The 50,917-nt window shown below is 63.8% G+C and carries 46 protein-coding genes, 1 pseudogene, 1 CRISPR repeat array and 1 riboswitch; of the genes and pseudogenes, 27 read left to right on the top strand and 20 right to left on the bottom strand.

All coding sequences use genetic code 11. The features are described 5' to 3' along the window. Window positions 1-647, bottom strand: a 647-nt coding sequence (locus Q0105_RS17275; protein WP_298213375.1) for a LysR family transcriptional regulator, incomplete at its 3' end; no start/stop codon positions are given. 73 nt (window positions 648-720) lie between these two features. Here Q0105_RS17275 and Q0105_RS17270 point away from each other — a divergent pair. The 6 genes from Q0105_RS17270 to cas2 all read left to right on the top strand — a co-directional run bounded on the left by Q0105_RS17270 (window position 721) and on the right by cas2 (window position 9,740). Further along, the gene (locus Q0105_RS17270; RefSeq protein ID WP_298213374.1) at window positions 721-1,191 is read left to right on the top strand and encodes a PACE efflux transporter; all 471 of its coding nucleotides are present in this window, start codon (window positions 721-723) and stop codon (window positions 1,189-1,191) included. Between the two features lie 145 nt (window positions 1,192-1,336). After that, entirely contained in the window at window positions 1,337-2,047 is a 711-nt protein-coding gene (locus tag Q0105_RS17265) for a hypothetical protein (RefSeq protein WP_298213373.1), read from the top strand. Window positions 2,048-2,082: 35 nt separating this feature from the next. Continuing rightward, window positions 2,083-2,173, top strand: a riboswitch (S-adenosyl-L-homocysteine riboswitch). Window positions 2,174-2,204: 31 nt separating this feature from the next. Then, on the top strand, window positions 2,205-4,943 hold the full coding sequence (gene metH, locus Q0105_RS17260; RefSeq protein WP_298213372.1) for a methionine synthase: 2,739 nt from the start codon (window positions 2,205-2,207) through the stop codon (window positions 4,941-4,943). Between the two features lie 357 nt (window positions 4,944-5,300). Continuing rightward, window positions 5,301-8,453, top strand: a complete 3,153-nt coding sequence (gene cas9 / locus Q0105_RS17255; protein ID WP_366145937.1) for a type II CRISPR RNA-guided endonuclease Cas9 — start codon at window positions 5,301-5,303, stop codon at window positions 8,451-8,453. Between the two features lie 6 nt (window positions 8,454-8,459). After that, entirely contained in the window at window positions 8,460-9,389 is a 930-nt protein-coding gene (gene cas1, locus Q0105_RS17250) for a type II CRISPR-associated endonuclease Cas1 (protein WP_298213370.1), read from the top strand. Between the two features lie 24 nt (window positions 9,390-9,413). Further along, complete coding sequence (gene cas2 / locus Q0105_RS17245) at window positions 9,414-9,740, top strand: CRISPR-associated endonuclease Cas2 (RefSeq protein ID WP_366145936.1); 327 nt, start codon at window positions 9,414-9,416, stop codon at window positions 9,738-9,740. A 71-nt stretch (window positions 9,741-9,811) separates the two neighbouring features. After that, window positions 9,812-11,233: direct repeats of the CRISPR family, unit length 36 nt; unit sequence AGTCTAGATCACTGGGATATGCGCACTGGCCGGAAC. 82 nt (window positions 11,234-11,315) lie between these two features. On the opposite strand, the gene Q0105_RS17240 is transcribed toward cas2, so the two are convergent. Next, window positions 11,316-12,059 (bottom strand): helix-turn-helix domain-containing protein, encoded by a 744-nt coding sequence (locus Q0105_RS17240; RefSeq protein ID WP_298213368.1) that lies wholly within the window; start codon window positions 12,057-12,059, stop codon window positions 11,316-11,318. Between the two features lie 402 nt (window positions 12,060-12,461). Here Q0105_RS17240 and Q0105_RS17235 point away from each other — a divergent pair, with 402 nt between their 5' ends. From Q0105_RS17235 to Q0105_RS17225, 3 genes are read left to right on the top strand one after another with little or no spacing between them, the layout of a single operon-like run. Further along, complete coding sequence (locus Q0105_RS17235; RefSeq protein ID WP_298213367.1) at window positions 12,462-12,695, top strand: hypothetical protein; 234 nt, start codon at window positions 12,462-12,464, stop codon at window positions 12,693-12,695. 13 nt (window positions 12,696-12,708) lie between these two features. Beyond that, window positions 12,709-13,650 carry a nitrilase-related carbon-nitrogen hydrolase gene (locus tag Q0105_RS17230; RefSeq protein ID WP_298213366.1) on the top strand — a complete coding sequence of 314 codons (942 nt, stop codon included), beginning with the start codon at window positions 12,709-12,711 and terminating at the stop codon, window positions 13,648-13,650. Window positions 13,651-13,672: 22 nt separating this feature from the next. Further along, the gene (locus Q0105_RS17225) at window positions 13,673-13,801 is read left to right on the top strand and encodes a hypothetical protein (RefSeq protein ID WP_298213365.1); all 129 of its coding nucleotides are present in this window, start codon (window positions 13,673-13,675) and stop codon (window positions 13,799-13,801) included. Window positions 13,802-13,828: 27 nt separating this feature from the next. Here the strand turns inward: Q0105_RS17225 and Q0105_RS17220 are convergent, their stop codons facing one another. Together Q0105_RS17220 and Q0105_RS17215 are read right to left on the bottom strand one after the other, a co-directional pair. Next, complete coding sequence (locus Q0105_RS17220; protein WP_298213364.1) at window positions 13,829-14,380, bottom strand: shikimate kinase; 552 nt, start codon at window positions 14,378-14,380, stop codon at window positions 13,829-13,831. Between the two features lie 266 nt (window positions 14,381-14,646). After that, complete coding sequence (locus Q0105_RS17215; RefSeq protein ID WP_298213363.1) at window positions 14,647-15,804, bottom strand: serine hydrolase domain-containing protein; 1,158 nt, start codon at window positions 15,802-15,804, stop codon at window positions 14,647-14,649. Window positions 15,805-16,078: 274 nt separating this feature from the next. Here Q0105_RS17215 and Q0105_RS17210 point away from each other — a divergent pair, with 274 nt between their 5' ends. After that, window positions 16,079-17,029: a YihY/virulence factor BrkB family protein gene (locus tag Q0105_RS17210; RefSeq protein WP_298213362.1), complete on the top strand. Its 951-nt coding sequence runs from the start codon at window positions 16,079-16,081 to the stop codon at window positions 17,027-17,029. Window positions 17,030-17,264: 235 nt separating this feature from the next. Then, window positions 17,265-18,083, top strand: coding sequence for a glycine zipper 2TM domain-containing protein (locus Q0105_RS17205; RefSeq protein WP_298213361.1), 819 nt, complete (start codon window positions 17,265-17,267; stop codon window positions 18,081-18,083). A gap of 24 nt (window positions 18,084-18,107) precedes the next feature. Here Q0105_RS17205 and Q0105_RS17200 read toward each other — a convergent pair whose 3' ends face one another. The 4 genes from Q0105_RS17200 to fdxA form a co-directional block, all read right to left on the bottom strand. Continuing rightward, window positions 18,108-19,298: an amidohydrolase family protein gene (locus Q0105_RS17200; RefSeq protein ID WP_298213360.1), complete on the bottom strand. Its 1,191-nt coding sequence runs from the start codon at window positions 19,296-19,298 to the stop codon at window positions 18,108-18,110. A 63-nt stretch (window positions 19,299-19,361) separates the two neighbouring features. Continuing rightward, on the bottom strand, window positions 19,362-20,078 hold the full coding sequence (locus Q0105_RS17195; RefSeq protein ID WP_298213359.1) for a TetR/AcrR family transcriptional regulator: 717 nt from the start codon (window positions 20,076-20,078) through the stop codon (window positions 19,362-19,364). Window positions 20,079-20,124: 46 nt separating this feature from the next. Then, the gene (locus Q0105_RS17190) at window positions 20,125-20,901 is read right to left on the bottom strand and encodes a ferredoxin--NADP reductase (protein WP_298213358.1); all 777 of its coding nucleotides are present in this window, start codon (window positions 20,899-20,901) and stop codon (window positions 20,125-20,127) included. Window positions 20,902-20,969: 68 nt separating this feature from the next. Next, window positions 20,970-21,299, bottom strand: coding sequence for a ferredoxin FdxA (fdxA, locus tag Q0105_RS17185; RefSeq protein WP_298213357.1), 330 nt, complete (start codon window positions 21,297-21,299; stop codon window positions 20,970-20,972). Window positions 21,300-21,472: 173 nt separating this feature from the next. On the opposite strand from fdxA, the gene Q0105_RS17180 reads away from it, so the two are divergent. From Q0105_RS17180 to Q0105_RS17135, 10 genes are all read left to right on the top strand, one after another. After that, the gene (locus Q0105_RS17180) at window positions 21,473-23,086 is read left to right on the top strand and encodes a 6-hydroxynicotinate reductase (RefSeq protein WP_298213356.1); all 1,614 of its coding nucleotides are present in this window, start codon (window positions 21,473-21,475) and stop codon (window positions 23,084-23,086) included. 13 nt (window positions 23,087-23,099) lie between these two features. After that, complete coding sequence (locus Q0105_RS17175) at window positions 23,100-24,011, top strand: UPF0280 family protein (protein WP_298213355.1); 912 nt, start codon at window positions 23,100-23,102, stop codon at window positions 24,009-24,011. Between the two features lie 21 nt (window positions 24,012-24,032). Then, window positions 24,033-24,674, top strand: coding sequence for an amino acid synthesis family protein (locus tag Q0105_RS17170; protein ID WP_298213354.1), 642 nt, complete (start codon window positions 24,033-24,035; stop codon window positions 24,672-24,674). Window positions 24,675-24,700: 26 nt separating this feature from the next. Further along, window positions 24,701-25,285 carry an amino acid synthesis family protein gene (locus tag Q0105_RS17165; protein WP_298213353.1) on the top strand — a complete coding sequence of 195 codons (585 nt, stop codon included), beginning with the start codon at window positions 24,701-24,703 and terminating at the stop codon, window positions 25,283-25,285. Between the two features lie 68 nt (window positions 25,286-25,353). Beyond that, window positions 25,354-26,562, top strand: a complete 1,209-nt coding sequence (locus Q0105_RS17160; protein WP_298213352.1) for an ABC transporter substrate-binding protein — start codon at window positions 25,354-25,356, stop codon at window positions 26,560-26,562. Window positions 26,563-26,669: 107 nt separating this feature from the next. Next, window positions 26,670-28,577: an ABC transporter permease gene (locus Q0105_RS17155; protein ID WP_298213351.1), complete on the top strand. Its 1,908-nt coding sequence runs from the start codon at window positions 26,670-26,672 to the stop codon at window positions 28,575-28,577. Further along, on the top strand, window positions 28,574-29,356 hold the full coding sequence (locus tag Q0105_RS17150) for an ABC transporter ATP-binding protein (RefSeq protein WP_298213350.1): 783 nt from the start codon (window positions 28,574-28,576) through the stop codon (window positions 29,354-29,356). The genes Q0105_RS17155 and Q0105_RS17150 overlap by 4 nt, the downstream gene beginning before the upstream one ends. Continuing rightward, window positions 29,353-30,099, top strand: coding sequence for an ABC transporter ATP-binding protein (locus tag Q0105_RS17145; protein ID WP_298213349.1), 747 nt, complete (start codon window positions 29,353-29,355; stop codon window positions 30,097-30,099). Before Q0105_RS17150 ends, Q0105_RS17145 begins: the two co-directional genes overlap by 4 nt. Window positions 30,100-30,276: 177 nt before the next feature. Beyond that, on the top strand, window positions 30,277-30,765 hold the full coding sequence (locus tag Q0105_RS17140) for a (2Fe-2S)-binding protein (protein ID WP_298213348.1): 489 nt from the start codon (window positions 30,277-30,279) through the stop codon (window positions 30,763-30,765). Further along, the gene (locus Q0105_RS17135) at window positions 30,762-34,421 is read left to right on the top strand and encodes a molybdopterin cofactor-binding domain-containing protein (protein WP_298213347.1); all 3,660 of its coding nucleotides are present in this window, start codon (window positions 30,762-30,764) and stop codon (window positions 34,419-34,421) included. Before Q0105_RS17140 ends, Q0105_RS17135 begins: the two co-directional genes overlap by 4 nt. A gap of 786 nt (window positions 34,422-35,207) precedes the next feature. On the opposite strand, the gene Q0105_RS17130 is transcribed toward Q0105_RS17135, so the two are convergent. The 5 genes from Q0105_RS17130 to Q0105_RS17110 all read right to left on the bottom strand — a co-directional run bounded on the left by Q0105_RS17130 (window position 35,208) and on the right by Q0105_RS17110 (window position 37,138). Continuing rightward, window positions 35,208-35,786: an EVE domain-containing protein gene (locus Q0105_RS17130; protein ID WP_298213346.1), complete on the bottom strand. Its 579-nt coding sequence runs from the start codon at window positions 35,784-35,786 to the stop codon at window positions 35,208-35,210. A 26-nt stretch (window positions 35,787-35,812) separates the two neighbouring features. Continuing rightward, on the bottom strand, window positions 35,813-36,190 hold the full coding sequence (locus Q0105_RS17125) for a VOC family protein (RefSeq protein ID WP_298213345.1): 378 nt from the start codon (window positions 36,188-36,190) through the stop codon (window positions 35,813-35,815). A gap of 85 nt (window positions 36,191-36,275) precedes the next feature. Continuing rightward, window positions 36,276-36,683 carry a helix-turn-helix domain-containing protein gene (locus tag Q0105_RS17120; protein WP_298213344.1) on the bottom strand — a complete coding sequence of 136 codons (408 nt, stop codon included), beginning with the start codon at window positions 36,681-36,683 and terminating at the stop codon, window positions 36,276-36,278. After that, the gene (locus Q0105_RS17115) at window positions 36,634-36,840 is read right to left on the bottom strand and encodes a hypothetical protein (RefSeq protein ID WP_298213343.1); all 207 of its coding nucleotides are present in this window, start codon (window positions 36,838-36,840) and stop codon (window positions 36,634-36,636) included. The genes Q0105_RS17120 and Q0105_RS17115 overlap by 50 nt, the downstream gene beginning before the upstream one ends. Next, entirely contained in the window at window positions 36,821-37,138 is a 318-nt protein-coding gene (locus Q0105_RS17110) for a hypothetical protein (RefSeq protein ID WP_298213342.1), read from the bottom strand. The genes Q0105_RS17115 and Q0105_RS17110 overlap by 20 nt, the downstream gene beginning before the upstream one ends. Window positions 37,139-37,249: 111 nt before the next feature. Between Q0105_RS17110 and pobA the strand changes: the two are divergent. The 4 genes and pseudogenes from pobA (at window position 37,250) to Q0105_RS17090 (ending at window position 40,523) form a co-directional block, all read left to right on the top strand. Then, a pseudogene (gene pobA, locus Q0105_RS17105) lies at window positions 37,250-38,386 on the top strand (4-hydroxybenzoate 3-monooxygenase). Between the two features lie 309 nt (window positions 38,387-38,695). Then, on the top strand, window positions 38,696-38,941 hold the full coding sequence (locus Q0105_RS17100; protein WP_298213341.1) for a hypothetical protein: 246 nt from the start codon (window positions 38,696-38,698) through the stop codon (window positions 38,939-38,941). A gap of 63 nt (window positions 38,942-39,004) precedes the next feature. Beyond that, on the top strand, window positions 39,005-39,223 hold the full coding sequence (locus Q0105_RS17095) for a 4-hydroxybenzoate 3-monooxygenase (RefSeq protein WP_298213340.1): 219 nt from the start codon (window positions 39,005-39,007) through the stop codon (window positions 39,221-39,223). 142 nt (window positions 39,224-39,365) lie between these two features. Continuing rightward, window positions 39,366-40,523 carry a phospholipase D family protein gene (locus Q0105_RS17090; RefSeq protein ID WP_298213339.1) on the top strand — a complete coding sequence of 386 codons (1,158 nt, stop codon included), beginning with the start codon at window positions 39,366-39,368 and terminating at the stop codon, window positions 40,521-40,523. On the opposite strand, the gene Q0105_RS17085 is transcribed toward Q0105_RS17090, so the two are convergent. After that, a complete protein-coding gene (locus Q0105_RS17085) occupies window positions 40,513-41,934 on the bottom strand; it encodes a DNA adenine methylase (RefSeq protein ID WP_298213338.1) in 1,422 nt (473 codons plus the stop codon). The genes Q0105_RS17090 and Q0105_RS17085 overlap by 11 nt on opposite strands. A gap of 30 nt (window positions 41,935-41,964) precedes the next feature. On the opposite strand from Q0105_RS17085, the gene Q0105_RS17080 reads away from it, so the two are divergent. Next, entirely contained in the window at window positions 41,965-43,158 is a 1,194-nt protein-coding gene (locus Q0105_RS17080; RefSeq protein ID WP_366145935.1) for a site-specific DNA-methyltransferase, read from the top strand. Between the two features lie 184 nt (window positions 43,159-43,342). On the opposite strand, the gene Q0105_RS17075 is transcribed toward Q0105_RS17080, so the two are convergent. From Q0105_RS17075 to Q0105_RS17050, 6 genes are all read right to left on the bottom strand, one after another. Further along, window positions 43,343-45,070 carry a tannase/feruloyl esterase family alpha/beta hydrolase gene (locus tag Q0105_RS17075; protein WP_298213337.1) on the bottom strand — a complete coding sequence of 576 codons (1,728 nt, stop codon included), beginning with the start codon at window positions 45,068-45,070 and terminating at the stop codon, window positions 43,343-43,345. 240 nt (window positions 45,071-45,310) lie between these two features. Continuing rightward, a complete protein-coding gene (locus Q0105_RS17070) occupies window positions 45,311-46,300 on the bottom strand; it encodes a Bug family tripartite tricarboxylate transporter substrate binding protein (RefSeq protein ID WP_298213336.1) in 990 nt (329 codons plus the stop codon). Between the two features lie 60 nt (window positions 46,301-46,360). Further along, window positions 46,361-47,125, bottom strand: coding sequence for an SDR family NAD(P)-dependent oxidoreductase (locus tag Q0105_RS17065; RefSeq protein ID WP_298213335.1), 765 nt, complete (start codon window positions 47,123-47,125; stop codon window positions 46,361-46,363). Between the two features lie 34 nt (window positions 47,126-47,159). Then, window positions 47,160-47,558 carry a nuclear transport factor 2 family protein gene (locus Q0105_RS17060; protein ID WP_298213334.1) on the bottom strand — a complete coding sequence of 133 codons (399 nt, stop codon included), beginning with the start codon at window positions 47,556-47,558 and terminating at the stop codon, window positions 47,160-47,162. Window positions 47,559-47,576: 18 nt separating this feature from the next. After that, window positions 47,577-49,439 (bottom strand): feruloyl-CoA synthase, encoded by a 1,863-nt coding sequence (locus Q0105_RS17055; RefSeq protein ID WP_298213333.1) that lies wholly within the window; start codon window positions 49,437-49,439, stop codon window positions 47,577-47,579. Between the two features lie 4 nt (window positions 49,440-49,443). After that, a complete protein-coding gene (locus Q0105_RS17050; protein ID WP_298213332.1) occupies window positions 49,444-50,229 on the bottom strand; it encodes a crotonase/enoyl-CoA hydratase family protein in 786 nt (261 codons plus the stop codon). Between the two features lie 170 nt (window positions 50,230-50,399). Between Q0105_RS17050 and Q0105_RS17045 the strand changes: the two genes are divergently transcribed. Further along, a partial coding sequence (locus Q0105_RS17045; RefSeq protein ID WP_298213331.1) for an amidohydrolase family protein occupies window positions 50,400-50,917 on the top strand: 518 nt, incomplete at its 3' end.

Raw genomic sequence — 50,917 nt, 5'->3', positions numbered from 1 at the left:
AGGTCGCGGCTGGCCACCACGATCTGGCGCGTGGTGGTCAGGTGCTCCTCGCGCAGTTGGGCACTGGCTGGGGGCTCGCCGCGCGCTGCGGCAGCGCTGCGGGCCGCGGTGATCACCGGGTGCTCGGGGGCGATCACGGCCACCAGGGTTTCGGTGCCCACCTCCTGAAAACCCTCGCGCCCGTCGATGCTGGGCCGCTCGAACACCAGCGCCAGTTGTGCGCGGCCGCTGTGCAGCAGCACCAACGCATCGACTTGCGGCGCGGCCAGCACCTCGACCTGCAGCAAGGGGTGCTCCTGCGCCAGCGCCGCCAGCGGCTGGGTCCAGTGCGCGGCCAGCAGCTCGGGCGCAATCGCCAGCGTCAGCCGCTCCTCCAGCCCCTGCGTCAGCGCCAGCGCCTGGGCGTTGAGCTGCTGCAACTGCCCCGCCAGCAGCCGTGCCTGGGGCTCCAGCGCGCGGGCGGCGGCGGTGGGGCGGGGCTCGCGGCCACTGCGGTCAAACAGCTGCACATCCAGTTCTGCCTCCAGGTGGGCGATGGTCATGCTCACCGCCGACGGCACGCGCGAAAGGGAACGGGCGGCGGCAGAAAACGAGCCCTGGTCCAGCACGGTAAGAAACACCTGCACGCTGTCGGAGTTGAAGGCCATGGGCACCAACCTATCAATAAAACTGAAATAAGCTGACTTTATGTGTCAGTGCGTCGAATATAAAGTACCGGCCATGGACAAAAAACCTACTCTATTCGGCCTGCAGGGCGCCAAGCGCCGTGTGATCTACGTCACGCTGTACGAGCTGATCGCCATCGGGGCTGCCACTGCGGGCCTGGCCATGCTCACGGGCCAGAGCGCGGGCCATTCGGGCGTGGTGGCAGCGGCGGCTTCGGTGATCGCCGTTGTCTGGAACATCGTGTTCAACTGGGCCTTCGAGCGCTGGGAGTCGCGCCAGGCGGTGCGCGGGCGCAGCACGGCACGGCGCGTGGCGCATGCCATCGGCTTTGAGGGCGGTTTGGTGTTCTCGCTGGTGCCGCTGTTTGCCTGGTGGTTCGAGGTCAGCCTGTGGCAGGCATTCGTGATGGATCTGGGGCTGATCGTTTTTTTCCTGTGCTACACATTTGTCTTCAACTGGGTGTTTGACCACCTGTTCGGCCTGCCCGCATCGGCCATGGCGCCAGCCCAGGCCGCAGCGGCGTGATGCGGAACCGTCAAAGTCAAACAATGTGAACAGAAAGAGGCCCTGGCTGCGGGGCCTTTTGCTTGCTGATAATGGGCCCAAGATGCGTGGGCCCATTTTTTTTACTCCTCCTCCTTCGTTTTCTTCTTCCTTTTTGTTCTCTGCGATGTCTCCGGTGCTGCTGTGCGCCGCGCTGGCAGGCTGCGCAGGGAATGCCCCTGTATCGCGTGGCGAGGTGAAGGGCGCACCGACCACGGCCTCCGAGATGGCCCAGTCCGATGCCAACCGCATCGCCACGCTGGCCATGGCGGAAAACCTGGAGGGGCTGGTCCGCCTGATGGACAAGCTCTACCGCCGCAACCCGGCCGAATGGCGCAAAAGCGGTGCCGCGAGCCGCGAGCAAGCCATCGAGCAGGTGCGCGCCGCCATCACCCAGCGCCAGCCCTGGGCGCCGCTGCAGGGGCGCCGTGACATCGCGGCAATGGGCCTGGCGCTCGCGCCAGAGTTTGCGGGCGACCGCGTGGCGGCCTTCATCCATGCCACGGCCGACATGATCATCACGGCCCACGGCGGCAAGACGGAGTTCTTCTTGCTCGACGGCGTGGATGCCCAGCACCTCTATAACGCCGCGCGCAATGTCGAAACCGCCGTGTGGCTGCTGGCCCAGCGCCGCAATGCCCAGGGCCAGCCGTTGCTGCTGGCCGACGAGATCGGCCCGCAAGGCCGCAACCTGAGTTTTGAGCGCGAGTTCGGCAAGATCATCGCGCGGCTTGATCTGCTGGCCACCTTCACCACTGAAAAATACCGCCGCGCCGCCATCAGCTATGTGCAGGGCATTGTGGGCGGCACCTTCCTGCAGTTCCTGCCGGTGCGCTGATACGTTCTTCCGTATGAGCCGGTAAAATCTACGGCTCGCCCAAGGAGCGTTGCAGCGGCCTCACCACGATGGGGCCGTCAGGCTTGGGCGCAAAAAGAAGCCCCACCGCAACGACGCTCACCTGTTTGATTTTGCTGTTCCTGCACAGGTGAGCCCTATGTCTGCTATTTCGCCGCCCCCCATGAAGCTGTCTGGCCTGGAGCCCGTCTCCATCGGCGAGGGCACGTTGTTCGTCAACATCGGCGAGCGCACCAACGTCACCGGCTCCAAGGCGTTTGCGCGCATGGTCCTCAACGGCCAGTACGAAGAAGCCCTGGCCGTGGCGCGCCAGCAGGTCGAAAACGGCGCCCAGGTCATCGACATCAACATGGACGAGGCCATGCTCGACAGCAAGGCCGCCATGGTGCGTTTTCTGCAGCTCATCGCCTCCGAGCCCGACATCGCGCGTGTGCCCATCATGGTGGACAGCTCCAAGTGGGACGTAATCGAGGCCGGGCTGCGCTGCATCCAGGGCAAGGGCATCGTCAACTCCATCAGCATGAAAGAGGGCGTGGAGAAGTTCAAGCACGAGGCGCGCCTGGTCAAGCGCTACGGTGCAGCCGCCGTCGTGATGGCGTTTGACGAAGTGGGGCAGGCCGACACCTACGCCCGCAAGATCGAGATCTGCGAGCGTGCCTACCGCGTGCTGGTCGATGAGGTGGGCTTCCCGCCCGAAGACATCATCTTCGACCCCAACATCTTTGCCGTGGCCACCGGCATCGAAGAGCACAACAACTACGCCGTCGATTTCATCGAGGCCACGCACTGGATCAAGCAGAACCTGCCGGGCGCCAAGGTGTCGGGCGGCGTGTCGAACGTAAGCTTCAGCTTCCGTGGCAACGACCCCGTGCGCGAAGCCATCCACACCGTGTTTCTGTACCACGCCATCAAGGCGGGTATGGACATGGGCATCGTCAATGCGGGCATGGTGGGCGTGTACGACGACCTGGAACCCGTGTTGCGCGAGCGTGTGGAAGACGTGGTGCTCAACCGCCGCCCCGACGCCGGTGAGCGCCTGGTCGAGATCGCTGAAACCGCCAAGAGCGGCGCCAAGGACGAGAGCAAAAAGCTCGAATGGCGCGGCACACCCGAGGCGCCCAAGACCGTGGGCGAGCGCCTGTCGCACGCGCTGGTGCACGGCATCACCGATTTCATCACCGAAGACACTGAAGAGGCCTACCAGCAGGTATTGGCAAAGGGCGGCCGCCCGCTGCACGTCATCGAAGGCCCGCTCATGGACGGCATGAACGTGGTGGGCGATTTGTTTGGTGCGGGCAAGATGTTTTTGCCCCAGGTGGTGAAAAGCGCGCGCGTGATGAAAAGCGCCGTGGCCCACCTCATCCCCTACATCGAGGAAGAAAAACGCCAGGACGAACTCGCCGGGCGCGACGTGCGCAGCAAGGGCAAGATCATCATCGCCACCGTCAAGGGCGACGTGCACGACATCGGCAAGAACATCGTCACCGTGGTCTTGCAATGCAACAACTTCGAGGTGGTGAACATGGGCGTGATGGTGCCCTGCCACGAGATCCTGGCGCGCGCCAAGGTCGAAGGCGCGGACATCGTGGGCCTGTCGGGCCTGATCACGCCCAGCCTTGAAGAGATGCAGTACGTGGCGGGCGAGATGCAAAAGGACGAGCACTTTCGCATCAAGAAGATCCCGCTGCTCATCGGTGGCGCCACCTGCTCGCGTGTGCACACCGCCGTCAAGATCGCGCCGCACTACGAAGGCCCCGTGGTTTATGTGCCAGACGCCTCACGCAGCGTGAGCGTGGCCCAAAGCCTGCTGGGCGACGGCGTGGACAGCTACGTGCAGGAGCTCAACGCCGACTACGACAAAGTGCGCACCCAGCACGCCAATAAAAAGGCCACGCCCTTGTGGTCCCTGGCCAAGAGCCGCGCCAACAAGACGCCCGTGGACTGGCAGGCGTATCAGCCCGCTGTGCCGCGCGCCCTGGGCCGCCGCGTGTTCAAGAACTTCGACTTGGCCGAGCTGGCCAAATACATCGACTGGGGCCCGTTCTTCCAGACCTGGGATCTGGCTGGCCCGTACCCCGCCATCCTGACCGACGAGGTCGTGGGCGTGGAAGCCACGCGCGTTTTTGCCGACGGCCAGGCCATGCTCAAGAAGATCATCGAAGGCCGCTGGCTTACCGCCAGCGGTGTGATGGCCCTGCTGCCCGCCAACAGCGTGAACGATGACGACATCGAGTTCTACACCGACGACACCCGCACCGAGGTCGCCATGACCTGGTATGGCCTGCGCCAACAGGCAGAAAAACACGTCATCGACGGCGTGACCCGCCCCAGTCGTTGCCTGGCCGACTTTGTGGCGCCTAAGTCCAGCGGCATCGCCGACTACGCGGGCATGTTCGCGGTGACGGCGGGCCTGGGTATCGAGAAGAAGGAAAAGGCCTTCATCGACGCGCTCGACGACTACTCCGCCATCATGTTCAAGAGCCTGGCCGACCGCCTGGCCGAAGCCTTTGCCGAAAGCCTGCACCACCGCGTGCGCACTGACCTGTGGGGCTACGCTGCCAGCGAAGCGCTGAGCAACGACGACATGATCGCCGAGAAGTACCACGGCATCCGCCCCGCACCCGGCTACCCCGCCTGCCCCGACCACAGCGCCAAAAGCGAGCTGTTCCGCGTGCTGCAGTGCGAAGAGGTCGGCATGACCCTGACGGAAAGCCTGGCCATGATGCCCGCCGCCAGCGTGAGCGGCTTTTACATCGGCCACCCTGATGCCGTGTATTTCAACGTCGGCAAGATCGGCGAAGATCAGTTGCACGACATGACCGAGCGGCGGGGGATGGACGAGAAGGTGCTGGCGCGGTTGCTGGCGCCGAACTTGTAATGCTATGAATTTATGAGCTATTGGCGCTTGCTGGATAAGCGCTAGAGGTTTGTTCGATCAGAAAGACGAAAGCCCCGCATGCGGGGCTTTCCATTTGGTGCATCTTTCAGCTTGTTAGCGTCCAGAGCGCATATCCCAGTGATATGAGTCACTAGTATAAGACGTCTGAATGCATAGCACTGGGATATGCGTTCTAGCCGGAACTACACGACACCTTCACATTTGGACTTGCTAAATGAGGAGATGGAATGTATGACCGCACCAACAGGGCTACCTTCTCAGCGCATGGACGAGCCTAGCGTGACCATGCGCTTTGAACTCTTCTTTTGTTCATCTTTGCACCTTTCTTTCGGGTGAGTGTACAGATATTTGGTGTCGTGTAGGGAATTTAAATTGATCTCTTTTCGCAAACATCTTCTCCGTTATCGACTCGCCCTGGATTTGGGTTCAACATCTTTAGGTTGGTCGCTGTTGCGACTTAGCGCGCATGATGAGCCGACCGCCATCATCAAAGCGGGTGTTCGCATCTTCAGCGATGGCCGCAACCCCAAGGATGGTTCATCACTGGCTGTGACCCGCCGGGCCGCCCGCGCCATGCGCCGTCGGCGCGACCGCCTGCTCAAGCGCAAGGCCCGCATGTTGGAGCAATTGCAGCGCCATGGCTTCTTCCCCGCCGATGCCGCCGAGCGCAAGGCTCTGGAGCGGCTCAACCCGTACCAATTGCGCGCCAAGGGGCTGCATGAGGCGCTGGCGCCGGGGGAATTTGCGCGGGCGATGTTCCACATCAACCAGCGCCGGGGTTTTCAGAGCAACCGCAAGACCGACCGCAAGGACAACGACAGCGGCGCGCTCAAGAAGGCCATCCACCAACTGCGCGAGCACATTGCGGACAGCGGCTGTGCCACGGTGGGGGAATGGTTCTGGAAGGTGCGCATGGAGCAAAAGCCAGAAGGCGTGAAGAACCAGGGCGTGCGGGCACGGTACCGCGAAACCGACAAGAGCTACGCTTTGTACGTGGACCGTGCCATGATTGCGCAGGAGTTCGACGCGCTGTGGGCCGCGCAAGCTGCGCTGCAGCCGGGCTTGTTTCACGAGGTGGCGCGTACTGATCTGCGTGATACCTTGCTGCACCAGCGCAACTTGCGCCCCGTGCGGCCTGGCCGCTGCACCCTGCTGCCCGAGGAAGAGCGCGCACCGCTGGCCTTGCCCAGCACGCAGCGCTTTCGCATCTACCAGGAGGTCAACCACCTGCGCTTGCTGGATGAAACCTTGCGCGAACTGCCGCTGACCCTGGCGCAGCGCGATGCCCTGGTGGCCGCACTGGAAGGCCGCAACAAAATGAGTTTTGAGCAGATGCGCAAGGTGCTCAAGCTGTCGGGCACGGTGCAGTTCAACCTGGAGGACGAAAAACGCCGCGAAATCAAGGGCAACGCCACCAGTGCCCTGCTGTCGCACAAGGAGCTGTTCGGCACGGCGTGGGCGAGCTTTGACACTGCGCTGCAGGACGAGATCGTGTGGCAACTGGTCAGCGAGGAGGGTGAGGGGACGCTGATTGCCTGGCTGCAGCAACACGCAAGCGTGGATGAGGCGCGGGCCGAGGCCATTGCCAACACGGCCTTGCCCGAAGGCTACGGAAGCCTGAGCCGCAAGGCCCTGGCACGCATCGTGCCCGAGCTGGCGCGTGACGTGGTGACCTACGACAAGGCGGTGTTGGCCGCCGGCTTTTCGCATCACAGCGATCTGGGGTTTGACTTTGAGTTCTCGCAGGACGAGGTGGACCCGGTGGGGGAGCGCACCATCGCCTCCACGGGCGAGATCAAACCGGTGTTCGCCTTCAAGCAGTTACCCTACTACGGCAAGGCCTTGCAACGCCATGTGGCCTTTGGCACCGGAAAGCCCGAAGACCCGGAGGAAAAGCGCTTCGGCAAGATCGCCAACCCCACGGTGCACATCGGGTTGAATCAGGTGCGCGTGGTGGTGAATGCGCTCATTCGCCGCTATGGCCGCCCCACCGAGATAGTGGTTGAGCTGGCGCGCGACCTGAAACAAAGCCGTGAGCAGAAGCAGGATGCCCAGCGCAAGCAGGCAGACAACCAAAAGCGCAACACCCGCATCCGCGAACGGATTGCCGAGACCCTGGGCATCAGTATCGAGCGCGTGCGCACCAGCGACATCCAAAAGTGGATTTTGTGGGAAGAGCTGAGCTTTGACGTGGCCGACCGCCGCTGCCCGTACAGCGGCGTGCAGATCAGCGCCGCCATGTTGCTGAGCGAGCGGGTGGAGATTGAACACATCTTGCCGTTTTCAAAAACGCTGGACGACAGCCTCAACAACCGCACCGTGGCCCTGCGCGAGGCCAATCGCATCAAGCGCAACCGCACGCCGTGGGATGCGCGCGCCGACTTTGAATCGCAAGGTTGGAGCTATGACGGCATTCTTCAGCGCGCCGAGCGCATGCCGCTGCGCAAGCGCTACCGCTTCGCGCCGGATGGTTACGAGCGTTGGCTGGGCGAGGACAAGGACTTTTTGGCCCGCGCGCTCAACGACACGCGCTACCTGTCGCGCGTGGCCGCCAGCTACCTGCGGCTGGTATGCCCCGGAAGCGCCACGCGCGTCATCCCCGGCCAAATGACGGCGATGCTGCGCGCCAAATTCGGCCTGAACGATGTGTTGGGCTTGAACGGCGAGAAAAACCGCAACGACCATCGTCACCATGCCGTGGACGCTTGCGTGATCGGCGTGACCGACCAGGGCTTGATGCAGCGCTTTGCCAGCGCCAATGCGCAAGCGCGCGAGGGTGGTCTGACGCGGCTGGTTGAAGAAATGCCTCTGCCGTGGGATACCTACCGCGACCATGTGGAACGCGCTGTGCGCCACATCTGGGTGAGCCACAAGCCCGACCACGGCTTTGAAGGCGCGATGATGGAGGAAACCTCTTACGGTATTCGCAAGGACGGCAGCATCAAACAGCGGCGCAAGGCTGACGGCAGCACTGGGCGCGAGATTAGCAACCTGATCCGCATTGCAGAACCCACCCAGCCAAGCCGCCATGGCGTGGATGCCGAAGGGCGGCCATTGCCCTACAAGGGCTATGTGGGCGGCAGCAATTACTGTATTGAGATCACGGTGAATGACAAGGGCAGGTGGGAGGGGGAGGTGATCTCGACGTTTGAGGCGTATCGGATCGTTCGACAGAAAGGGCTGAATGGTATGCGACACATCAAGGTGGGGCAGAACGGCAGACAGTTGGTGATGCGACTGGTCATTGATGATTTCGTTCGACTGGAAGTCGATAGCAATGAGCGAACGATGCGCATCGCATCAATTAACTCGGCAGGTCGGCTAAGCCTTGCTGACCATCATGAAGCCAACGTCGACGCCAGAAATCGCAATCCAGATGGAGCGTGGCGATATACCTACAAGCAGGCAGGATCATTGCAAGTCGCTCAAGGGCGCCAAGTCACCATCTCCCCCATCGGCGAGTTGCGTGACCCTGGCTTCCAAGGCTGAAGCGCCATGATCGGCCGCATTGTCGAAATCGCAGACGACCGGCGCCACCTCTTTGTGAATCGCGGCTTTATGGTGGTGAAGGACACCGAAGGCGACCGCAAGGAACTGGGCCAGGTGCCGCTGGACGACATTGCCGCCGTCATCGCCAACGCCCACGGCCTGAGCTATACCAACAATCTGCTGGTGGCTTTGGCCGAGCGTGGCGCGCCCTTTGTGCTGTGCGGCGCCAACCACAACGCCGTGGGTATGCTGCTTTCGCTTGACGGCCACCATGTTCAAGCCAAGCGCATAGAGGCGCAGATTGCGGCAGGATTGCCAATGCAAAAGCGTCTGTGGGCAGCAGTGGTCAAGTCCAAACTGGAGCAACAGGCCGCAGCCTTGGAGGCCGCCGCCGCGCCAACGGCGCCCCTGCAAGCCCTGGTGTCCAAAGTTAAAAGCGGTGACCCCGAGAACATAGAAGCGCAAGGCGCGCGCCGCTATTGGGGGCTTTTGTTTGGCTCGGATTTTCGGCGCGACCAGGACGGCGATGGATTGAATGGCTTGCTGAACTACGGCTACACCATCCTGCGGTCCGCCACGGCCCGCGCTGTGGTGGCAGCTGGCTTGCACCCCAGCATCGGCCTGCATCACAGCAATGACGCCAACGCCATGCGACTGGTGGACGACCTGATGGAGCCCTTTCGTCCGGTGGTGGATCTCAAGGCGTGGCAATTGAACAAAGCTGGCGAGCCACACGTCACCCCCGACACCAAACGTGCCTTGGTGCGTGTGCTGTACGACGACATGCAGACGGCAGCGGGCGTGACACCCGTGATGGTGTGCATGCAGCGCCTTGCCACGTCGCTGGCGCAGGTCTATCTGGGTGAACGTGCGAAGCTTGATTTGCCCTTGCCTGGTTTGCCTCTTTCGCTGGCGGGCAGTTTCGAGCCTGATTGACCCGCGCCGCCAGCCGCACGCACCATGTTGTCTGGGTACCGACTTATGTGGATGGTGGTCATGTTCGATTTACCGGTGGTGGAGAAGGCTGAACGCAAGGCCGCCACGCAGTTTCGTAACACGCTACTCGACCTGGGCTGCGAAATGAGCCAGTTCAGCGTGTACATGCGGTTTTGCACCAGTCAGACACAAGTGGACACGCTGTGCCGCGCGGTCGAACGCGCCTTGCCTCCGGGTGGTAAAGTGCATATCTTCCAGTTCACCGACAAACAATACGAGCGCGCGATCACCTATCGCGGGCGCACGAAACAACCCGCGCAAAAAGCGCCGGACCAATTCGACCTTTTCTGAACCAGGGCGCTGATTTCTAGGCCTCTGAAAGCGAAAAACTCTCTAACGAATCAAGGAGTTATCGCGATCAGAGTCTAGATCACTGGGATATGCGCACTGGCCGGAACCAGAACACGCGTACAGCCATGGCCGCACAGAGTCTAGATCACTGGGATATGCGCACTGGCCGGAACTTTGGGCGCCTACACGCAGATGAGCAACAAAGTCTAGATCACTGGGATATGCGCACTGGCCGGAACTCGCACCGCTGTCAGGTGGCCGAGCACCGCAGTCTAGATCACTGGGATATGCGCACTGGCCGGAACAGCTGGCACCGCCACCTCAAACGAACCGCTAGTCTAGATCACTGGGATATGCGCACTGGCCGGAACAACGCGAGGAACGCCAACACCGCCTGAACCAGTCTAGATCACTGGGATATGCGCACTGGCCGGAACACGTCGGTCTGGCAAACGTAAAACTCTCAGAGTCTAGATCACTGGGATATGCGCACTGGCCGGAACTCTCGTTGGTTTTCGCTGGTCGGTTCAGTCAGTCTAGATCACTGGGATATGCGCACTGGCCGGAACCCTGATCACCGTGCTGCACCTCGAAAACTCAGTCTAGATCACTGGGATATGCGCACTGGCCGGAACCTGCCTGTCGCGCTCTAGCTTCGCCGGGAAAGTCTAGATCACTGGGATATGCGCACTGGCCGGAACTTAGAAAGCGCCGGGCAGTCCACCGCCTCGAGTCTAGATCACTGGGATATGCGCACTGGCCGGAACTGCAGGCCCGCCGCGTTGCGGTAGCCCATGAGTCTAGATCACTGGGATATGCGCACTGGCCGGAACCTGCGCACCGCGCTGGGTGATGGTGGCGGCAGTCTAGATCACTGGGATATGCGCACTGGCCGGAACCACCGAGAACACATGCTTCTCGCGCCCGCTAGTCTAGATCACTGGGATATGCGCACTGGCCGGAACTGGTGATCGCAGTGATTACCCCGGCGCCTCAGTCTAGATCACTGGGATATGCGCACTGGCCGGAACTGCTCAAACGGGAAGCCCGCCACGCGCGCGAGTCTAGATCACTGGGATATGCGCACTGGCCGGAACTCAAAATCTCCACACATCGCCAAAGGCCTAAGTCTAGATCACTGGGATATGCGCACTGGCCGGAACTCCTCTTCCGATGACCACATTGCCCTGCCGAGTCTAGATCACTGGGATATGCGCACTGGCCGGAACGGGCACGTAGTTGGTGCCCACGTCAAATGCAGTCTAGATCACTGGGATATGCGCACTGGCCGGAACGGTGGGTGCTGCGGGCGCGGCCAGCAACTGAGTCTAGATCACTGGGATATGCGCACTGGCCGGAACGCGATAGGCATGCCATTCCTGGCTGCCCTGAGTCTAGATCACTGGGATATGCGCACTGGCCGGAACAGCGCCACCTTGCAGCGCCACGATGGTCCCAGTCTAGATCACTGGGATATGCGCACTGGCCGGAACTCAAAGTAGAAATTTCCGTGACAGCCCTGAATCGCCCCGGGGCAATTCATCTTGCATCCTCGGGGAAACAATGAACAGGTTCTTAGCTCGTCTGGTCAAGCTGGGAAATCGCCCAAAGCGACTTGAAAAGGCTGCGCTGCAACGAGGCCAGTTCCCGGCTCTCAATGGTCAGTGCATAGTTCTCGTTCTTGGATGAAACATAGGTCACCGTATCGTCGCTGATATACGCCGTCATTCCCAAGTCCACACCAGGAGGCGCGTAGCGGAGCTCCCGCAGCTCTCCTTTGCTGGCTGGCCAGACCTTCATGGTCTCTCGCGAATGAGATCGAACGACTTCCAGCTTGATTCCGCGACGAACGCGTTCAGCGATGTAGGTCGCCATCCAGGCATCGCCGGGCACTTCCATCAGCTCGTGCATTGAAAGAATCCCCAGCAGAACGCCCGACTTGCATTCGAGGGTCGCCCATATGGCTCGCTGAATTCCATCTACGCCCTCGTGAATACGCAACCGTGGCTTACGCGGGCTGCTGTTGAACAGAGACCTTAGCTCGGGAACCAGATCGTTGAGCATCAGCCGCGTTTGTTCCCAGTCGCGGATCAAAACGCCAGGGTCTGCGGGTACGACCTGCCGAATACCTTCCTCACCGTGTACTTGCGCAAGCAACCCACGTTTCTCAAGACGTGCAAGCAGGTCATAGCCGTTTGTCCGCGTTACGCCCGCTCTGTTTGCCACTGCCGTGACCGGCGCGGCCCCCAACTCCAAGGCCGCCAAGTAGAAGCGTTGCTCTTTTGGATCGAGTCCCATCGCTGCAAGTTTTTCAATCATCATTTTCCAATTTGTCGAAAAATCTCGACAACATTTTCCATGAAAATAGATGTAAATCTATCAAGAAAATTAGGTGTTTTCCTTGCAATTCAATATCGATGTGTCGAAATTTATTGACATCCAAGTAAGACGGCTTTGATACTTGCGATCACGCCGAATCATGCGATTCAGGTCGACACCAACATTGAGGATGAAGCCATGAAACGCCTGCTTTCGATCACCGCGGCCTGTTGCCAACCGCGAGTCTTTCAGCCCACACGGCGCCGCAAAAAATCGGCGTCGTTCTGCTGCTAAGCGGTGCCAGCGCACGGTTCGGTGCGAGCGCCCCGCAATGGAATGAAATCGGTCTCGGGCAATGCCGCCAACGCGTAAGCGGATGGCCTGGCTTCCCTCAGAAGGCGCTTGGCGAAGTCGCGCGTGTGCTCGCTACGCGGCCTTCTGCTGCTGGATGAAGTTGTAGCGGTGTTTGTGCTGCTGGAAATGGACAGCGTCATGGCAACCCTGCGCAACTTGCTTGCCACGACGAATTTGACGTTGATCGTGGCTGTGCTCGAGAGCGGGCACGCAGCACTGAGCGGAACGGTTGATGAACTGGTCGGTAATGACGAGGTGCGCAGAACGTACCTCGGTATCTAAACAGGAGAAACCTATGAAAACACTGAAAGCATGCGTGGTTCAAGCGAGCTCTGTGGGCGATGACACACCGGCCACGGTCGCAAAGGCCGTCTCGCTGATTGAAGAGTGTGGAAAACGCGGGGCCCAGGTGGCCGTGTTTCCAGAAGCCTTTATCGGGGGATACCCAAAGGGCGCCGACTTCGACATTTTCATCGGCAAGCGAACCACCGAGAGTCGGCAGGAGTACGCTGACTACGCCGCGTGCGCCATTGATGTGCCCGGCCCTCACACGCAGGCACTCGCCAATGCAGCAAAAAGGGCCGGTTTGTTCCTGACGATTGGCGTGATCGAGCGTGACGGCGGGACCCTCTACTGCACCGCCCTTTTCTTCGGTCCTGAAGGAACATTGCTTGGAAAGCACCGCAAGCTGATGCCGACAGCGGCAGAGCGCTTGTGCTGGGGGTTTGGCGACGGCTCCACGCTCACCACTGTGGACACGCCGTGGGGAAAGCTGGGGGCGGTCATCTGCTGGGAAAACTACATGCCGCTGATGCGGATGGCGATGTATGGCAAGGGCGTCGCCCTCTACTGCGCGCCCACCGCGGATGACCGGGACAGCTGGGCTGCGACGATGCGGCACGTCGCGCTGGAAGGTCGTTGTTTCGTCTTGTCGGCGTGCCAGTTCCTGACGAGGGCGGATTTTCCGAAGGGGATGCGAAACAAGATCTCCGACGAACCGGGGCACGTGCTGATGCGAGGCGGAAGCATGATCATCAGCCCACTGGGAGAGGTGTTGGCCGGCCCCGACTTCTCGGGCGAATCGATTCTGACTGCAGACCTGGACATAGAGGACATCGTCCGCGGGAAATTCGATTTCGATGTCGCTGGTCATTATTCGCGCGCCGACATTTTCAGCCTGCGCGTGGATGAGCGGCCGCAGATTGCCGTCAGCCATGTTGGAGGCTCCCGCGATTGAGCGAGCGCTTTTTCACGACGGCATGCGAGAGTTTCAAGTTCGCTTCGACGGCCGCTGCGTGGCCGAGGCCATCGAGACCCATCACAAACACCAAGAGTTCTGGGATGGCGAGAGGGCGTTGATCACCAACGCGCCGTTCTTCATCGCATAGAGCGGGCCTGCTGCGGACGTTTGTTGTTCAGCGTGGCCCGGCGGGCGCCGCCCCACCCGCACTCTGCGCCATCTCCAACTGCATCATCACCATATTGACCAGCGTATGCACTGACGGCCGCCCGGTCTCGATCACGTAGTGGGCGGTCTCGCGGTACAGGTGGTCGCGCTGGGCATAAAGGTCGCGCAGCTTGTCCATGGGGTTGCCGCCTTGCAGCAGGGGGCGGGTCTTGTCGTGTTTGACGCGCTTGAAGATTTCTTCGGGCGAGGCGCGCAGGTACAGCACGTTGCCGAATTGGCGCAGGACTTCGCGGTTCTCGGGGCGCAGCACGGCGCCGCCGCCGGTGGAGAGGACCATGCCGCCGGGCTGCTGGGTGACTTCGGCCAGCACCTGGGCTTCCAGATCACGAAAGCGGGCTTCGCCTTCGGCCTCGAAAAAACTGCGGATGGTGGTGCCCAGGGTCTGTTCCAGCCGGTGGTCCAGGTCGATGAAGGGCACGCCCGCCCGGTTGGCCAGATGCCGGCCGACGGTGGACTTGCCCGAGCCGGGCATGCCGACGAGTGCGCAGCGAATCTGCATAGGTTCAAAAAAGAGGTCTGGGGGACGGGCTTGCGTACTGCGGGTGGGGCTGTGTCGCGCGCCTTGGCTTGGACGTTGAGTGTAAGCCGGGGCCTGTGGGGCCTCTGGCGGCAGCCGCAGCAGGGCGCTGTGTTCTGAGGGGCGGGCCTGTCAGATCGATTCGCGTTCAAAACGACCCACCCGTTCGGGCTGAGGTCGTCGAGCGTTGCGCAGGGCTTCGACCAGCTCAGCCCGATCGGTTAGGGTGGATCGGGCCTGAACGTTGATCAAAGCGCCGCATACACCAGCGCCGGGTACAGCTCGCACAGATACCGCAGCTGGCCGGGGGCCTGGGTGAGCAGGATGGCAAACAGGTCTTCGGCAGGGTCCACAAAAAAGAAGGTGCCACCCAGGCCGCTCCAACTGTAGCGCCCTGCCGAACCTGGATGGGGAGACTGGCCGGTGGCTGTGCGCACGGCCACGCCCAGGCCAAAGCCGTAGCCGTAGCCGGTGGGCAGGATGTCGCCGGCCGCGGGCAGGCTGCCCAGGTGGTCGGCGGTCATGAAGTCCACCGTGGCGCGGCCCAGCAGGCGCACGGGGCCGTCGGGCCCTGATGCCGTGCCCTGGCCCAGCATCAGTTGCAGGAACAGCGCGTAGTCGCTGGCGGTGGAGACCAGCCCGCCACCTGCCGACTCGAACACGGGTGGGGCGGTCACGTCGATCAGCGCCACGTCCAATCCGGTTTGCGGGTCGCGTGCAAAGGGCTCGGCCAGGCGGTGCTGCTGTGCGGCGGGCACACAGAAGCCGGTGTCGTGCATGCCCAGCGGGTCAAAAACGCGGCGCTGCAAGATGGCGCCCAGGCTGTCGCCCTCGATCACCTCCAACACCGCGCCCAGCACGTCGGTGGCGCGGCTGTATTCCCAGCAGCTACCGGGCTGGCGCACAAGCGGCAACGGGCCCAGCGTGGCGACCAGCTCAGCGTTGCTGTGGCGGCGCGAGCCGACGCGCGCGGCGCGGTAGGCGTCCGGGACCGCGCCCGCCTCCCAGGCGTAGCTCAGGCCTGCGGTGTGGCGCAGAAGGTCGTGCACGGTGGCTTCGCGTCGGGCGGGCATGGTGGTGCCGGTGGCTTCGTCGTATACGCGCTGGCCTGCAAACGCAGGCAGGTAGTGCGCCACGGGGTGCGACAGCAGCAGGCGGCCTTCTTCCATGAGCATCATCGCCACCAGCGAGGCGATGGGCTTGGTCATGGAGTAGATGCGGAACACCGTGTCGGGCGCCATGGCGGGCACCGCAGATTCGGCAGAGGGCGGGCGCTGGTGGCCCACGGCGGCGTGCAACACCGTGTGGCCCCGGTGGTGGACCAGGGCCACGGCACCGGGCAGCAGGCCCTGGTCCACATGGGTTTGCAGCACGGAGTGCAGGCGGGTGAGGGCGTGGGGGTGCATGGTCGTTGTGGCGATGAATTTCAGAGATATTTTGGCCGTTGGCGCTCTCTAGTCAAGCGCTGTAAGCTATCAAAAATATAGCGCATTGAGTATCCTGTAAGACCCTGCTCCTGCAATTCGCGCCATGGCGCTTGGCCTGCCGCGATGGGGTTGGGTGTGCGTTTCCTTGGGGAGCTGTAGTCGCTCTGCGGCCACGCATTTGTGGGCCTGCGCCTACTCGCAAAGCCGCGCAAGCCGCATGGACTGCAAGGCCCACGGGCATTAGGCTTGGGGCATGTCGTCCACTGCCACCTTGTTTCAGCGCATTGCCGCACCCTTGCAGCCCGTTTTGACGCCCCTGTGGCGCGTGGCGCAGCCCTTCTGGCACGCCACGCAACTGTGGCTGGGCGCCGATGGCCTGCGCATGAGCGCTGCCATGTCGTTTTACGGCATGCTCAGCCTGGCGCCATTGTTGCTGTTGCTGGTGGGCGTGCTGGGCTGGTGGATGGACCGCAGCTACCTCGAAACCAGCCTGATCGCCCAGGTGCAGTCCGTGATGGGCCAGCAGGTGGCCGATGTGGTGCGGCAAGCCATGGCCAGCGCACGGGCACCGGCCGAAGGGCGCATTGCCTCCATCGTGGGGTTTGTGGTGCTTGTCTCGGGGGCCACCGGGGTGTTTGTGGAGCTGCAATCGGCGCTGGAGCGCCTGTGGCGGCGTGACGGCGCACCGCCCGAGCCGCAGGCTGCCTGGTGGCGCATGGCATCGCTGCGCCTGCGAGGGCTGGCCTATGTGCTGGCCCTGGGTTTTTTGCTCATGGTGTCGCTGGCGATGTCCACGCTGATCCAACTGCTGGCGGGTTGGGCGGGCGAGCGGCTGGCGGTGGTGCCCCTGCTGTCTGTGGCGCCGCTGCTGGGCATGGCCAATGAAGCGGTCGCTTTTGGCTTTGCCGTCGCCCTGTTCGTGGGCCTGATGCGCATCGGCGTGGGCCCCAAGCCATCGCTGCGCTACCTGGTGATGGGGGCCGTGGTTGGGGCAGCGCTGTTCACCGTGGGCAAGCAGTTGCTGGCGTGGTACTTGTCCACCGCTGCGGTGGTCTCGGCCTACGGCGCGGCGGGCTCGCTGGTGGTGCTGCTCATGTGGATCTACTTCTCATCGGCCATCCTGCTGTTTTCTGCGAGCTGCGCGCAGGCGCTGGAGGCTGCTCTGCACAGCGAGCCCCACGGCCCTGCGGCCGAGCAACTGTAAATATTGGCAACCTCTGGCAAGCGGGAGAGGGCGCCTGTGCAGGCACTTGGAGAGAAGGCCCGGTGACGCAAGAAGGCCTTTGTTCCAGCAGAGATTGCAACAGGCCCTTACCGCCACTTACAAAGCCACGGCATGGTGTTGACCTTCCCTGTGTACCGTGGGGCGAACAGTGGCGTTGATGGGAGATCGCTGAGCCGAGACCCCACGGCCACATCAACAACACAAGGAAGTCACCATGAATCTCACCGTACAACCCTCAGCCATGCCTGCCACGGGCACCGCAGCCCCCCACCCCGGCCCGGCTTTGAAATGGATGTGGGCCGCCATTGGCGTGCTGGGCGTGAGCGTGCTGGCGCTGGGCGCCACCCTGGTGTGGCAGCAACGCGCTACACCAGCGGTAGCCGCCGCTGCTGCTGACGCTGTGGCGCCCATGCCGTTGGCTGCAGTGCCGCGCACCCCTGAGGCAGAAATAATTGAAGAAAAAAGGCCTCTAGCGCTTAATCAACAAGCGCGAGCAGCTATCAATAGTGGAGCAAATGGCGGCTCGCAGCCGCGCACCAGCCCACCGCGAACCGCCGACGTGGCTCCAGGCCAGAGGGCGCCCTTGGGGGCGGGTTCGGCGCAGCCCGTGCGCACGGCTGCACCGGTGTGCCGCAGCTGCGGGCGCATCGAGTCCGTGCAGGCCGTGCAGCAGGCAGCGCCCGCCACGGGGGTAGGGGCTGTGGCCGGTGGCGTGCTGGGGGCCGTGGTGGGCAACCAGATCGGCAAGGGCAGTGGCCGCACGGCTGCCACGGTGCTGGGTGCCGTGGGCGGCGGCTATGTGGGGCACAAGGTGGAAGAGCGCACGCGCACCACCACCGTGTACCAGGTGGCGGTGCGTATGGAGGATGGCTCGGTGCGCCACTTCCAGCGCGCCGAGCCCACGGCGGTGGGCACGCCCGTGGTGCTGCAGGGCAAGGGCTTCCGTGTGGACCAGGGCGGCGCGGCGCGGGGTGCCGACGACGGCTACCGTCAGGCGCAGCCTGGCACGGTGCGGGTGGCAGACACCTATTGATCCCGCCTTGGGCGGTGGGCGGGGCTACTGCACCACCACCGGAATCTCGGTGGCAGGCGGCGTGTTGCGGCTGCGGCCGCAGCGCACCAGGCCGTCGATCATCACCATGCCGATGCCCGGAATGTCGCCCAGTTGAACGCTCTCCAGCAGCGTGGCGCCCGCCGTGTGCTGGGCGCGGTCCATGAACACGAAATCGGCCGCGCGGCCCACTTCGATCAGGCCGCAGTTCAGGTTGCGGATGCGCGCCGTGTTGCCGGTGGCAAAGCAGAACACCAGTTCGGCGGGAATGTCGGCAAAGCTTGAAATCAGTGCAATCATGCGCAGCATGCCCAGCGGCTGCACGCCCGAGCCTGCAGGCCCGTCGGTGCCCAGGATCACGCGGTGCGGGCACTTGAGCTCAATGGCCGCACGCGCGGCCTGGATGGCGATCTTCTCATTGCCGTTGTGCACCAGTTCGATGGCGCGGGAGGATTTTTCGCACAGCTCGCACACATGTTTCCAGGGCAGCGAGGTGTGGCCGCCGTTGATGTGGCCGATCACGTCGGCATCGGCCTCCAGCACCACGTCCTTGTCGATCAGGCCCGAGCCGGGGATAGACGGGCCGCCGGTGTGGATGGTGCTCTGGATGCCATGCTTGCGCGCCCACGCCACCATCTGCTGGGCCTCGTAGCCCGCCTTGACCGAGCCCAGGCCCACCTCGCCCAGCAGCGTCACCCCCGCATCGGCCAGGTCTTTGAAGTCCTGCTCGGTCATGCCTTTTTCGATGATGGGCGCGCCCGCGATCACCTTCACACCACCGGGGCGGAAGTTGTCGAACGAGCGCTGCGCCGTGATGGCCAGGGCCTTCAGGCCCACGATGTCCTTGGGTCGGCCGGGCAGGTGCACCTCACCGGCCGAGACCATGGTGGTCACGCCGCCGTTCATGGTGGAGTCGATCCAGCCGATCTGGTTCTGGCGCGGCGTCCAGTCGCCGAACACGGGGTGCACATGGCTGTCGATCAGACCCGGCGCCACGCAGGTCTGGCGTGCGTCGATCACGGTCTGCGCGTGTTCGGTGTCGCAGTCTTTGTAGCGGCCCACGGCCACAATGAGGCCGTCGTGCACGACGATGGTGTCGGCGTCCAGGATGGGGCGGTCCAGGTCGCCCGACAACAAAAGACCAATGTTTTGGATGACGACCTTGCCCGACTTGCCGCCAGTTGCTGCTTCTGCCATGGATGATTCTCCTCGTGGGGTGGTTGGCGGGGCGCCATGCGGCACCCCGCAGGAAAAATCTTTTTAGGCCATCGCCTTGCTCTTGGGCAGGCTGGGGCCAGGTGCCACGGTGCGCAGCACGCTGTCGATGACGAAGGTCTCCCAGTGCGCGAGGGCCTCTGGTGCTTCGAGGTCTTCACCCAGAAAGGCCGACAGCGTGTGCCGGTTGGACATATAGAAGTAGCCCGTGGCGGCGATCAGCAGGTACAGGTCGCGTGCAGATACATCCTTGCGAAACAGGCCCTGAGCCTGGCCGCTTTCGAGCACGCGGCGGATGACCTCGATGGCGGGCGAAGAGTATTCGCGGGCCCGCATCGATTTGGAAATGTGTTTGCCCTTGTGCAGGTTCTCTGTGTTGAGCAGCGTGATGAAATCGGGGTTCTTGCGGTAGTAGCCCACCACGAAGCGGATCACCGCCTGCAGGGCCTCGACGGGTTTTTCGGTATCGAGGTCGAGCTTGGATTCCGCATCGTTCATGCGCCGGTAGGTTTCCTCCAGCACCTCGATGAACAGGCCTTCCTTGCTGCCGAAGTAGTAGTAGATCATCCGGTCGAAGGACTTGGCCGCCTTGGAGATTTTCTCCACGCTGCCGCCTTCGTAGCCGTAGCGCGCGAACACCTTGGTCGCCGCTTTCAGGATGTTGTCGCGCGTTGTCTGTGCCGCCTGCTCGCGCACACCTGTCTTGCGGGCTGACGGGGAGCGGGTGGATGCAGCCCGGCTCTTGGTGGGGGTGGCAGACATGGCGGGTCCTGGTGGGTGGGGCTGGCCCGTGAAGGCCAGCCGGGAGTCACTGCTCTGCGAACGCGCGTTCGATCACGAAGTCACCCGGCTTCGTGGTGTTGCCTTCCTTGAAGCCGCGCTCTTCCATCATGTGCTTGAGGTCGCGCAGCATCTCGGGGCTGCCGCAGATCATCACGCGGTCTTCCGCCGGGTTCAGCGCGGGCAGGCCCAGATCGCGGGCGAGTTGGCCGTTCTCGATCACGGTGGTCACGCGGCCCTGGTTCTTGAAGGCCTCGCGCGTCACGGTGGGGTAGTACTTGAGCTGCTTGCTCACGATCTCGCCCAGAAACTCGTGCTCTGGCAGCTCCTTCGTGATGTAGTCGTGGTAGGCCAGCTCCTTCACCTCGCGCACGCCGTGCACCAGCACGACTTCTTCGAAGCGCTCGTAGGTCTCGGGGTCGCGCATCACGCTCAGGAAGGGGGCCACGCCCGTGCCGGTGGACAGCATATACAGGCGCTTGGCGGGCAGCAGGTAGTCGATCAGCAGCGTGCCGGTGGGCTTTTTACCGACCACGATGGTGTCACCGACCTTGATGTGCTGCAGGCGCGAGGTCAGCGGGCCGTCGGGCACCTTGATCGACAGGAACTCCAGGTGTTCTTCGTAATTGGCGCTGGCGATGCTGTAGGCCCGCAGCAGGGGCTTTCCGGTTTCGCCGCGCAGGCCAATCATGGTGAAGTGGCCGTTGGAGAAGCGCAAGGCGGTGTCGCGCGTGGTGGTGAAGGAGAAAAGGCGGTCCGTCCAGTGGTGGACGGAGAGGACGCGTTCTTCAAGAAAGGCGCTCATGGTGATTTCGTCGGCTAAAAGTTGAGAAATTCGGTAAAAAAGCTGGCTGAAAGGCTGAGGCCGGTGCGTCAGAACGCGATATCCAGCCCAGAAAGCTTGTGGCTCACAACCCTCCATTGTTCCGCATCTGGCAAGGGCGGCTTTCTTTTGGTGATTGTGGGCAGTCGCGGAGCCAGCTTTTTATTCAAATCGAGAAAGTTTTCCATGCCTTCTGGCAGGTCGTCCTCTGCATAGATGGCGTTGACCGGGCACTCGGGGATGCAGACCGCGCAGTCGATGCATTCGTCCGGGTCTATCACCAGGTATTCGGGGCCTTCTTTGAAGCAGTCCACGGGGCAGACATCGACACAGTCGGTGTACTTGCACCGAATGCATGCGTCGGTGACAACGTGCGTCATTTAGGGCTCCTCATACCCCAACGGCGGGGGCGCAAAAACACCATTGCGGACCATGAGCGATTGCGCTACATTCGCGATAAATGTAGTGTTCACAACATTTAAGTTAAGTGAATGCTACACAAAATGCAATGCACGTACAAGCATTTGAAAAGATGCAATGAATGGGTGCCACGATGACTGAACACACCAAGACCGACGGGCTTCCGGGCATCGATGCGCCCGAGCTGCCGCAGGTGCTGGAGCGCGCCAGGCCGCGCAACGAGCGCATGAACGCTGCCAAGGTGGAGTGCAACGCGTGCCCGGTGCTGTGCCAGATCTCGGAAGGCCGCGCGGGGGCCTGCGACCGCTATGCCAACCACGCCGGTGTGTTGGTGCGGCTGGACCCAGTGGTGCTGCTGCGCAAAACGCTGGAGGCGGGCGAGGCCACGCTGGTGCCGTTTGCGGGTCGCGCTCCATCGGACGTCGATGCAGAAGCTGCGGCTGCGCCAGCATGGGACGGTGATCTGCTGCTCACGCAAGAAGTGTTCGTAACGGGTGTGGGCTCATCCACCACCTATCCTGACTACAAGCCTGCGCCCTTCATCGTGGGTTCCCAAACCGATGGCGTGGACATGGTCACGGTGGTCACCGAGGGCATCTTCAGCTACTGCAGCTTCAAGGTGAAGATCGACACCGACCGCTTTCTCGGCTCTGAGCAGGCCAATGTGCGCTGCAAGGGCGAGGTGGTGGGCCACGTGACCACGGCGGAATACGGCTCGCAGATGTTGTCGCTCGGCGGCGTGCACCATCTCACGGGTGGCACCAAAAAGGAAGGCCGCATCACCGCCGAAATGATGCAGATGCTGGGCAACAAGCAGGCTGTGGAGTTCACCATCGATGGCGGCTCGCAGCTTGTGATCCAGGCGGGCCGTGCGCCCATCGTCAACGGCGTGGCCGAGCAGCGCATGCGCGTGGGCTGCGGCTCTGCGGCCATCGGCATCTTCGCGCGCCAGTTCTACGGCCATGCGGACGAGGTGGTGGTGGTGGACGACCACATCACCGGCGTGCTCACCGAGCACCAGGCCGGGCGTTGCCTGGACATGAAGTCTTCAGGCATCCAGATGCGCGGGCGCAAGTCCACGCCCGGCCGCTACTTTCAGGTGGCCAATCCGGGCACGGGCTGGGGCGGCACCGACATTGCCGATCCGCTAGCCATCATTGAAGGCTGGGACCCCGAGGTGGCCCGGCCAGGGCTGCGCCTGCTCATGACATCGACCACGGGCGAGCATGCATCCTGGTACGTGCTGGACGAGCAACTGAATCCCGTGGAAGTAGAGATGCCCGCCGAGGTGCGCCGCATCGTGGACCGCATTGGCGAGAACTGCGAGCCCTCGCTGGCGTCGGTGCTGTTCCTGGGCGGTGCGGGCGGCAGCTTGCGGGCGGGTGTCACGGAGAACCCGGTGCTGCTCACACGCTCCATCAAACATGCGCTGGTCAACGTGACCTGTGGTGGCGCCCCGGCCTATGTGTGGCCCGGCGGCGGCATCACGGTGATGGCCGATGTGCTGCGCATGCCCGACAACAGCTTTGGCACCGTGCCAACGCCAGCCATCGTGGCGCCCATCGAGTTCAGCATGCGCCGCGCAGACTATGAAGCACTGGGCGGCCATGGCGATCAGATCCGCAGCCTGCGTGAGGTGCTGGAGCGCGGCGCCTGGCACAACGACGGGGCACCCCAGGCGCGCGTGTGGCAGGCCTTGCCCGCGGCCAACCCCTGGCCCTTGGGCCGCCCGCCCCTGCTGGGCTGACCGGGGCCGCACCATGAACGCCTTCCGCAAGCGCTTGCCCGACGGCCGTTGGCACTTCCAACACGGCCCCATGGACCTTGTCCTCCAGGCCGATGGCAACCCTGGTGCCGTGGCCCAGGCGCATGAGCGTGCGTGGCAGCGTTTTGAGGGACTGCTGCAGGAGCTGGTGGGTGAACTCCCCGCCCTGCGTGCGCCCGTGGGGGAGTTTTGTCCCCTGCAGGGGGTGGTGGCGCGGCGTATGTGGGATGCCTGCGTGCCTTATCGCGCAGACTTCATCACGCCGATGGCCGCCGTGGCAGGTGCGGTGGCGCAGGAGATTCTGCAAAGTTATGCCCAGGATGGCGTGGACCGCGCCTGGGTCAACAATGGCGGCGACATTGCGCTGCACCTGGCACCGGGCCAGTCGGTCATGGTGGGGGTGTACGCTGATATCGCTGCATTGAATGCCGCGCAGCTGCAGGGTGGCCTGTCGCTGGATGGGCAGATCCGCATCACCAGTGCGATGCCGGCGCGGGGCGTGGCCACCAGTGGCTGGCGTGGGCGCAGCCAGTCGCTGGGTATTGCCGACAGCGTTACCGTGTTGGCGTGCACAGCGGCCCAGGCCGATGCGGCGGCGACCATTGTGGCGAATGCCGTCAATGTGCAAGATGCGCGCATCGGCCGCATGCCTGCCCGGCAGGTGCGCGATGACAGTGATCTGGGGGCCATCCCCGTGACGGTGGATGTGCCGCCTTTGCCCGCGGAGCGGGTGCACCGCGCGCTGCAGCAGGGTTTGCAAAAAGCGCAAGAATTGCAGACGCGCGGGTTGATCTGGTCTGCACTGCTGGCCTGCCAGGGGCAGTTCGCGGCCACCTGCACCTTGGGCATCGCGTCGGCTCTCGCGAGTGGCGCCGCCCAGACACAAGTGGGTTCGGTATTTGCTTAACGAATTTGACGGGGCTCCAACATGATCCAGATACGACGCGTTTTTACCCACCTTGAGGACATCCGGCATGAATTCGGGCCGGTGGCCGACGTGCCACTGCTGCGCGGCGCCATCGGCGCGGTGCTGACCAACCCCTATGCAGGCCGGTACGAGCCAGACATCCTGCCCATGATGGATGCGTTGCAGGACGTGGGCTTGGACATGGCCCGGCGCCTGCTCCAGGCCATGGGCGTGCCCGCCGAGCGCATCGAGACTTATGGCAAGGGTGCCATCGTGGGCTCAGCCGGAGAACTGGAGCACGGTGCGCTCTGGCATGTGCCGGGCGGTTATGCGATGCGTGAGTTGCTGGGCTGGAAGGGCGACCGCAATGCCTACGCCAAGGGCCAGGCCGAGGAGAAGACGGGGCAGCCCGCCAATGCGCTGTCCATCGTGCCGTCCACCAAAAAAGTGGGTGGGCCGGGCGCGGCGCTGGATGTACCGCTCACCCACATCAACGCCAGCTACGTGCGCAGCCATTTCGACGCCATCGAGGTGCGCGTGCCTGGCGCGCCGCTGGCCGACGAGATCGTCTTCATCCTGGCCATGAGCACCGGCTCCCGCGTGCATGCGCGGGTTGGTGGTCTCAAGGCAGCAGACATCAGTCAGTGGAACGGCCTGCGCTGAAACACACAACACAAGGAGACAAAGACATGCCCGCCAAGATCCGCAAGATCATTGTTCAGACCGACGAAGTGCGCGTGGACATGGGGCGCGAGGTGCAGCCGCCCGTGCGCAAGGCCCTGGCCATGGCCGTGATCGAGAACCCCTGCGCCGGCCGCTATGTCGAGAACCTCGACGAACTCGTGGCCATCGGCGAGGAGCTGGGTGCGCTGCTGGGTGAGCGCTGCGTGCAAGCCCTGGGGATTGCGCCAGGCCAGGCCCAGAGCTACGGCAAGGCGGCTATTGTGGGCGAGGCGGGCGAACTGGAGCACGCTGCCGCCATCCTGCACCCCAAGCTGGGTGCACCGCTGCGTGTGGCGGTCGAGAAGGGCGCCGCCCTGGTGCCATCGAGCAAGAAGATTGGTGGCCTGGGCACGGCCATCGACGTGCCCCTGGGCCACAAGGATGCCGCCTACGTTCGCAGCCACTTCGACGCCATGGAAGCCCGCGTGGCCGACGCCCCCCGCACCAACGAAATTGTGGTCGCCATCGTGGTGACCGACGGCGGCCGCCCCCTGGCCCGTATCGGAGGCCTGCAGGTGTCCGAAATCAAAGGCGTGGACGGCCTGCGCTGAGCGCGAACTACCATCTTCCATCACTCTCACCGACCTCCCCCACCAACCCACCTTTCAGGAGTTTCCCCATGACGATGCGACGAAACCTCATGCGTTCCACGGCCGCAGCCGCGCTGGCCCTCACGCTGGCCCCTGTGGTGCAGGCCCAGGATGTCATCAAGATTGGCGAGATCAACAGCTACAAGGCGCAGCCCGCCTTCCTGGAGCCCTACAAAAAAGGCATGGAGCTGGCGGTCGATGAGATCAACGCTGCGGGTGGGGTGCTGGGCAAGAAGGTCCAGCTTGTCATCCGCGACGACAACGCCAACCCCGGCGACGCCGTGCGCGCAGCCGAGGAGCTGGTGTCGCGCGAGAAGGTCGATGTGCTCACGGGCTCGTTCCTCTCGCACATCGGCCTGGCGCTGACCGACTTTGCCAAGCAAAAGAAGTTCTTCTTCCTGGCAGGCGAGCCGTTGACCGACAAGATCGTCTGGCAGAACGGCAACCGCTACACCTATCGCCTTCGCCCCTCCACCTATATGCAGGTGTCGATGATGGTGCCCGAAGCCGCTGCGCTCAAGAAAAAGCGCTGGGCGGTGGTCTATCCCAACTACGAATACGGCCAGTCGGCCGTGGCCACCTTCAAGCAACTGCTCAAGGCAGCGCAGCCCGATGTGGAGTTTGTGGCCGAGCAGGCGCCGCCGTTGGGCAAGGTCGATTCGGGCAGCGTGGTGCAGGCCCTGGCCGATGCCAAGCCTGACGCGATTTTCAACGTGTTGTTTGGTGCCGACCTGTCCAAGTTTGTGCGCGAAGGCAACACGCGCGGCCTGTTCCAGGGCCGTGAGGTGGTCAGCCTGCTCACGGGCGAGCCTGAGTACATGGACCCGCTCAAAGACGAAGCACCCAACGGCTGGCTCGTTACCGGTTACCCCTGGTACGGCATCCAGACGCCCGAGCACAAGGCCTTCCAGGCGGCCTACCAGGCCAAGTTCAATGACTACCCGCGCTTGGGCTCCGTCGTGGGCTACAGCGCCATCAAGTCGCTGGCCGAAGGCATGAAGAAGGCGGGCTCCACCGACACCGAAAAGCTCGTCGCCGCCTTCAAAGGCCTGCAGGTGCCTACACCGTTTGGGCGCATCACCTACCGCCCCGAGGACAACCAGTCCACCATGGGTGGCTATGTGGGTCGCACCAAAAATGAAGGCGGCAAGGGCGTGATGGTGGACTACCGCTATGTCGATGGCGCGAGGGTCCAGCCTTCGAACGACGAAGTCAAGAAAATGCGCCCCGCCGACTGAAGGCTGCGCAAGGCCGCTGGCACTCGCCAGCGGCCCTTTATCTCTGAGCACCAGCGCAGGCATCGGCCCGCAGGGATGGACTTTGCCGTGACCCCGAAGGATTTGGAATGAGTTTTTCGAGTTTTATCGTTCAGCTGCTCAACGGGCTGGCGGGTGCGTCCTCGCTGTTCCTGGTGGGCGCCGGGCTCTCGTTGATCTTCGGCGTCACGCGCATCGTCAACTTTGCGCATGGCTCGTTCTTCATGGTGGGCATCTACGTGGCCTATTCGCTGGTGGCCAAGCTGGGCACGGGCCTGGGCTTCTGGCCCGCGCTGCTGCTGGCGGCCGTGGTGGTGGGGGCGCTAGGGGCGTTGGTAGAGGTGGTGCTGCTGCGCCGCATCTACAAGGCGCCCGAGCTGTTCCAGTTGCTGGCCACGTTTGCACTGGTGCTGGTCATCAAGGACGCTGCGCTCTGGTTCTGGGGGCCGGAAGAGCTGCTGGGGCCGCGCGCCCCAGGGCTGTCGGGCTCGGTCAACATCCTGGGCCGCCAGTTTCCCTCCTACGACCTGTTCCTGATCGTGGTGGGCCCGGTGGTGCTGGGCCTTTTGTGGCTGTTGCTCACCCGCACCCGCTGGGGCACGCTGGTGCGTGCCGCCACGCAAGATCGCGAGATGGTCAGCGCCTTGGGCGTGAACCAGGCCTGGCTGTTCACGGCGGTTTTTGCCCTGGGTGCCCTGCTCGCTGGCCTGGGCGGCGCGCTGCAACTGCCACGCGAGCCTGCCACGCTGGAGATGGACCTCAACACCATTGGCGCCGCGTTTGTGGTGGTGGTGGTGGGTGGCATGGGCTCCATTCCGGGCGCCTATGTCGCGGCGCTGCTGATCGCCGAGATCAAGGCCATCTGCATCTGGCTGGGTGTCGTCGAGATTTTTGGCATCAGCGTGTCGTTTTCCAAGCTCACGCTGGTGGTGGAGTTTTTGGTGATGGCCGTGGTGCTGGTGTGGCGCCCCTGGGGCCTAATGGGCAGGCCACAGGGTGTGAGCCGCAACACCGGCCTGCCCGAGGCGCCACTGCGTGCACCCGATCGCTGGTTCAAGATCGGCAGCGCCGTGCTGGTGGCGGTGCTGGTGTTGCTGCCCCTGGTCACCACGGATTCTCCCTACCTCACCGTGCTGATGATCGACCTGCTGATTGCGGCGCTGTTCGCGGCCAGTCTGCACTTCATCATGGGGCCTGCGGGCATGCACTCGTTCGGCCACGCGGCCTACTTTGGCCTGGGGGCGTATGCGGCTGCGCTGCTGGTGCGCTCGGCAGGCGTTCCCATGGAGCTGACCCTGGTGCTGGCACCGTTGGTTGCCGCTGCTGGAGCGCTGCTCTACGGCTGGTTTTGTGTGCGCCTGTCGGGCGTGTACCTGGCCATGCTGACGCTGGCGTTTGCGCAGATCACCTGGGCCATCTGCTATCAGTGGGATGGCTTTACGGGCGGTAGCAACGGCCTCACCGGCGTGTGGCCCGCTGAGTGGCTGGCGGATAAGCGCAATTACTACTACCTCACGCTGGCTTTGGTGGTGGGCGGCGTGCTGCTGCTGCGCAGGGTGCTGTTCTCGCCGTTTGGCTATGCGCTGCGGGCAGGGCGCGACTCGGTGCTGCGCGCCGACGCCATTGGTATCGACGTCAAGCGCATGCAGTGGACGGCGTTTGTGATTGCCGGGCTGTTCGCGGGCCTGGGTGGTGCGTTGTTTGCGTTCTCCAAGGGCAGCATCTCGCCCGAGGCGTTGCATGTGAGCCGCTCGGTCGATGGCCTGGTGATGGTGCTGCTGGGCGGCATCCAAACGCTGGCAGGCCCCGTGGTGGGCGCGGTCACGTTCACCTGGCTGCACGACACGGTGGCGCGCAACACCGACTACTGGCGCGCCATGTTGGGCGCGATCATTCTGATTCTGGTGTTGCTGTTCCCACAGGGCATTGCGGGTGCCTTCAAGCAGGTGTTCGACAACAAGCGCGAAGCCAAGAATACAAAGGAGGGCAAGGCATGAGTCTTCTTAAAGTCACGGGCCTGGGCAAGTCCTTTGGCGGTGTCAAGGCGGTGGATGGCATCCACTTCGAGCTGGCCGCTGGCGAGCTGCTGGCACTCATCGGCCCCAACGGCGCGGGCAAGTCCACCACCTTCAACATGGTCAACGGCCAGTTGTCGGCCGATGCAGGTTCCATCGAGCTCAATGGGCAGGAGCTGGTGGGCCGCAAGCCGCGCGACATCTGGCGCATGGGCGTGGGCCGCACCTTTCAGATCGCCGAGACTTTTGCTTCGCTCACCGTGGTGGAAAACGTGCAGATGGCGCTGATCTCCCACGACAACCGGTTGTTCTCCATGTGGCGCAAGGCAGCGGACCACCAACGCGACGAGGCCTTGGTGCTGCTGGACCAAGTGGGCATGAAGTCCCAGGCTGATCGCCCCTGCAGCGTGCTCGCCTATGGCGACGTCAAGCGTGTGGAGCTGGCCATCGCCATGGCCAACTCGCCCAAACTGCTGCTCATGGATGAGCCCACCGCCGGCATGGCGCCCAAGGAGCGCAACGAGCTCATGGCGCTGACCAAGCAGCTTGTGATCGACCGCAACATGGCCGTGCTGTTCACCGAGCACAGCATGGACGTGGTGTTTGCTTACGCCGACCGCATGATCGTGCTGGCGCGTGGGCGCTTGATTGCCGAGGGCAAGCCGCTGGAGCTGCGCGACCACCCCAAGGTGCAGGAGGTGTACTTCGGCACGGGCAAGACCTTTGAGAAGAAAACAGCAGCAGCGGCGGAGGCAGCATGACCATCGGCGGTGAATCCAAAGAAGTGCTGCTGCAGGCCAAAGGGCTGCAGGCCTGGTATGGCGCGGCACAGATCCTGTACGACGTGGACCTGGACGTGTGCCGCGGCGAGGTCGTGGCCCTGATGGGCCGCAACGGCGCGGGCAAGTCCACCACGCTCAAGACGTTGATGGGCATGCTCTCCAAACGCAAGGGGCACATCCAGTTCATGGGCAAAGACCTCTCCAAGAGCGACCCGCACGATGCAGCCCGCCTGGGCCTGGGTTTCGTGCCCGAAGACCGCCGCGTGTTCACCGACCTCACGGTGATGGAGAACCTTGAAGTGGGCCGCCAGCCAGCCCGCCACTGGCCCGATGGCACCGCAGCCCCGGTGTGGACGCCTGAGCGTCTGTTCAAGCTCTTCCCCAACCTGGGCGAAATGCCCCAGCGCCCCGGCGGGCGCATGAGCGGCGGCGAGCAGCAGATGTTGACCGTGGCGCGCACGCTCATGGGCAACCCTTACCTGGTGCTGCTGGACGAGCCATCGGAAGGCGTGGCGCCCGTGATCGTGGAGCAGATGGCGCACATGATCCTGGAGCTGAAAGAGCAGGGCGTGAGCATCCTGCTGTCCGAGCAGAACATGCATTTTGCCGAGCTGGTCTCCGACCGGGCCTATGTGCTGGAGAAAGGGCAGATCCGCTACCAGGCCACGATGGCCGAATTGGCCGCCAACGAAGAAGTACGCCGGGCCTACCTGAGCGTCTAAGAGCCTGTTCAAGGTCTTTTCATGGGGTATGCATGACATCAAATGGTCACGATCTAGGCGCCCGCCGCAGCCCATCCTCGCCGCACATCAGTGCGGCTTGCGGTGGGTGCCTTGCATCCACTGCCTTTGTGCGGGGCAACGTACCCCATGAAAAGACCTTGAACAGGCTCTAAAACCGTGAGTGAGCCCGCGATCATCAACGGCCAGCCCTGTGTGGTGCCTGCGGCGGATACCGGCGCCACGCTGCTGCACCTGCTGCGCAACGACCTGGCGCTGAACGGCCCCAAGTACGGCTGCGGCCTGGGCGAGTGTGGCGCCTGCACGGTGCTGGTGGACGGTGTGGCCGCGCGGGCCTGCGTGATCCCTGCGTGGGGCGCGGCGGGGCGCAGCGTGACCACGCTGGAGGGCTTGCCTGCGCGTTGCGGCGACCATGCTGCCCTGCACCCCGTGCAACAGGCCTTCATCGACGCACAGGCTGCGCAGTGTGGCTACTGCCTGAACGGCATGGTGATGATGGCCGTGGCCCTGCTGGAGCGAAACCCCGACCCCGATGAAGCCGCCATCCGCCGCGAGCTGTCAGCCAACCTGTGCCGCTGCGGCACGCATGTGGAGATCATTCGCGCGGTGCGGCGCGCCGTCGTTTTGATGCGGGAGATCCGGGCATGAAAACGCCCCAGCCACCGCGCGCCCACGCACCGCGAACCCGTGCCGACTTCCATGCCGCAGACGGCGTGTTGTTGGTGGTGCGCCATCCGCCGCCAGCGCCGCCGCCTGCCAAGGGCCAGCCCGCGCTGGTAGCGGGCAACCCGGCCGAGGGCGTGGAGATCCTGCTCGCGGTATGGGACGACGGCAGCGTGACTGCGCTCAATGGCCATGTGGACCTGGGCACCGGCATCCGCACTGCATTGGCGCAGATCGTGGCCGAAGAGCTGGATGTACCTCTGGCGCAGGTGCACATGGTGCTGGGCGACACGGCAAGCGCGCCCAACCAGGGCGCCACCATCGCCAGTGCGTCCATCCAGATCCATGCCAAGCCGTTGCGCATTGCCGCTGCGCAGGCTCGCCGCTGGCTCGCGGCACAGGCTGCGGAGGCAGCGCATCCCGTGGATTGCGGCGCTCTGCTGGCTGGCCGTCACGTGGTGCTGGAGCTGGATGAGGCCACGCCCACCAAACCCGCTGCCGAATACCGCGTGGTGGGCACTTCGGCGCCGCGCGTGGACATTCCCGCCAAGGTCAGCGGTGAGCTGGTTTTTGTGCATGACATGCGCGTGCCTGGCATGCTGCACGGTCGGGTGGTGCGCCCGCCGTATGCGGGGGCGGACCATGGTGACTTCATCGGCAACACGCTCGAAGCGGTGGACCAGGCGTCTATTGCCCACATCCCTGGCATCCGTGCGGTGGTGGTGATCCGCGACTTTGTGGGCATCGTGGCCGAGCGCGAGGAGCAGGCCGAACAGGCCCTGCGCGAGCTGCGTGTGCGCTGGAAAGACTGGCCCGGTTTTCCGCGCCAGGACAGCACCGAGGCGCTCACGCAGGCCATCCGCGCCAACCCCGCCACGCAGCGCCGTTTGGTGGACGAGGGCGATGTGGATGCTGCCTTGGCGGCTGCCGATCAGCCGATGCCGCGCACCTACGTGTGGCCATACCAGATGCACGGCTCCATCGGCCCGTCCTGTGCGGTGGCTGAGTGGCGCAGTGACGACAGCGCAGGCCGCCCGCGCATGACGGTGTGGGCTGGAACGCAAAACCCGCATGTGCTGCGTGCCGACCTGGCCCGCCTGATGGGCCTGGCCGATGTGGACATCGACCTGATCCGCATGGAGGCCGCAGGTTGTTATGGCCGCAACGGTGCCGACGACGTGGCTGCCGATGCCGCGTTGCTTGCGCGTGCCGTGGGCGCCCCGGTGCGTGTGCAGCTCACGCGCGAGCAGGAGCACCTGTGGGAGCCCAAAGGCGCGGCCCAGCTCATGCAGGTGCGCGGTGGGCTCAATGCTGATGGTTCGGTGGCGGCTTACGATTTTGAAACCTCGTATCCATCGAACGGCGCGCCCACGCTGGCGCTGCTGCTCACGCGCACCATCGAGCCCGTGGCCCAGGCCTACGAGATGGGCGACCGCACCGCGCGCCCGCCGTACAGCTACGAGAACTTGCGCGTTGCCGTTAACGATATGGCGCCCATCGTGCGTGCGTCGTGGCTGCGCGGCGTGTCAGCCCTGCCCAGCTCGTTCGCGCACGAGTCGTATGTGGACGAATTGGCTACGGCCGCTGGGGTGGACCCTGTTGCTTTCCGTCTGCAACTGCTCAACGACCCGCGTGCGGCGGAACTTGTGCAGGTTACCGCCGAAAAAGCGGGCTGGTTGCGCCGCACCGGCCCGCAGCAGAGGGCGTTGGAAGGCGATTGGGTGCAGGGCCAGGGCTTTGCCTACGCGCGCTACATCCACAGCAAATGGCCCGGCTTTGGCGCTGCCTGGGCTGCCTGGGTGGCCGATGTGGAGGTCAACAAAAAGACGGGCGAGGTGCATGTGCGCCGCGTGGTCGTGGGGCACGACGCAGGGCTTTTGGTCAACCCCGCAGGCGTGGAGCAGCAGGTGCACGGCAATGTGCTGCAGACCACCAGCCGCGCGCTCAAGGAGCAGGTGACGTTTGAGCCGGTGAAGCAGGCGGTGGACAACCGCGAGTGGGGCAGCTATCCCATTCTGAGCTTTCGCGAGGTGCCCGTCATCGAGGTCATGCACATGCCTCGGCAGGACGAGGCGCCGCTGGGCGCGGGCGAGTCGTCCTCGGTGCCTGGCACGGCGGCCATTGCCAACGCGATCTTCGACGCCACGGGCGTGCGTTTTCGCGCGCCACCCTTCACGCCTGAGGTGGTGCGTGCCGGGCTCAACCCGCTGCCCGATCCCGTGGGTGATGGAGGCGCTAGCTCGGCCAGCGCGGCGACCACATCGCTTGCGGACGTGCTGCCCACGTTGGAGCTTCCGGCCCCCACCGTTCCCGCCACGGCCACCTGGCCACGCTCGCGCAGCCCCTGGGCGCGCACCCTGGCACTGGTCGCCGGGGGCTTGGCCATGGGGGCCGCGCTGCTGGGCTGGCGCCCATCCATCGCGCCCGTCGCGCAGACGGCGGGCGCGTCGGTTTACAACGCCGCCACCATCGAGCGGGGGCGGCAGCTGGCTGTGGCGGGCGACTGTGTGGTGTGCCACACCGCACCGGGCGGCACGCCCAATGCGGGCGGGCGGGGCATGCCAACACCGTTCGGCACCATCTACACCACCAACCTCACGCCCGACGCCGAAACGGGCATCGGCCAGTGGTCGTTCAGCGCCTTCCAGCGCGCCATGCGCGAGGGCATCTCGCGCGACGGCAAACACCTGTACCCCGCGTTTCCCTATACGTCGTTCACCAAGATGAGCGACGACGACCTCACTGCGCTGTATGCCTACCTGATGGCGCAGCCCGCCGTGCGTGCCAAGGTGCCCACAACCCAACTGGCCTTCCCGTTCAGCGTGCGCCCGCTCATGGCGGGCTGGAACGCGCTGTTTCACGATGCCACGCCTTGGACGCCCGACCCCACGCGCCCGCCCGAATGGAACCGGGGCGCCTACCTGGTGCAGGGCGTGGGCCACTGCGGCGCTTGCCACACGCCACGCAATGCGCTGGGTGCGGAGCAGGGCGGGGCGGCGTTCCTTTCAGGCGCGTTCATCGACGGATGGGAGGCGCCTGCACTCACCGGCTTGGCCAAGGCGCCGGTGCCCTGGAGCGCTGAATCGCTCTATCGCTACCTGCGCCACGGCCACAGCGCGCAGCACGGCAGCGCCTCCGGCCCCATGGCGCCCGTGGTGCGTGAGCTGGCGCACCTGCCCGATGGCGACATCCGCGCCATGGCCAGCTACCTTGCCTCGTTCAACGCCACCACCGAGCCTGCCGCCGATGCAGCGCAGGCCCGCGCCACCGCTGCCGTGGCCCAGGCTGCCGCGCTTGCGCCCCCACCCGGCCCCGCGCAGCGCCTGTTCAATGGCGCCTGCGCGGCCTGCCACCATGATGGCGACGGGCCCCGGCTGCTGGGTGTGAATATCCCGCTGGCCCTGAACAGCAATCTGCACAGCGACCGGCCCGACAACCTGTTGCAAGTCATCGTGCACGGCATCCGCGAGCCCGCCGCGCGCGACATCGGCTTCATGCCCGCCTTCGGCCACGCGCTCAGCGATGCGCAGATCACCGAGCTGGCGGGCTATATGCGCCAGCGTTATGCGCCGGGCCGCCCTGTGTGGAACGACGTGCCAGAAGCCCTGGCGCGTGTGCGGGCGGGGCCTGCGCATCCTTAGAGCCTTTTGGCGTTCAGGCGCGGCTGGAATAAGCGCTAGCAGCTATAAAAAATGGAGCATTTGAGGATCCTGTCTTCTTCCTTGACCCCGCAATAGAGCCTTGTCACGTATAGCGGTGCGCAGGTCCGCTGGCCGTGGGCACCCGCACCCTGTCCACGGGGAACAAGGGCTCGTACTTCTCCTGGGGCGGGCAGTTCTACCGCTCCTACGATGCGCCCGACGTCGAAGCCTGGTCATGGTCCAAGCTGGCCCGCACGGCCCCCAGGGACCGGGAGCCGCCGGTCTGTCGCCAGGGGCAGAGCCCGGAAAAGGCCACCAACACCCGGCCTCATCGCGCCACTGCCCGTGCACCAGAGAGGCACAGTGGCACCAGGGCTTGGTCCCAGGTGGGACAGGCCCGGGTGGGTGCTGGCTGCGCCGCTCTCACCTCGGCTGGCACACCCGTGTGGTGGCCACAAACCTGGCTCCAAGGAGAACCCCATGCCCATTGGCGAACTGGAAATCCACGCAATCGTGCTGCGCATGCTGCGCGAAGGTTATGCGGCCCTGGACGCGGCCCAACGCAAGGTGGTAGACGCATTGATGGCCGTCTGCTGAGGGTGCCAGGGGCCGCGCCGCCATTGCGGAGGCGAGGTCTAAGGCAACGCTGAACAAGCCCCTCGCGCACGGCGCATCCCTGGCTCGGGACGGTCTGCGGCGTTGCAAATCCTCGCGATAGCTACGGCTATCGCTGTGGTTTGCGCCTTGCAGCCCATCCCGACCCAGGGCCCGCCGCATCGCGGAGGCTTATTCAGCGTCGCCCTCACCCAGATGCAGCCGGGCCATGTCGGCCTCCATGGCTTGCGCAATGAGCCGCATGTCGTGTTCGCTGACGGAGAACAGCCCGAAGCGGAACTTGCTGCCCCAATGGCTGCGGTCGTCCACAAACTCGAAGTCGTCCAGCAGGGGGGCTATTGGAGCCTCCCGTCCAGGCACGTAGGCCACGTCCTTGCGGAACGGCACAAACCCGCCGCCCATGTCGAACGCATAGGGCGCCCCCGGCAGCACGAGGCCGATGGACACAAAGGCCTGCAGCCGGTCCTTGCCGCCCATGGTGACCGTGGGCGCGTAATACGCCACGCGGTCCCCCGGCTGGATGCGCTTGAGCGGTGCGGCCTTGCCGTGGCACACCTGCATGTAGCCAGCGCCCGGCGTGGCGCAGCCCCGGCGGGCGTGTTGGGCGCTGGCCACGGCGATCCAGTTGCGGCGCGGGGCGGAGGTGGCCTCCGCGGTGGCGCCCCGCGCCGAGCGCGCGGGAGCGGTGTCCGGCCACAAGGCCGATTGGGGTACGGTGCGGGTCGGCATCATGGTGTGCGGGCGGGCCATGGGATGGGCGGGTGGCGTGCTGCCGATCAGGCCGGAGCGTGCAGGCCCACGCGGTTGCCATCCAGGTCGTGGATGTGGGCGAAGAAGCCCATGCCTGGAGGCAGTGCCTGGCGCGGCAGGGCCACGCGGGCGCCCTGGGCCACGGCACGCTCCAGCGCGGCATCGAGCGAGGGCGATGCATCCAGGTACACCAGGGTGCCGCTGCCCGACACCTGCGGCGCCGTGGGGCCCATCATCAGCGCACCCCCTGCGCCGTCGGCGGCAGGGTCGTAGGCAAACACGGCGCCTTCGCTCGGGCCCATGGCCTCGCGGCGCATGGGCTGGCCCAGCACGGTTTCGTAAAAGGCCTGGGCACGGTCCAGTTGGGTGGTGGGGATTTCAAACCAGGCGATGGCGTTCTTCATGGAAGCTCCTTGTGTGTGAAAGAAAGAAGCCCCGATGGTGTGCGGGGGCTGCTGACAGCGGAGTGTCAGCAGCCTGTCACCGGCATCACGGCGCGCTGGTGGGCGCCGACGCCGCCACCTGAGCTCGGAAGGCGCGCGGCGACAGCCCCGCGTCGCGCGTGAACGCGCGGCTGAAGTAGGCCGGGTCGGTATAGCCCAGCGTGTAGGCAATGGTGGCCATGCCCAGGTGGGTGTAGGCCAGGTTGCGCCGGGCCTCGTGCATCAGGCGTGCCTCGATCAGCCGCTGGGCCGACGCGCCGGTGGTGGTGCGCGCCACGCGGCTCAGGTGGGTGGGCGAGACGGACAGCGCCCGCGCGTAGTCCGCCACCCGCCAGTGCGCCCGAAAATGCGCCTCAATCAGTGCCTCCAGCCGCTGCACCAGGTTGGACTCTGGCGCGGCGGTGTCATCCGGGCTGTGGTCCTCGATGGCGCGCGCCGCGCAGCACCAGCGCACGGGCCTTGGCGCGGCCGGAGAACTCCGCCCATACCTGGGCCATGGCCTGGTGGATGGCGGGGCTGGCCTGGGCCACGGTAGGCCGGTCCAGGTCGCGCCGCACATCGCCCACGCGCACAAAAATTTCGTCTATCAGCTCATCGGCCAGCGTGGCCACCCAGCCCTGCGCGTGCTGTGTGAACCGAAATGCATGCACATGGCCGGGCGGCACGTTGATGAGCGTGCCGGGGCCAGGGGGTGCTGCTCGCCATCGAGGGCGCCACGCCACCGCCCGATTCGATCAGCAGCACCTGGTGCAGCCGCTGGTGTCGGTGCGGCGCCAGCTCCCAGTCGTGCAGCACCGAGCGCGCGGTAATCGTCTCGCAGTGCAACACGTCGGGCAGGTGCTGCGACTCGCCGAACAGGCTGTAGGGCTGGATGCTGCTGGGGTTCTCGGTCATGTTCGAAAAGTGCATGTTCTGGCTCCATCCGTCCATTCAAGGCTGCGACTGTGCCACGTATCTTTGGGGGGCTTGTTTGACCAACGTCATGAACCACCCACGAACCACATCGCACGGGAGACATCCATGAAAACCCAGGTTTTCATCACCGGCGGAGGGTCCTCAGGCCTGATGCTCTCGCAGCTCTTGCACCTCAAGGGCATTGATACCGTCGTACTGGAGCGCCAAAGCCGCGAATACGTGCTGGGCCGCATCCGCGCTGGTGTGCTGGAGAACGGCTTTGTCGCGCTGATGCGCGAGGCCCAGTGCGGCGAGCGCATGGACCGCGAAGGCGAGATCCACGACGGCTACATGGACCGGGTCGATTTGCACAAGTACTGCGGCAGCAGCTCGGTGGTCGTCTATGGCCAGACCGAGCTGGCGCGCGATCTGTACGAAGCGCGCGACCGCATGCAAGGCATCGTCTCCACAACGCCGAAGACGTGCAGCCGCACGACCTCAAAAGCGCCACCCCGTATGTGACCTACCGCAGTGGCGACGAGGTGGTGCGCATCGACTGCGACTTCGTCATCGGCGCCGACGGCTTCCACGCCGTGAGCCGCAAGTCCATCCCGCGTGACGTGCTCAAGGGGTACGAAAAGGTCTATCCGTTTGGCTAGCTGGGCGTGCTCTCGCGCACCAAGCCGGTGTCACCCGAGCTGATCTACGCCAAGCACGAAAGCGGTTTTGCGCTGTGTTCGCTGCGCTCGCAGGTGCTCAGTCGCTACTACATCCAGGTGCCGCTGACGGACAACGTCGAAGACTGGTCGGACGAGGCCTTCTGGGCCGAACTGAAACGCCGCCAGCTCGCCGAGGTGGCCGCGCAGCTCATCACCGGCGCATCTATCGAAAAGTCCATCGCCCCCTTGCGCTCCTTCGTGGCCGAGCCCATGCGCTACGGCAACCTGTTCCTGGCGGGCGACGCCGCCCACCGGCGCGCGGGGCCTGAACAGCGCCGCGTCGGACATCTACTACCTGTACCACGCCATGGTCGCCCACTATCAAAATGGCGACAGCACCGGGCTCGCCAAATACTCCGAGAAGGCCCTAGCCCGCGTGTGGAAGGCTCAGCGCTTCTCGTGGTGGATGACGAGCATGCTGCACACCTTCCCCAATTCGCTGGCCTATGACCAGAAGCTGCAGGACACGGACCTGGCGTATTTGTTCTCGTCCGAGAAGGCGCTGGGGTCGTTGGCGGAGAACTATGTGGGGTTGCCGTTTTGAGCACTCGGCAGTAGCACTGCCACCAAATCAAAGGCCTGCATGGGGGTTCCCCCATGCAGGCCTTTTTTGTATGCCCGGATCGGCGTTGAGTGCGGCCTGCAATCCGTCCGCGCACTCGGCGCGCCTTGTGGTCCCAATGACAAAGCTGCCTACCAGGCAGCCGCCTTGCGCAGCGATTTCCATCTGCTACGGGAAATTTGAGCAAAACTGATGCTTACGCCCGCACAGCAGGCTCGATAGCATCGCACCAAGTTTTCAGATCATTTGCCCAACGGTGTCAGCGTCAGGTTCGACGATGGCTTGAACACAATGAAGCTTCCGACGCAGCGTTTTGAGGCAGTGCACTTCACACCCGACAGTGCCAATCAACAGCTAGGAAAGCCATTAAAGATGGATTGGGTCCCGATAGTCTTCATTGTCTTCAAGGTGGTCGTGTTCGGCACCGGCATGTTTTTCGCCATCAAGTGGCATTACGACCAAGGGAAGAAGGCGAAGAACGGAGCCAGCAGATCGCAAATGTCGGCTGAACGCCGCACGCCGGGCGCGTTGGAGTAGTTGGCTGATTCCCTGTGATGGTCTGCGGGGCAGCAGACTTCTACCTACCTGTACCACGCCAGGGTGGCCCGCTACCAAAGCGGCGACAGCAATTCTGAGAAGGCCCTGGCCCGCGTGTGGAAGGCCCAGTGCTTCTCATGGTGGATGACGACCATACTGCACACCTTCCCCGATTCGCTGGCCTACGACCAGAAGTTGCAAGACACGGACCTGACGTATCTGTTCTCGTCGGAGAAGGCGCTGGGGCCGTTGGTGGAGAACTATGTAGCGTTGCCGTTTTGAGCGTCAGGATAAGCATCCAGGCGTACCTGGGTGCGCTACCTGCGGGGGCATGCGTTGCTAGGCGTTCTTTAGCAATTGGTATTTTTCTAGCTAGGAATGTGGTGAGATGCCGCCCCAACAAAACAACTTTTGGGAGCTAGGCATGCCTCTGCATATTCAGGACCCGACAAATCCGAATAGCGAGTACTTGGTTGATACGTTGCTAGATGCGTGTGTGGGGGCTCGGGCTGGCGGCGGTGCGTTTGCCTTTCTCTCGGCTGGTGGCATCCAGCTATTGCTTAAAGACAGCCAGTTCACCGACTTCCTTGGTCGAGGGTCATTCGAGTTGTTGTTCGGAGTCGACGCCATTACGGACACGGCGGCAGTGCATGCTCTAACGCAGGTCCGACATGAGCACCCTGGCCTTGCTGCGCGCGCCTTTCTGCCAACGCACTCGAAGTCCATTTTCCACCCCAAAGTGGCCTGGTTCGACCAAGGAAATGGTGGTTTTCTAATAACAGGTTCGGGCAACCTAACTGCGGGCGGGCTGCGCTGGAACATCGAGGCGTATGCGGTGGAACGACTCAATGCTGTCGCGATGGAACGATTGCGTGAACAGTGGGACGACTACGTGGCATTTACGTCGGCCTGTCAGCTTGACCCCGGCGACACTCGCGTCTTAGCCTTATTGGAGCGAAATGCTGCGCGAAGAAAGGCAATGCAAGACGCTGGCATCGTCGAGCCAAGCGAGGCAGAAGACGAAGTCGCTCAAACGCGTCCCGCCGCACTTGCTGAGAACGGCTCAGACATCCGCATTGCCCAAGTCGACCAGCCTGCAGATGAAGTTCCGCAGATTAAGCCAGACACCCAAATTCTGGTTGCCGAAATTCCTCGTGCTAGCAACCGTTGGGGGCAGGCAAACTTCAACCAGGCGACATTCTTCGAGTTTTTTGGCGCGTCAGATAGGGTGCAGCGCAGGGCGTATTTCTTCCATCTTCGCGACGACGGCACGCTTGGTTTCCAGGAGGTTAGGCCCGCTGTAGCAGTCCAAAGCCACAATTACCGATTTGAACTGGACGCGGCTTCAGGTTTAGCCTATCCGGCGGATGGTCGCCCCGTAGGCGTCTTCGCTAAAGTGGGGGCCAGGACGTTCGTCTACATGTTGTTGATGCCAGGGAGCGTGGGACATGCCGCGATGGCGCTGCTTCTTGACCAGACAGATATTGCCCCCCCTGGCCGTATGCGTCGTATTGTTTATAAAGCAGCCGATGTACAAATAGTGTGGCCTGCATCGCCACTCTGGGGACGCCTTACCGTGTGAGTCGACAGACCAAGAGTACTTCAGCCTCCGGCGGCATATCGAAATTAAGACTGGAGTGGTTCAGCTTGCTGTGATTCACTCCATCAACACTTTCTAGTTCAACACTGGGATATACCTCGTGCGCCAAATTGACCAGGGCATCAATCTGCATCAGTCGAGGATGTGCCCCGGATTCAAACGGTGAATATGAAACTACCATGCTCGCACCATTACCGGAGGCAAGCTTGAATAAATCGCGAAAGGCACCGGCGACTTGGCTTTTGATACAGAACGGTGACTGGTGTCGGTCATCGCGATAGAGACCGCGACTCAGTTCATGCTGGGTCGAGCCGGGGCTACGAGCTACTTCCGGGTTGTCTCGCCGCGCTAGAGTCTCTAGCACGTGATAGAAGCGGCTGTAGTGGTCACGGGTATATGGCGGGTCGGCATAGACCACGGAGTACTGTCCAGCAAATTTTGTCAATGCCTCTCGATAGTCCGCCCGGATTGCGATATGACCGTCCCCTGGAATCTTATGGGCCGCATACCGGCCGAGCCAGCCTAGAAAATTTGTGTGGACATCGAGCTGCCGGTCTCGCTGAATCTTCGCAAGAAGGTGACGCTTTACGCTGCCGTGCTTAGTTCTAGGCCGAATGGGCTGCGCAAACTGCTTTCCGACGGTGTTGACTATGTGACTGGCGGTACTCAGCAGTGACGCGGTAAACAGGTCGCCAAGCTCCTGAGGAAAGGCATCGGCAAAGAGTGCTGCGAGACAATCAAGCTCCACGGCTTGCCTGTAAGAAAAATAAGCGCCTCCAAAATAGCGAACGGCGGTGGCTGCGGGTGATCTTGCCAGCCCTGCCTTGGCAAGTCGTCGGGTGACCTCGTTCAAGCGACTTTTCAGTTCGTCGGATGGGCCGCTGCCAAGTCCGCGTTCTGCTGCAAGGAGCGACCCGTGCTCCAGCACGTAGCAGATGGATTCGGCCTCACCATGGGATGCAGCTTCCAATGCCATCTCCTCAAACTCTACGAGTGGCTCGACCGCGCTGCGTAAGGCTTCAGCCAGCGAGGAGCTTGTTTGTAAGCGGGTGGTGAACATTGAGACTACGTCCTCAGTGACTGGGCGGCGTGCGAGGAGGGCACTACAGATAACGCGCGAGTACTCTTGTATGTCCGAGGCTATGACTTGCCGATGCCCCGCGAGAGCGAAGGACGTCGTTCCGGAGCCTGCAAACAGGTCTAGGACGGTTCCTCCTCGAGTAGTATCCGCATCATCGAGTGCGTTCGCGATGGCAGGAGCTAGGCGTAGTTTGCTGCCGAGGTAGTGAATGGGCCTGAAGATCGCAGGGGAGCCAGCAGGCTCGTCCACTGGAGCCTCAGGGAGGTTCAGCGGTAGCTGTGTAAATTCTTCAGACGGCACGTTCGAGGGCATGGGTTACAAATCAAAATCATAGGGTATCGTATGAACGACCTCACATCGCGGAATGCACCAGAGCGTTCGCGCACGGAACCTAGTGTGGTTGACCTGGGTACTACCCGTCTTGTTCCAGTGAAGCGCTGGTCCTACGGTCTCTCGGGCACCGAGAACTGTGTGGTGCATGGCGAGAACATAGCGGCTATGGCGTGTCTTGGCCCAAGCATAGGCGGCCGTGTGAAGTGTGCTTACATGGACCCACCTTATCGTACCGGTGAGCGCTTCACGCACTACGACGATGACGCGGGCCACGAGGAGTGGCTACGAGATGTCGCCGTTCGAGTTAAGAAGGTATGGGAGCTTCTGGCGGAGGATGGAAGCGTATGGGTTTCGATTGATGACAATGAAGTGCACTACCTCAAGGTGGCCGTGGACCGCTTAATCGGCCGAGATAAGTTTGTCACCACGGTCATCTGGCAACAGCGGACTACTCGGGAAAATAGGAAAGCCTTTTCCAATAACCACGAGTACTTACTTGTATACGCAAAGAACCCTCGGAGGTTCTCGCAAACTCGCAATGGTTTGACTATGACGGAGGATGTGCGCGGCCGTTACGTCAATCACGATGATGACCCTCGTGGGCCGTGGCAGTCCGTCTCTGCAAACGTACAGGCTGGGCATGCCGTACCTTCTCAGTTTTATGTAATAACTGCGCCAAACGGCCGCAAACATACCCCCCCAAATGGAAGGTGTTGGGTCTACAACCAGCAACGCATGGAGCTAGAGATTGCGCAGGGGAACGTTTGGTTTGGCAAAGACGGTCTTGGCGTTCCTCGCCTCAAGAAGTTTCTTTCTGCATCGCGACGCGGTCTCACACCAGAGACTCTATGGACCGCCAACGATGTTGGCACAAACGACCACGCAAAGAAGCACATCCAGACGCTTTTTCCTGGAGAACCGCCGTTTGATACGCCAAAGCCTGAAGCACTCTTGGCGCGGATTCTTCAGATCGCGAGCAACCCGGGAGATTTGGTCTTGGATCCTTACCTTGGATCGGGAACCACAGGAGCTGTAGCGTTGAAAACAAACCGGCGATTTGTCGGTGTTGAAGCGGGCGAACACGCTGCAACTGTTGCTGCTGTACGCCTACGAAAGGTCGTTGATGGCGAGCAAGGTGGTATCTCTTCCTCGGTTGACTGGCAGGGCGGCGGAGGCTTTGACTTTCTTCGCTTGCGCCAATAGTCTTGCATCAGATGCGGTTCTGATGCGGGGACCTATGAGGCAACAGGGGTAGCGTCTCACTGATGTGTAGCTCTGGCTGAAAAGTCGTGAACTTCTGCGAGTTCACCAAGCAGGTCTGCTGGTCAACACCTCGCACAAAGAAAAAAGCCCGGCACAAGCCGGGCTTCGCACTTCCAATCCCCCATCACTTACAGCTAAAACTGCCCGCACTCTCCACATCCCCCGTCCCGCTGTAGCGCGCGACCTTGGGGTACACACACAGCGGTCGGCTGCGGTCGGCGGACCAACTGGCGGGCAGCTCGGCGTTGACCAGGTTGGCGCCTGCACCGCGTGCGCGGGCGGTCACGCTGTCGGGTGCCTTGCCTTGCTCGACCCAGGCCACCAGCGGGGCCAGCATGTCGAATTGATCGGTGGCCTGGCCGCCCGAGCAGTGGTTCATGCCGGGCACAAGGAAGAGGCGTGCAAATGCATCGGCCTTGCCACCATGGCTGGCCTGCAGGCTGTCCATCCAGTTCGCGGTGTCCACGGGTGAAAAAACGCCATCCGCCACGCCATGGAAAACGATCATTTTTGCGCCCCGGTTCTTAAGGGTGTCCAGGCGGTTGGCATTGGGCGGTGTCATGTACGACCAGGGGGCCTCGTCGTATGGCGCCGTGGTGGCGAACATCTTGGGGTAGTCCGTTTCCATGCTGAAGTTCAGCGCGTACTGCAGACCCGCGGTGGCCTTGAAAGCGGCCACCGTGGCGGGGGGCGATGTGAAGAGGAAGGCCACGGCCCCGGCGTCGCGCGTGGCGGGCGCATTGAAGTGCCAGAACGCGAAGTTGCTCCCTGCCATGCCGGGGTCGAACCAGGTGCCGGTGTACAGCGCCTCGCCCTTGCTGTTTTTGGGGCCAGCAAAGATGCGGGTCAGAACGGATTTTTGCTCGCTGGAGAGGCACGATCCGTCGCGCGCGCCGGAGCAGGTGGGCACGTCGGTCTGCAGGTTGAAGGCCGCCTGGCAGGCCGCCACGTCGTTCACCTGGCCGTCGGCCACGCCATCGAGTGCGTCGCATCGGGCCACAATTTTGCTGCTGACGAGCTTGAACTCGGCCGGGGTCACGGCAGTGGCCAGATCGGGCTGGCCGCTGGCATCCTTGGATGCGACCTGGGCGTACTGCTGCGCCTTCCAGAGCTGTGCGGTGGCCGCCTTGGGCAGGCTGAAACCAGGGTTTCCAGCCAGCACGCCGTCGTATGCGTCGGCATGGCGCGATGCCGCCACCATGGCGTGGCGCCCGCCGTTGGAGCAGCCCGCGATGTACGAGCGGTCAGGGGCCTTGCCGTAGGCGCTTTGGATCAGGCGCTTGGCCATGGGTGTGAGCGTGGCCACGGCCTGGTAGCCGTAGTCCAGCCGGGCCTGCGGGTCCAGGCCAAAGAAGGGTGAGGGTGCGCCATGGCCCGCGTCCGAACTGAGCACGGCAAAACCTTGCACCAGGCCGGGTGCGATGGGTGCGGCCCCGCTCACCGCGCCCAGTGCAGTCACCACGCTGCCATCCAGGCCGCCGTTGGCCTGGTGCAGAAAACGGCCGTTCCAGGCCACGGGCATCCGAATCTCGAAGCCGATGGCGTAGCTGGCGCCATCCACGGGGCCGGTGCGCTCCTTCATCTTGCCCTTGACGAGGCAGTGCGCGGGTACTTGGGTGACCAGGTTCTGCAGTGTCAGCGGGCCCTCGGGCACCAGTTCGGCCGAGGTGATGCGCGTGTCGGGCAAGGCCAGGCTGGTGGCCAGCGTGGTGCACGACTGCAGGGCCGCTGGCTGGGCGGCGCTGAGCTGGGGCAGCTCTGCCTTCGATCCGCCACAGGCCAGCAGCAGTGTTGCAGCCAGTGCGATCAGCCTCGGTGCCGACGCAGGGGCACGGTGTTTTCTTGTCGTCATGCGTATGTCTCCTGGATGGTCGAGGCGCAAGGGCGCTCACAGCGTGGCCTCGCAGCGCTGTGGGCAGGGAACAGGGGGTAGAATTTGTTTGCTATTAAATTAATAGCTGTTAGCGCTTATTGAATAAGCGCTAGAGGCCATTTTTGCTTGAAGTCGCAAAACTGGCGTGGCCTGGGTGAGCACCACCGTGGAGCTGGCTTTGCCAAGCCACGGGTGGCGTCGTCACCCCTCAAGGGGGCATCAAGACTCTGCGGTAAAGCCGATCTTCTTGATCAGCGGGCCCCAGCTGTCGTATTCGGCCTTTTGCCAGCGGGCCATTTCTTCGGGCGTGGTGCCGTGTGGGATCAGGCCCACGATGGCCAGGCTGTCGATGACCGACTTTTCCTTCAGCGCTGCGTTGATGGCGGCGTTGGCGGCGGTGATGATGGGCTTGGGGGTGGCGGCCGGGGCGTAGAAGCCGAACCACTCTTCCGTGGTCAGCTCGGGGAAGCCCTGCTCGGCAAACGTGGGCACATCGGGCACGTAGATGGAGCGCTTGGGCCCCGAGGTGGCCAGAATGCGCAGCTTGCCCGCCTTGTAGTTGGCGATGAAGTCACCGTGTGGGGTGACCATGGCGGCGATCTGTCCGCCCACCACGTCCGTCACGCCGGGGATGGAGCCACGGTAAGGCACGTGGCGCAGGTCCACGCCGCTGCTGATGCCCAGCAGTGCGCCCAGGAAGTGGGGCGTGGAGCCCGCACCGGGCGAGCCGTAGCTCGCGTCCTTGGGGTTGGCCTTGGCCCAGGCCAGGAAGTCCTTCACCGTCTTCACGTTGGCAGGCACCATGGGGCCCACGGCCAGGCCGTGGTGCATGATGGCGCCGATCGACACGGGCGCGAAGTCCTTGTCGGTGTAGTTCATCTTGCTGTAGATGTGCGGGTAGTTGGCAATGGCCGACACCTGGGCCAGCGCCAGCACCGAGCCGTCGGCGGGGGCGGATTTCAGCGTCTCCAGCGCAATGCGGCCGCCTGCGCCCGGCTTGTTCTCCACCACGCCAGCGTTCTTGCTGAACGCCGTGCCGCCCCACTTCTCGGCCACGCGGCGGGCCACGGTGTCGCCCGAGCTGCCGGCCGGAAAACCGAAGTACACCTTGACCTGGTCCACCTGCGCGTGGGCGGTGAGCGGGTGCAGTGCGCCCAGTGCGGCGCTGGCGCCAAGGGCCTGAACAAATTGACGGCGTGTGGTGGTCATGGCGATGTCTCCTGTTGTGTCTTTGGTGGATGAACGGTAAAGGAACGGCAAGCGGGGAAGTCAGCGGGGCGCCATGCGCAGGGCACCATCCAGGCGGATCACCTCGCCATTGAGGTGGCCGTTGGTCACGATGTGGCAGGCCAGCTCGGCGAACTCTTCGGGCTTGCCCAGGCGCGGTGGAAAAGGAATGCTAGCAGCAAGCGATTGCTGCACGGCCTCGGGCAGCTCTTGCATGAGCGGCGTGGCAAACAGGCCGGGCGCCACGGTGCACACGCGGATGGCGTGCTGCGCCAGGTCGCGTGCCATGGGCAGCGTCATGCCCGCCAGGCCGGCCTTCGATGCGCTGTAGGCCTGCTGGCCCACCTGGCCGTCAAAGGCCGCCACGGAGGCGGTGAACATCATCACGCCGCGCTCGCCGTTGTCGAGCACAGGCAGTTGGCTGCAGGCGGCGGCGAACAGGCGGCTTACGTTGTAGGTGCCGATCAGGTTGATGTTGACCACGCGCACGAAGTCTTCGAGGGGCGCCGCGCTACCGTCGCGCTGCACCACGCGTTTTGCGCTGCCAACGCCGGCCACGTTCATGAGGATGCGCGCGGGGCCGTGGGCGGCAGCGGCTTGGCCGATGGCGGCTGTGACGCTGGCGGGGTCGGTGATGTCGCAAGCGCAGGCCAGGCCATTGATCTCGGCCGCGACCTTGGCCGCCAGCTCGGCGTTGCGGTCGAGCACGGCCACCTTGGCGCCCCGGCGCGCCAGCTCGCGCGCAGTGGCCTCACCGAGGCCTGATGCGCCGCCGGTCACGAGAGCGGCTTGTCCTTCGATCTTCATGGAATCTCCTTGGTGGAATGTGCAGGGCGGTCCCTCAGGCGTACTTGTCGCCCACTTCTTCTCGCAGCGGGTGGGTGTCGTAGATGATGGTCATGCGGGCGATGCGATCGCTGCCGGGCGCGAAGTCGAAAACGTCCACGCAGGTGAACGTCACGACCTTTCCGTCCTTGAGTGTCCAGTCGTAGCGAAAGTAGGCGGCCACGCGCGTGCCCTGGGTGGAGGGCTCCACGCTGGCGAACAGGTCCAGGGGCGTGATCACGCTGCCAGAGGACGCCTCGGCCAGCTTGGGGAAAAACCGGTGCGCGGGCATCGTCCCGAGGAAGGGTGACACCACGGTGCCATCGGCCTCGAAGGAGTCCACAAGGCCTGTGGTGTCGCTGGCGTGCAGGGCTGCCAGGTAGCGGCGCACGGTGGCGAGTTGCGGGGAGCTCATTGGTGGGGGTGCTTTCTTTCAGGACGCAAGAAGAATGTGCGGCGCAGAGCCGTCGTGCAAGGCCGTGACCAGCGCCTCGCGGTGCTTGAGCACGGCGCGCTGGTTGACCGAGCCCTTGTCGGTGATCTCGCCCTTGTCGATGGAGGGCGGCTCCGTCATCAAGAGTGCGCGGGCCACGCGGCTCGCGCTGCCGGTGGCTTCGCGGGCCAGTTCGTCCAGCACGGCCTCGATGCGCTGGCGCACGGCGGGGTGGGCCACCACGTCCGACCATGGCGCATCCGGGCCCAGGCCAGCGACCTCGCGGCAAGCGGGCGAGGGGAACAGCAGCGCGCCCACTTCCTTCATGTTCAGGCCGGTCAGCACCACGTCCTGGATGTAGGGTGCGCCCGCCACGATGATCTTGGCGCGCATCGGCCCCACGCTCACAAAAGTGCCGGTGGAGAGCTTGAAGTCTTCGGCAATGCGGCCGTCAAACGCCAGGCCCCGGTGGATGTCGTTCTCGTCGATCCATTTCACCGCATCGCCCGTGCACAAATAGCCTTCGTCGTCAAAGGCATCGCGCGTGGCGGCGTCCGAGCGCCAGTAGCCGGGCGTCACGTTGGGGCCGCGGTAGCGCACCTCGGTTTTGCCTTCCACATCCACGAGCTTGAGCACCATGCCGGGCACGGGTGCGCCGATGTGGCCCGAACGCACGTCGGGGCTGTTGCAGAACATGGCCGAAGGCGCCGATTCGGTCATCCCGAGGCCTGTGCACATCACGATGCGCTCGCCAATGGCAGCCTCTTGTGTGGCGTGCAGGCTGTCCCACACCGGCTGGGCCAGGCCCGCGCCGGAATAAAAAAACATGCGCACGCGCGACAGCAGTTTGTCGCGCAGCGCGGTGTCGGTTTTCATGGCCTGGGCGATCATCTCGAAGCCCGTGGGCACGTTGAAATACACCGTGGGCGCGATCTCGCGCAGGTTGCGCAGCGTCTCACCGATCAGCCCGGCCGTGGGCTTGCCGTCGTCGATGTAGAGCGTGCCGCCATGCTGCAGCGTGAGGCCGAAGTTGTGGTTGCTGCCAAAGGTGTGGTTCCACGGCAGCCAGTCCACCAGCACGGGCGGCGCTTCGGCCAGCACGGGCAGCGACAGCGTGATCTGCTGCAGGTTGGCGCACCACATGCGCTGGGTGTTGATCACCGGCTTGGGCATCTTGGTGGAGCCGCTGGTGAACAGGAACTTCACGATGGTGCCGGGGCCGGTGGCGTGCATGGCGGCGTCCACGGCCGGTGTGGCGATGGTGTCGCGCAGGCTCTGGAAGCTGCTGGTTGGGCGGCCTTCGATGGCGCCCTGGGCCAGGATCACTTCCACATCGGCTGCCACGGTGGCCTGAATCGCCTTGCCGTAGCGGGCTCCATCGGCGGCAAACACCAGACCGGGGGTGAGGGTGGCCATGACATGGCGCAGCTTGTCGTAGTCCTGGCTCACGGTGGCATAGGCGGGCGACACGGGGCAGTAGGGCACACCGGCGTAGATGCAGCCCAGTGCCAGCAGCGCGTGCTCCAGTGTGTTCTCGCTCAGCACCACCACCGGGCGCTCGGGGCTCAGGCCTCGGTCGAGCAGCGCCTGGCCGATGCTGCGGGCGGCGGCGAGCGCCTGGGCGTAAGTGACATGTTGCCAGTCGCCGGTTGTGCCCCCGGCAAGCTGCTCGCGGCGCGCCAGAAAGCTGTGGTCGGGCGTAGCCTCGGCCCAATGCACCAGGTAGTCCGTCACCCGCCGGGCAAACGCGCCCAGGGGCAGGTCGGCCTGCAGGTAGCGCACGCCCGGTGCATCGTCGCGCAGGCTCACGCGGGTGACGCCGAAATTCACGGGGCGATAACGGTGCGGGGTGGCGGCACTCATGGCATCAATCCTCCTTGCGAACCTTGGCGGCGCGGCCTTCGAGGAAGTCCGCGAGGCGGGACTTGGCCTCCGGGGCGCTTTGGGCAATCGCCGCCATCATGGCCTCGGTGAAGAAGCCCTGGTCGGCGGGCTGCTCGGCGATGCGTGGCAGGGCGTGCATGAGGGCGTAGTTGGTCAGCGGCGCGTTCTGCGCCACGCGCACGGCCAGCTCGAAGGCCTTGTTGAAGGCCTGGCCCTCGGGCACGAGGTACTGGGCAAAGCCCACGCGCTCGCCATCCTGCGCGTTGTACACGCGGCCGGTGAGCATCATGTCCGTCATGCGCGCAGCGCCAATGAGCTTGGGGATGCGCACCGCACCGCCTCCGCCCACGAAGATGCCGCGCGAGCCTTCAGGCAGCGCGTAGAACGTGGATTCATCGGCCACGCGGATGTGGCAGCTGCTCGCCAGCTCCAGCCCGCCGCCCACCACGGCACCATGCAGCGCGGCGATCACGGGCACGGGGCCGTACTGCACGCGCTCCAGCGCGGCATGCCACATGCGTGAGTGGTGCAGGCCCTGGCCGGCGTCGCGTTCTTTGAGCTCCGACAGGTCCAACCCCGCGCAGAAGTGGGGGCCGTCGCCGTCGATGACGGCAGCGCGCACGGTGGCGGGCATGGTTTCGAACAGGTCGCGCAGCGCAAGGATCAGACTGTCGCTCAGCGCATTGCGCTTGGCTGCGCGGGCCAGGCGGATCACGGCCACTTCCTGGTGGTCGCCGCGCAGTTCGAAATGGATGTCTGGATGGGTCATAGAGGCTTTCATGTAAAACGAATTGTGGTTATAGTTAATAATCAATTCAAGCGATTCCAGTTCATTTTCCGTCGGTGTTTACCCTTGACTTGTGTCATGTTTCGTGGCGCATGCTGCGGGAGAATCGACCCGGACGGGAGCGCCCACTCAGGACAACCCAGGAGACACGCATGGACCACGAAAATCTGATTGCCATCGACATCCACACCCACGCCGAGGTGAGCTGCTGGAACCCGTTCGACAACTACGGCGAAGAATACGACCGCGCCGCCGACAAATATTTCAAGAACGGCCGCCGCCCCACGATTGCCGAGACGGTGGCCTATTACCGCGAGCAGAAGATCGGCCTCGTGATGTTCACCGTGGACGCCGAGTCCAAGATGGGCCGCCGCCGCATCCCCAACGAAGAGATTGCCGAGGCCGCCAAGGCCAACAGCGACATGATGATTGCCTTCGCCAGCATCGACCCGCACAAGGGCAAGATGGGCGCACGCGAGGCGCGCCGCCTGATCGAGGAGCACGGCATCAAGGGCTTCAAGTTCCACCCGACGGTGCAGGCTTACCACCCCTACGACAAGATGGCCTGGCCCATCTACGAGGTGATCGCCGAATACGGCATGCCCGCCATCTTCCACACCGGCCACAGCGGCATCGGCAGCGGCATGCGCTGCGGCGGCGGCCTGCGGCT

The sequence above is a fragment of the Acidovorax sp. genome (assembly GCF_027492855.1).
Lineage (GTDB): Bacteria > Pseudomonadota > Gammaproteobacteria > Burkholderiales > Burkholderiaceae_C > Acidovorax.
Note: the sequence above shows the minus strand (reverse complement) of the source record. Positions and strands in the feature narration are given on the sequence as shown.

What these genes read in the sequence shown, in the direction of transcription:
- Q0105_RS17270 (WP_298213374.1), top strand. Translation starts at nt 721, where the DNA reads ATGGACAAAAAACCTACTCTATTCGGCCTGCAGGGCGCCAAGCGCCGT.
- Q0105_RS17265 (WP_298213373.1), top strand. Translation starts at nt 1,337, where the DNA reads ATGTCTCCGGTGCTGCTGTGCGCCGCGCTGGCAGGCTGCGCAGGGAAT.
- metH (WP_298213372.1), top strand. Translation starts at nt 2,205, where the DNA reads ATGTCTGCTATTTCGCCGCCCCCCATGAAGCTGTCTGGCCTGGAGCCC.
- cas1 (WP_298213370.1), top strand. Translation starts at nt 8,460, where the DNA reads ATGATCGGCCGCATTGTCGAAATCGCAGACGACCGGCGCCACCTCTTT.
- cas2 (WP_366145936.1), top strand. Translation starts at nt 9,414, where the DNA reads ATGTTGTCTGGGTACCGACTTATGTGGATGGTGGTCATGTTCGATTTA.
- Q0105_RS17240 (WP_298213368.1), bottom strand. Translation starts at nt 12,059, where the DNA reads ATGATTGAAAAACTTGCAGCGATGGGACTCGATCCAAAAGAGCAACGC.
- Q0105_RS17230 (WP_298213366.1), top strand. Translation starts at nt 12,709, where the DNA reads ATGAAAACACTGAAAGCATGCGTGGTTCAAGCGAGCTCTGTGGGCGAT.
- Q0105_RS17225 (WP_298213365.1), top strand. Translation starts at nt 13,673, where the DNA reads ATGCGAGAGTTTCAAGTTCGCTTCGACGGCCGCTGCGTGGCCGAGGCC.
- Q0105_RS17220 (WP_298213364.1), bottom strand. Translation starts at nt 14,380, where the DNA reads ATGCAGATTCGCTGCGCACTCGTCGGCATGCCCGGCTCGGGCAAGTCC.
- Q0105_RS17215 (WP_298213363.1), bottom strand. Translation starts at nt 15,804, where the DNA reads ATGCACCCCCACGCCCTCACCCGCCTGCACTCCGTGCTGCAAACCCAT.
- Q0105_RS17210 (WP_298213362.1), top strand. Translation starts at nt 16,079, where the DNA reads ATGTCGTCCACTGCCACCTTGTTTCAGCGCATTGCCGCACCCTTGCAG.
- Q0105_RS17205 (WP_298213361.1), top strand. Translation starts at nt 17,265, where the DNA reads ATGAATCTCACCGTACAACCCTCAGCCATGCCTGCCACGGGCACCGCA.
- Q0105_RS17200 (WP_298213360.1), bottom strand. Translation starts at nt 19,298, where the DNA reads ATGGCAGAAGCAGCAACTGGCGGCAAGTCGGGCAAGGTCGTCATCCAA.
- Q0105_RS17195 (WP_298213359.1), bottom strand. Translation starts at nt 20,078, where the DNA reads ATGTCTGCCACCCCCACCAAGAGCCGGGCTGCATCCACCCGCTCCCCG.
- Q0105_RS17190 (WP_298213358.1), bottom strand. Translation starts at nt 20,901, where the DNA reads ATGAGCGCCTTTCTTGAAGAACGCGTCCTCTCCGTCCACCACTGGACG.
- fdxA (WP_298213357.1), bottom strand. Translation starts at nt 21,299, where the DNA reads ATGACGCACGTTGTCACCGACGCATGCATTCGGTGCAAGTACACCGAC.
- Q0105_RS17180 (WP_298213356.1), top strand. Translation starts at nt 21,473, where the DNA reads ATGACTGAACACACCAAGACCGACGGGCTTCCGGGCATCGATGCGCCC.
- Q0105_RS17175 (WP_298213355.1), top strand. Translation starts at nt 23,100, where the DNA reads ATGAACGCCTTCCGCAAGCGCTTGCCCGACGGCCGTTGGCACTTCCAA.
- Q0105_RS17170 (WP_298213354.1), top strand. Translation starts at nt 24,033, where the DNA reads ATGATCCAGATACGACGCGTTTTTACCCACCTTGAGGACATCCGGCAT.
- Q0105_RS17165 (WP_298213353.1), top strand. Translation starts at nt 24,701, where the DNA reads ATGCCCGCCAAGATCCGCAAGATCATTGTTCAGACCGACGAAGTGCGC.
- Q0105_RS17160 (WP_298213352.1), top strand. Translation starts at nt 25,354, where the DNA reads ATGACGATGCGACGAAACCTCATGCGTTCCACGGCCGCAGCCGCGCTG.
- Q0105_RS17155 (WP_298213351.1), top strand. Translation starts at nt 26,670, where the DNA reads ATGAGTTTTTCGAGTTTTATCGTTCAGCTGCTCAACGGGCTGGCGGGT.
- Q0105_RS17150 (WP_298213350.1), top strand. Translation starts at nt 28,574, where the DNA reads ATGAGTCTTCTTAAAGTCACGGGCCTGGGCAAGTCCTTTGGCGGTGTC.
- Q0105_RS17145 (WP_298213349.1), top strand. Translation starts at nt 29,353, where the DNA reads ATGACCATCGGCGGTGAATCCAAAGAAGTGCTGCTGCAGGCCAAAGGG.
- Q0105_RS17135 (WP_298213347.1), top strand. Translation starts at nt 30,762, where the DNA reads ATGAAAACGCCCCAGCCACCGCGCGCCCACGCACCGCGAACCCGTGCC.
- Q0105_RS17130 (WP_298213346.1), bottom strand. Translation starts at nt 35,786, where the DNA reads ATGGCCCGCCCGCACACCATGATGCCGACCCGCACCGTACCCCAATCG.
- Q0105_RS17125 (WP_298213345.1), bottom strand. Translation starts at nt 36,190, where the DNA reads ATGAAGAACGCCATCGCCTGGTTTGAAATCCCCACCACCCAACTGGAC.
- Q0105_RS17110 (WP_298213342.1), bottom strand. Translation starts at nt 37,138, where the DNA reads ATGCACTTTTCGAACATGACCGAGAACCCCAGCAGCATCCAGCCCTAC.
- Q0105_RS17100 (WP_298213341.1), top strand. Translation starts at nt 38,696, where the DNA reads ATGAAGCTTCCGACGCAGCGTTTTGAGGCAGTGCACTTCACACCCGAC.
- Q0105_RS17090 (WP_298213339.1), top strand. Translation starts at nt 39,366, where the DNA reads ATGCCTCTGCATATTCAGGACCCGACAAATCCGAATAGCGAGTACTTG.
- Q0105_RS17085 (WP_298213338.1), bottom strand. Translation starts at nt 41,934, where the DNA reads ATGCCCTCGAACGTGCCGTCTGAAGAATTTACACAGCTACCGCTGAAC.
- Q0105_RS17080 (WP_366145935.1), top strand. Translation starts at nt 41,965, where the DNA reads ATGAACGACCTCACATCGCGGAATGCACCAGAGCGTTCGCGCACGGAA.
- Q0105_RS17075 (WP_298213337.1), bottom strand. Translation starts at nt 45,070, where the DNA reads ATGACGACAAGAAAACACCGTGCCCCTGCGTCGGCACCGAGGCTGATC.
- Q0105_RS17070 (WP_298213336.1), bottom strand. Translation starts at nt 46,300, where the DNA reads ATGACCACCACACGCCGTCAATTTGTTCAGGCCCTTGGCGCCAGCGCC.
- Q0105_RS17065 (WP_298213335.1), bottom strand. Translation starts at nt 47,125, where the DNA reads ATGAAGATCGAAGGACAAGCCGCTCTCGTGACCGGCGGCGCATCAGGC.
- Q0105_RS17060 (WP_298213334.1), bottom strand. Translation starts at nt 47,558, where the DNA reads ATGAGCTCCCCGCAACTCGCCACCGTGCGCCGCTACCTGGCAGCCCTG.
- Q0105_RS17055 (WP_298213333.1), bottom strand. Translation starts at nt 49,439, where the DNA reads ATGAGTGCCGCCACCCCGCACCGTTATCGCCCCGTGAATTTCGGCGTC.
- Q0105_RS17050 (WP_298213332.1), bottom strand. Translation starts at nt 50,229, where the DNA reads ATGACCCATCCAGACATCCATTTCGAACTGCGCGGCGACCACCAGGAA.